58 protein-coding genes and 1 pseudogene are annotated in these 55,145 nt (G+C 70.4%); 35 read left to right on the top strand and 24 right to left on the bottom strand.

Features of this window, described 5'->3' with window-relative positions; translation table 11 throughout:
* Positions 1 to 29: 29 nt before the first annotated feature.
* Entirely contained in the window at positions 30 to 479 is a 450-nt protein-coding gene (gene dtd / locus AB0F38_RS28690) for a D-aminoacyl-tRNA deacylase (RefSeq protein ID WP_361899386.1), read from the top strand.
* Between the two features lie 18 nt (positions 480 to 497).
* Here dtd and AB0F38_RS28685 read toward each other — a convergent pair whose 3' ends face one another.
* From AB0F38_RS28685 to AB0F38_RS28675, 3 genes are all read right to left on the bottom strand, one after another.
* A complete protein-coding gene (locus AB0F38_RS28685; RefSeq protein WP_361899384.1) occupies positions 498 to 1,463 on the bottom strand; it encodes a folate-binding protein in 966 nt (321 codons plus the stop codon).
* A gap of 91 nt (positions 1,464 to 1,554) precedes the next feature.
* Entirely contained in the window at positions 1,555 to 2,025 is a 471-nt protein-coding gene (locus AB0F38_RS28680; RefSeq protein ID WP_361899381.1) for a transcriptional repressor, read from the bottom strand.
* Positions 2,026 to 2,138: 113 nt separating this feature from the next.
* Positions 2,139 to 2,711: an FABP family protein gene (locus AB0F38_RS28675; RefSeq protein ID WP_361899379.1), complete on the bottom strand. Its 573-nt coding sequence runs from the start codon at positions 2,709 to 2,711 to the stop codon at positions 2,139 to 2,141.
* Between the two features lie 403 nt (positions 2,712 to 3,114).
* Between AB0F38_RS28675 and AB0F38_RS28670 the strand changes: the two genes are divergently transcribed.
* Complete coding sequence (locus AB0F38_RS28670) at positions 3,115 to 3,477, top strand: DsrE family protein (RefSeq protein ID WP_361899376.1); 363 nt, start codon at positions 3,115 to 3,117, stop codon at positions 3,475 to 3,477.
* An 18-nt stretch (positions 3,478 to 3,495) separates the two neighbouring features.
* Here the strand turns inward: AB0F38_RS28670 and AB0F38_RS28665 are convergent, their stop codons facing one another.
* The 8 genes from AB0F38_RS28665 to AB0F38_RS28630 form a co-directional block, all read right to left on the bottom strand.
* Positions 3,496 to 3,756: a DUF3099 domain-containing protein gene (locus tag AB0F38_RS28665; RefSeq protein ID WP_361899373.1), complete on the bottom strand. Its 261-nt coding sequence runs from the start codon at positions 3,754 to 3,756 to the stop codon at positions 3,496 to 3,498.
* Positions 3,757 to 3,877: 121 nt separating this feature from the next.
* Positions 3,878 to 4,165 (bottom strand): DUF1416 domain-containing protein, encoded by a 288-nt coding sequence (locus AB0F38_RS28660; protein WP_150488563.1) that lies wholly within the window; start codon positions 4,163 to 4,165, stop codon positions 3,878 to 3,880.
* 73 nt (positions 4,166 to 4,238) lie between these two features.
* A complete protein-coding gene (locus AB0F38_RS28655) occupies positions 4,239 to 5,084 on the bottom strand; it encodes a sulfurtransferase (protein WP_361899370.1) in 846 nt (281 codons plus the stop codon).
* Positions 5,085 to 5,235: 151 nt separating this feature from the next.
* Entirely contained in the window at positions 5,236 to 5,316 is an 81-nt protein-coding gene (locus tag AB0F38_RS28650) for a putative leader peptide (RefSeq protein WP_350310325.1), read from the bottom strand.
* Between the two features lie 250 nt (positions 5,317 to 5,566).
* A complete protein-coding gene (locus AB0F38_RS28645; protein ID WP_361899367.1) occupies positions 5,567 to 6,262 on the bottom strand; it encodes a DUF2993 domain-containing protein in 696 nt (231 codons plus the stop codon).
* A gap of 144 nt (positions 6,263 to 6,406) precedes the next feature.
* The gene (locus AB0F38_RS28640; RefSeq protein ID WP_361899364.1) at positions 6,407 to 7,639 is read right to left on the bottom strand and encodes a hypothetical protein; all 1,233 of its coding nucleotides are present in this window, start codon (positions 7,637 to 7,639) and stop codon (positions 6,407 to 6,409) included.
* Positions 7,640 to 7,649: 10 nt separating this feature from the next.
* Positions 7,650 to 7,904 carry a MoaD/ThiS family protein gene (locus tag AB0F38_RS28635; protein ID WP_361899362.1) on the bottom strand — a complete coding sequence of 85 codons (255 nt, stop codon included), beginning with the start codon at positions 7,902 to 7,904 and terminating at the stop codon, positions 7,650 to 7,652.
* 41 nt (positions 7,905 to 7,945) lie between these two features.
* Positions 7,946 to 8,857, bottom strand: coding sequence for an alpha/beta fold hydrolase (locus tag AB0F38_RS28630; RefSeq protein ID WP_361899359.1), 912 nt, complete (start codon positions 8,855 to 8,857; stop codon positions 7,946 to 7,948).
* A gap of 299 nt (positions 8,858 to 9,156) precedes the next feature.
* On the opposite strand from AB0F38_RS28630, the gene AB0F38_RS28625 reads away from it, so the two are divergent.
* The 6 genes from AB0F38_RS28625 (at position 9,157) to AB0F38_RS28600 (ending at position 14,560) form a co-directional block, all read left to right on the top strand.
* Positions 9,157 to 9,960, top strand: coding sequence for a response regulator transcription factor (locus AB0F38_RS28625; protein WP_361899355.1), 804 nt, complete (start codon positions 9,157 to 9,159; stop codon positions 9,958 to 9,960).
* 24 nt (positions 9,961 to 9,984) lie between these two features.
* Positions 9,985 to 11,025 carry a LacI family DNA-binding transcriptional regulator gene (locus tag AB0F38_RS28620; protein WP_361899352.1) on the top strand — a complete coding sequence of 347 codons (1,041 nt, stop codon included), beginning with the start codon at positions 9,985 to 9,987 and terminating at the stop codon, positions 11,023 to 11,025.
* A 92-nt stretch (positions 11,026 to 11,117) separates the two neighbouring features.
* A complete protein-coding gene (locus AB0F38_RS28615; protein ID WP_361899349.1) occupies positions 11,118 to 12,176 on the top strand; it encodes a trypsin-like peptidase domain-containing protein in 1,059 nt (352 codons plus the stop codon).
* Between the two features lie 14 nt (positions 12,177 to 12,190).
* Positions 12,191 to 12,376: a hypothetical protein gene (locus AB0F38_RS28610; protein WP_361899346.1), complete on the top strand. Its 186-nt coding sequence runs from the start codon at positions 12,191 to 12,193 to the stop codon at positions 12,374 to 12,376.
* A 49-nt stretch (positions 12,377 to 12,425) separates the two neighbouring features.
* Positions 12,426 to 13,151 carry a response regulator transcription factor gene (locus AB0F38_RS28605; protein WP_361899343.1) on the top strand — a complete coding sequence of 242 codons (726 nt, stop codon included), beginning with the start codon at positions 12,426 to 12,428 and terminating at the stop codon, positions 13,149 to 13,151.
* Positions 13,148 to 14,560, top strand: a complete 1,413-nt coding sequence (locus AB0F38_RS28600) for a HAMP domain-containing sensor histidine kinase (protein ID WP_361899340.1) — start codon at positions 13,148 to 13,150, stop codon at positions 14,558 to 14,560. The genes AB0F38_RS28605 and AB0F38_RS28600 overlap by 4 nt, the downstream gene beginning before the upstream one ends.
* Positions 14,561 to 14,567: 7 nt before the next feature.
* Here the strand turns inward: AB0F38_RS28600 and AB0F38_RS28595 are convergent, their stop codons facing one another.
* Positions 14,568 to 15,458, bottom strand: a complete 891-nt coding sequence (locus AB0F38_RS28595) for a phosphatidylinositol-specific phospholipase C (RefSeq protein ID WP_361899338.1) — start codon at positions 15,456 to 15,458, stop codon at positions 14,568 to 14,570.
* 146 nt (positions 15,459 to 15,604) lie between these two features.
* Complete coding sequence (locus AB0F38_RS28590; protein ID WP_361899335.1) at positions 15,605 to 17,404, bottom strand: bifunctional metallophosphatase/5'-nucleotidase; 1,800 nt, start codon at positions 17,402 to 17,404, stop codon at positions 15,605 to 15,607.
* A 293-nt stretch (positions 17,405 to 17,697) separates the two neighbouring features.
* Here AB0F38_RS28590 and mshD point away from each other — a divergent pair, with 293 nt between their 5' ends.
* The 11 genes from mshD to pstB all read left to right on the top strand — a co-directional run bounded on the left by mshD (position 17,698) and on the right by pstB (position 29,240).
* Positions 17,698 to 18,621, top strand: a complete 924-nt coding sequence (gene mshD / locus AB0F38_RS28585; protein ID WP_361899332.1) for a mycothiol synthase — start codon at positions 17,698 to 17,700, stop codon at positions 18,619 to 18,621.
* A 93-nt stretch (positions 18,622 to 18,714) separates the two neighbouring features.
* Complete coding sequence (locus tag AB0F38_RS28580; protein WP_361899329.1) at positions 18,715 to 19,125, top strand: GntR family transcriptional regulator; 411 nt, start codon at positions 18,715 to 18,717, stop codon at positions 19,123 to 19,125.
* Complete coding sequence (locus tag AB0F38_RS28575; RefSeq protein WP_361899326.1) at positions 19,122 to 20,018, top strand: ABC transporter ATP-binding protein; 897 nt, start codon at positions 19,122 to 19,124, stop codon at positions 20,016 to 20,018. The genes AB0F38_RS28580 and AB0F38_RS28575 overlap by 4 nt, the downstream gene beginning before the upstream one ends.
* Positions 20,015 to 20,980, top strand: coding sequence for an ABC transporter permease (locus AB0F38_RS28570; protein WP_361899323.1), 966 nt, complete (start codon positions 20,015 to 20,017; stop codon positions 20,978 to 20,980). Before AB0F38_RS28575 ends, AB0F38_RS28570 begins: the two co-directional genes overlap by 4 nt.
* Positions 20,981 to 21,259: 279 nt before the next feature.
* Positions 21,260 to 23,506: an RNA degradosome polyphosphate kinase gene (locus tag AB0F38_RS28565; RefSeq protein WP_361899320.1), complete on the top strand. Its 2,247-nt coding sequence runs from the start codon at positions 21,260 to 21,262 to the stop codon at positions 23,504 to 23,506.
* Entirely contained in the window at positions 23,493 to 24,497 is a 1,005-nt protein-coding gene (locus AB0F38_RS28560) for a CHAD domain-containing protein (protein WP_361899317.1), read from the top strand. Before AB0F38_RS28565 ends, AB0F38_RS28560 begins: the two co-directional genes overlap by 14 nt.
* Positions 24,494 to 24,907: an NUDIX hydrolase gene (locus AB0F38_RS28555; protein WP_361899314.1), complete on the top strand. Its 414-nt coding sequence runs from the start codon at positions 24,494 to 24,496 to the stop codon at positions 24,905 to 24,907. The genes AB0F38_RS28560 and AB0F38_RS28555 overlap by 4 nt, the downstream gene beginning before the upstream one ends.
* A gap of 197 nt (positions 24,908 to 25,104) precedes the next feature.
* Positions 25,105 to 26,238, top strand: coding sequence for a phosphate ABC transporter substrate-binding protein PstS (gene pstS, locus AB0F38_RS28550; RefSeq protein WP_361899311.1), 1,134 nt, complete (start codon positions 25,105 to 25,107; stop codon positions 26,236 to 26,238).
* 128 nt (positions 26,239 to 26,366) lie between these two features.
* Positions 26,367 to 27,359, top strand: a complete 993-nt coding sequence (pstC, locus tag AB0F38_RS28545) for a phosphate ABC transporter permease subunit PstC (protein WP_361899308.1) — start codon at positions 26,367 to 26,369, stop codon at positions 27,357 to 27,359.
* Positions 27,356 to 28,438: a phosphate ABC transporter permease PstA gene (gene pstA, locus AB0F38_RS28540; protein WP_361899305.1), complete on the top strand. Its 1,083-nt coding sequence runs from the start codon at positions 27,356 to 27,358 to the stop codon at positions 28,436 to 28,438. The genes pstC and pstA overlap by 4 nt, the downstream gene beginning before the upstream one ends.
* 25 nt (positions 28,439 to 28,463) lie before the next feature.
* Positions 28,464 to 29,240 (top strand): phosphate ABC transporter ATP-binding protein PstB, encoded by a 777-nt coding sequence (gene pstB / locus AB0F38_RS28535; RefSeq protein WP_361899302.1) that lies wholly within the window; start codon positions 28,464 to 28,466, stop codon positions 29,238 to 29,240.
* A 131-nt stretch (positions 29,241 to 29,371) separates the two neighbouring features.
* Here the strand turns inward: pstB and AB0F38_RS28530 are convergent, their stop codons facing one another.
* The gene (locus AB0F38_RS28530) at positions 29,372 to 30,370 is read right to left on the bottom strand and encodes an inorganic phosphate transporter (RefSeq protein ID WP_361899299.1); all 999 of its coding nucleotides are present in this window, start codon (positions 30,368 to 30,370) and stop codon (positions 29,372 to 29,374) included.
* Positions 30,371 to 30,375: 5 nt separating this feature from the next.
* The gene (locus tag AB0F38_RS28525) at positions 30,376 to 30,996 is read right to left on the bottom strand and encodes a DUF47 family protein (protein WP_361899296.1); all 621 of its coding nucleotides are present in this window, start codon (positions 30,994 to 30,996) and stop codon (positions 30,376 to 30,378) included.
* 222 nt (positions 30,997 to 31,218) lie between these two features.
* On the opposite strand from AB0F38_RS28525, the gene AB0F38_RS28520 reads away from it, so the two are divergent.
* A complete protein-coding gene (locus AB0F38_RS28520) occupies positions 31,219 to 31,566 on the top strand; it encodes a metal-sensitive transcriptional regulator (RefSeq protein ID WP_361899293.1) in 348 nt (115 codons plus the stop codon).
* 35 nt (positions 31,567 to 31,601) lie between these two features.
* On the opposite strand, the gene AB0F38_RS28515 is transcribed toward AB0F38_RS28520, so the two are convergent.
* Positions 31,602 to 31,919: a hypothetical protein gene (locus AB0F38_RS28515; protein ID WP_361899463.1), complete on the bottom strand. Its 318-nt coding sequence runs from the start codon at positions 31,917 to 31,919 to the stop codon at positions 31,602 to 31,604.
* Between the two features lie 108 nt (positions 31,920 to 32,027).
* Positions 32,028 to 32,927, bottom strand: a pseudogene (locus AB0F38_RS28510) (hypothetical protein).
* 153 nt (positions 32,928 to 33,080) lie between these two features.
* On the opposite strand from AB0F38_RS28510, the gene AB0F38_RS28505 reads away from it, so the two are divergent.
* Entirely contained in the window at positions 33,081 to 33,287 is a 207-nt protein-coding gene (locus AB0F38_RS28505) for a hypothetical protein (protein ID WP_361899291.1), read from the top strand.
* A 510-nt stretch (positions 33,288 to 33,797) separates the two neighbouring features.
* Here the strand turns inward: AB0F38_RS28505 and AB0F38_RS28500 are convergent.
* The 5 genes from AB0F38_RS28500 to AB0F38_RS28480 all read right to left on the bottom strand — a co-directional run bounded on the left by AB0F38_RS28500 (position 33,798) and on the right by AB0F38_RS28480 (position 38,687).
* Complete coding sequence (locus tag AB0F38_RS28500; protein ID WP_361899288.1) at positions 33,798 to 34,532, bottom strand: phosphatase PAP2 family protein; 735 nt, start codon at positions 34,530 to 34,532, stop codon at positions 33,798 to 33,800.
* A 334-nt stretch (positions 34,533 to 34,866) separates the two neighbouring features.
* Positions 34,867 to 35,856 carry a bifunctional lytic transglycosylase/C40 family peptidase gene (locus AB0F38_RS28495; protein ID WP_361899454.1) on the bottom strand — a complete coding sequence of 330 codons (990 nt, stop codon included), beginning with the start codon at positions 35,854 to 35,856 and terminating at the stop codon, positions 34,867 to 34,869.
* Between the two features lie 115 nt (positions 35,857 to 35,971).
* On the bottom strand, positions 35,972 to 36,292 hold the full coding sequence (locus AB0F38_RS28490; protein WP_361899285.1) for a hypothetical protein: 321 nt from the start codon (positions 36,290 to 36,292) through the stop codon (positions 35,972 to 35,974).
* A gap of 224 nt (positions 36,293 to 36,516) precedes the next feature.
* On the bottom strand, positions 36,517 to 38,304 hold the full coding sequence (locus AB0F38_RS28485) for an alpha/beta hydrolase (protein ID WP_361899282.1): 1,788 nt from the start codon (positions 38,302 to 38,304) through the stop codon (positions 36,517 to 36,519).
* Positions 38,301 to 38,687, bottom strand: a complete 387-nt coding sequence (locus AB0F38_RS28480; protein WP_361899279.1) for a hypothetical protein — start codon at positions 38,685 to 38,687, stop codon at positions 38,301 to 38,303. The genes AB0F38_RS28485 and AB0F38_RS28480 overlap by 4 nt, the downstream gene beginning before the upstream one ends.
* 206 nt (positions 38,688 to 38,893) lie before the next feature.
* On the opposite strand from AB0F38_RS28480, the gene AB0F38_RS28475 reads away from it, so the two are divergent.
* Together AB0F38_RS28475 and AB0F38_RS28470 are read left to right on the top strand one after the other, a co-directional pair.
* The gene (locus AB0F38_RS28475; RefSeq protein WP_361899276.1) at positions 38,894 to 39,517 is read left to right on the top strand and encodes a histidine phosphatase family protein; all 624 of its coding nucleotides are present in this window, start codon (positions 38,894 to 38,896) and stop codon (positions 39,515 to 39,517) included.
* A gap of 106 nt (positions 39,518 to 39,623) precedes the next feature.
* Positions 39,624 to 41,207, top strand: a complete 1,584-nt coding sequence (locus AB0F38_RS28470; protein ID WP_361899274.1) for an adenosine deaminase — start codon at positions 39,624 to 39,626, stop codon at positions 41,205 to 41,207.
* Between the two features lie 186 nt (positions 41,208 to 41,393).
* Here the strand turns inward: AB0F38_RS28470 and AB0F38_RS28465 are convergent, their stop codons facing one another.
* On the bottom strand, positions 41,394 to 41,858 hold the full coding sequence (locus AB0F38_RS28465) for an ATP-binding protein (RefSeq protein WP_361899271.1): 465 nt from the start codon (positions 41,856 to 41,858) through the stop codon (positions 41,394 to 41,396).
* A 213-nt stretch (positions 41,859 to 42,071) separates the two neighbouring features.
* Here AB0F38_RS28465 and AB0F38_RS28460 point away from each other — a divergent pair, with 213 nt between their 5' ends.
* The 11 genes from AB0F38_RS28460 (at position 42,072) to AB0F38_RS28410 (ending at position 52,492) form a co-directional block, all read left to right on the top strand.
* Entirely contained in the window at positions 42,072 to 42,923 is an 852-nt protein-coding gene (locus tag AB0F38_RS28460; RefSeq protein ID WP_361899268.1) for a helix-turn-helix transcriptional regulator, read from the top strand.
* A gap of 11 nt (positions 42,924 to 42,934) precedes the next feature.
* Positions 42,935 to 43,123, top strand: coding sequence for a DUF397 domain-containing protein (locus tag AB0F38_RS28455; protein ID WP_361899265.1), 189 nt, complete (start codon positions 42,935 to 42,937; stop codon positions 43,121 to 43,123).
* A complete protein-coding gene (locus AB0F38_RS28450) occupies positions 43,116 to 43,340 on the top strand; it encodes a DUF397 domain-containing protein (protein WP_361899262.1) in 225 nt (74 codons plus the stop codon). Before AB0F38_RS28455 ends, AB0F38_RS28450 begins: the two co-directional genes overlap by 8 nt.
* Before the next feature lie 44 nt (positions 43,341 to 43,384).
* Positions 43,385 to 44,287, top strand: a complete 903-nt coding sequence (locus tag AB0F38_RS28445) for an aldo/keto reductase (protein WP_361899259.1) — start codon at positions 43,385 to 43,387, stop codon at positions 44,285 to 44,287.
* Positions 44,284 to 44,940 carry a DUF402 domain-containing protein gene (locus tag AB0F38_RS28440; protein WP_361899256.1) on the top strand — a complete coding sequence of 219 codons (657 nt, stop codon included), beginning with the start codon at positions 44,284 to 44,286 and terminating at the stop codon, positions 44,938 to 44,940. Before AB0F38_RS28445 ends, AB0F38_RS28440 begins: the two co-directional genes overlap by 4 nt.
* 329 nt (positions 44,941 to 45,269) lie before the next feature.
* The gene (locus AB0F38_RS28435; protein ID WP_014047394.1) at positions 45,270 to 45,578 is read left to right on the top strand and encodes a hypothetical protein; all 309 of its coding nucleotides are present in this window, start codon (positions 45,270 to 45,272) and stop codon (positions 45,576 to 45,578) included.
* A gap of 181 nt (positions 45,579 to 45,759) precedes the next feature.
* On the top strand, positions 45,760 to 46,629 hold the full coding sequence (locus tag AB0F38_RS28430) for a hypothetical protein (protein ID WP_361899252.1): 870 nt from the start codon (positions 45,760 to 45,762) through the stop codon (positions 46,627 to 46,629).
* On the top strand, positions 46,619 to 47,956 hold the full coding sequence (locus AB0F38_RS28425; protein ID WP_361899249.1) for a hypothetical protein: 1,338 nt from the start codon (positions 46,619 to 46,621) through the stop codon (positions 47,954 to 47,956). Before AB0F38_RS28430 ends, AB0F38_RS28425 begins: the two co-directional genes overlap by 11 nt.
* On the top strand, positions 47,953 to 49,503 hold the full coding sequence (locus AB0F38_RS28420; RefSeq protein ID WP_361899246.1) for an SCO6880 family protein: 1,551 nt from the start codon (positions 47,953 to 47,955) through the stop codon (positions 49,501 to 49,503). The genes AB0F38_RS28425 and AB0F38_RS28420 overlap by 4 nt, the downstream gene beginning before the upstream one ends.
* A 39-nt stretch (positions 49,504 to 49,542) precedes the next feature.
* Complete coding sequence (locus AB0F38_RS28415) at positions 49,543 to 50,961, top strand: ATP-binding protein (RefSeq protein ID WP_361899243.1); 1,419 nt, start codon at positions 49,543 to 49,545, stop codon at positions 50,959 to 50,961.
* Position 50,962: 1 nt separating this feature from the next.
* The gene (locus AB0F38_RS28410; RefSeq protein WP_361899240.1) at positions 50,963 to 52,492 is read left to right on the top strand and encodes a type IV secretory system conjugative DNA transfer family protein; all 1,530 of its coding nucleotides are present in this window, start codon (positions 50,963 to 50,965) and stop codon (positions 52,490 to 52,492) included.
* Here the strand turns inward: AB0F38_RS28410 and AB0F38_RS28405 are convergent.
* The gene (locus tag AB0F38_RS28405) at positions 52,483 to 53,046 is read right to left on the bottom strand and encodes a GNAT family N-acetyltransferase (protein WP_361899237.1); all 564 of its coding nucleotides are present in this window, start codon (positions 53,044 to 53,046) and stop codon (positions 52,483 to 52,485) included. The two genes, AB0F38_RS28410 and AB0F38_RS28405, sit on opposite strands and share 10 nt — an antisense overlap.
* A 452-nt stretch (positions 53,047 to 53,498) precedes the next feature.
* Here AB0F38_RS28405 and rox point away from each other — a divergent pair, with 452 nt between their 5' ends.
* On the top strand, positions 53,499 to 54,926 hold the full coding sequence (gene rox, locus AB0F38_RS28400) for a rifampin monooxygenase (protein ID WP_361899234.1): 1,428 nt from the start codon (positions 53,499 to 53,501) through the stop codon (positions 54,924 to 54,926).
* The last annotated feature ends 219 nt before the right edge of the window (positions 54,927 to 55,145 follow it).

The following is a 55,145-nucleotide window of genomic DNA, read 5'->3' as shown; positions in this document are numbered from 1 at the left end:
CCCGTTCAGCCCAGGATAGGTTGGTCTGTATGCGTGCAGTGATACAGAGAGTGGACGGCGCGAGCGTCACCGTGGCAGGCGCCGGGGACGATCCGTCGGGGACCGGAATCGTCGGCGAGATCGTCGGCGAAGGGCTGTGTGTGCTGGTGGGGGTCACGCACGGGGACACCGCGGAGAAGGCGGCACAGCTCGCCCGCAAGCTGTGGACCCTGCGGATCCTGGAGGGCGAGAAGTCCTGCTCGGACGTGAATGCACCGCTTTTGGTCATTTCGCAGTTCACTCTCTACGGGGACGCCAGGAAGGGCCGGAGGCCCACCTGGAACGCCGCCGCGCCGGGCGAGGTCGCCGAGCCGCTGGTCGACGAGGTCGTGGCACAGCTGCGCGCACTCGGCGCGCGGGTGGGGACGGGCCGGTTCGGGGCGGACATGCGCGTCTCGCTCACCAACCACGGCCCGTTCACCGTACTCGTCGAGGTGTAGCGGGGCGCCCGGTCCGTCCTACGGCTCGACGACGGTCTCCTGGGCCGCCGCCGTGTCCCCGGCGATCAGCTCCGCGTCCACGGCCACGTTCCGCTTCACCAGCGCCAGGGCGATCGGGCCCAGCTCGTGGTGGCGGGCCGACGTGGTGATGAAGCCGAGCTGACGGCCCTCCTCCCCGTCGGCGGCGAGCCGCACCGGTGTGCCGTGGCCGGGCAGGTGCACCTCGCTGCCGTCCAGGTGGAGGAAGACGAGCCGGCGCGGCGGCTTCCCCAGGTTGTGGACACGGGCGACCGTCTCCTGCCCCCGGTAGCAGCCCTTCTGGAGGTGGACGGCGGTACCGATCCAGCCCAGCTCGTGCGGGATGGTGCGGTGGTCGGTCTCGAAGCCGAGGCGCGGGCGGTGCGCCTCGACGCGGAGCGCCTCGTACGCCAGGATGCCGGCCGCCGGTCCGTGCCCGGCGGCGTACGCCTCCAGGTCCGCGCGGGGGAGGAAGAGGTCACGGCCGTGCGCCGTCTCCCGTACGACGACACCGTCCGGCACCTCGGCGATGGAACCGGCCGGCAGGTGGACGACGGCGATGTCCTGCGTACGGTCGGCGACCTCGACCCGATAGAAGAACTTCATCGACTCCAGGTACGCGATCAGCTCGCCCTGCGTCTCCGGCTCGACGTGCATCCACACCGTCGTGCCGTCGTCGACCAGGTAGAGGGCGTGCTCGATGTGCCCGTTGGCGGAGAGGATCAGGGCGTCGGTCGCCTGGTTCGGTGCCAGGTCGCTGACGTGCTGGGTGAGCAGCAGATGCAGCCAGGCGAGCCGGTCGTCCCCGGTGACCGCGACGACGCCGCGGTGCGAGAGGTCGACGAGGCCGTCGCCGTCGGCGAGTGCGCGCTGCTCGCGGAACAGGTCGCCGTAGTGCGCGGCGACGCCTTCGTCGCGCCCTTCGGCGGGGACGGCGCCGGGCAGGGACAGCAGGGGGCTCTTCATGCGACCAGCGTACGACCCGGTCCAGGGCCTTTCGTTCGAATCAGGCCGGATCGGGGACCCCGTGAGCGCGCACGGCCCCGGCGACAGGCTCTCAGTGCTCGCTGCCGGCGGCCCGGTCCGGTGCCGCCGCCGATGCCTCCGTGGCCTTCGCCGTGCAGTCGGCGCAGCGGCCGAAGATCGCGAAGTGCTTCATGTCGGTCTCGAAGCCGAACGCACCGCGCAGCTTCTCGGTGAAGTCGGCGACCACGCCGACATCCGCCTCTATGACGTCGGAGCAGTCCCGGCAGACGAGGTGGATGTGGTGGTGGCGGTCGGCCAGGTGATACGTGGGGGCGCCGTGCCCCAGATGGGCGTGACTGACGAGCCCGAGCTCCTCCAGGAGCTCCAGGGTGCGGTAGACCGTGGAGATGTTCACCCCTGACGCGGTCCTGCGCACCTCGCAGAGGATGTCGTCGGGCGTCGCGTGCTCCAGCGTGTCGACGGCCTCGAGGACAAGCTGTCGCTGAGGCGTCAGCCGGTAGCCGCGCTGCCGAAGATCGGTCTTCCAGTCGGTGCTCACCACAGCCCCAGTGTAGGGCGGAGCGGGCGCCGGTCCGCGGGACCGACGGTGGGGGCCCGGCTCTTCCGCACGGCGCGGACCGCCCCGCGAGAGCCCGGACCGCCGGAGAGGCCGGGCTACTTGAAGAACGCGATGCCGTCGTCCGGCATGTCACCGAGGCTCTTCGCCATCTCGGCGACCTCTTCCGGGGTGACGACCTTCTTCAGGTGCGCCGACATGTACGGCCGCAGCTCCACGTCGGGGGTGGCCTTCTCGCCGACCCACATCAGGTCGCTGTTCACATAGCCGTAGAGGCGCTTGCCCCCGCTGTACGGGCCGGAGGCCGCGGTGCGCGCCACCGCGTCGGTGACCACGTCGATCTGCGGCTTCTGCTTCGCCAGCTCGCCGTACCAGACCTCGACGATGCCCTGGTCGCGGATCATGACGATCTCGACCTTGCGGTCCTTGTCGATGCGCCAGAAGCCGGACTCGGTCTCCAGCGGCTTGACCTGGTTGCCCTCGGCGTCGAGCACCCAGGAGTGCGAGACGTACTCGAGGAAGTCCCGGCCGTCGTGACGGAAGGTGACCTCCTGGCCGAAGTTGCACTTCTCGGCACCGGGGAAGTCGGAGACGCCCGCACCCGCCCAGTTGCCGAGGAGGAAGGCCAGCGGCACGAGGTCCGGGTGGAGGTCGGACGGAATCTCGATCATGAACGGCTCAGACGATCTGTGAGGGTGTGCGGGCAGGAGTGCGGCGAGGGTCAGCGCTGGCCCTGGTACAGCTTCTTCACGGCCACGACGGAGAAGGCGAGCACGCCGACGCAGACCAGGACCAGCAGGGCGGAGAAGAATGCCTCAAGCACGGGAGCTCCTCGGGACGAACGACATGACGGCAGTACGGGGCCGGGCCCCAGCCTAATGGGTGGGGCCCCCGCACGCGGGCCCGGGGTTTCCCCCGGGCCCGGTCGGCCCGGCGGCCGGTCGGGCAGCACCGCGGTCCGGTGCGACAGAACGGTGTCCGTGCCCGCCGCCCCCCTTCGCCGTGGAAGATCAGGGCGACGGTGCCCCCGGGTCACGGAAGAGGCCGTTTCACCGGAGGAATACAGTTCGGTGCATGTCGAAGAAGCTCGTGATCAAGGTGACCGCCGGGGCCGATTCCGCCGAGCGCTGCTCACAGGCCTTCACCGTGGCGGCCGTGGCCGTGGCGAGCGGGGTAGAGGTCTCCCTCTGGCTGACCGGTGAATCCGCCTGGTTCGCGCTGCCGGGGCGCGCCGCCGCGTTCGAACTGCCGCATTCCGCCCCCCTGCCCGATCTGATCGAGTCGATCCAGGCGGGCGGCCGGATCACGCTCTGCACCCAGTGCGCGGCACGGCGCGACATCACGGAGAAGGACGTCCTGGAGGGCGTACGGATCGCGGGCGCCCAGGTGTTCGTGCAGGAGGCCATGGCGGACGGCGCGCAGGCCCTCGTCTACTGAGCCGCCGCCGGGGCCCGGCTACCCGCGGCGCTTCCTGCCGTCGAGCTCGTCCCACCACTCGTCCGACTTCGGGTCCCCGGAAGGGTCGTCCCACCAGCGGTCGTCCGGGCCCCGCCGGTTGGCGACCATCGCGGCGACGGGCGGGATGACCATGGCGACCACACACATCGCCACCGCCGCCGGAATCGACCACAGGCGCACGAAGGCCCAGGCGGAGACGAAGAGTACGAGGCATCCGCCCATCATCAGGAAATAGGCGCGCCTGCGCCGGGCGTGCATACCCCCAGCGTAGAACCGGATCGCCCGTCGTGTCCGCGTGGAACGGCGCGAAGGGCCGCGCCCCTGCTCAGGTGGCGTCCAACCCCCTGGGGCGCGGCCCTCCGGCCGTATCCGCGCGGAACTACACGGCGATGGCGACCTCGGCGAGACCACCCGTCTGCGCCACGACCGTGCGGTCGGCGGTGCCGCCCGGGACCAGGGCGCGGACGGTCCAGGTGCCCTCGGCCGCGTAGAAACGGAACTGTCCGGTCGCCGAGGTCGGGACCTCGGCGGTGAACTCACCGGTCGAATCCAGCAGCCGGACGTAGCCGGTGACGGGCTCGCCGTCGCGGGTCACGCTGCCCTGGATGGTCGTCTCGCCCGGCTTGATCGTCGAAGCGTCGGGGCCGCCGGCCTGTGCTCCACACATGGTTCTGTCCTTCGGGTCGGGGTCCTGCTGGTCGGGTGGTACCGATCGGTCGTGCTGATCGGGTCGTGCGGAGTTACTTGTTGGCGCCGAGCTCGATCGGCACGCCCACGAGGGAGCCGTACTCGGTCCACGAACCGTCGTAGTTCCTGACGTTGTCGACGCCGAGCAGCTCGTGCAGCACGAACCAGGTCAGGGCCGAGCGCTCACCGATGCGGCAGAGCGCGATGGTGTCCTTCGACAGGTCGACCTGCTCGTCCTCGTACAGGGCCTTGAGCTCGGCGTCCGACTTGAAGGTGCCGTCGTCGTTGGCGTTCTTCGACCACGGGATGTTGCGCGAGCTCGGCACGTGGCCGGGGCGCTGCGACTGCTCCTGCGGGAGGTGCGCCGGGGCGAGCAGCTTGCCGCTGAACTCGTCGGGCGAACGCACGTCGACGATGTTCTGGCTGCCGATCGCGGCCACGACGTCGTCGCGGAAGGCGCGGATCGACGCGTCCTGCGGCTGGGCCTTGTACGCGGTGGCCGGGCGGGACGGGATCTGGTCGCCGTCCACCAGGTCGCGGGAGTCGAGCTCCCACTTCTTGCGGCCACCGTCGAGCAGGCGGACGTCCTGGTGGCCGTAGAGCTTGAAGTACCAGAAGGCGTAGGAGGCGAACCAGTTGTTGTTGCCGCCGTAGAGGACGACCGTGGTGTCGTTCCCGATGCCCTTCTCGGACAGCAGCTTCTCGAAGCCGGCCTGGTCGATGAAGTCGCGGCGGACCGGGTCCTGGAGGTCCTTGGTCCAGTCGATCCGGATCGCGTTCTTGATGTGGTTCTTCTCGTACGCCGAGGTGTCCTCGTCGACCTCGACGATGGCGACCTGCGGGTCGTCGATGTGGGCCTCGACCCAGTCGGCGTCGACCAGAACGTCTGCGCGGCTCATGTGTTTCTCCTCCGGGGCAGTCTGCGGCGGGGTGATGCGAGGTGCGGGGTGCGGGATGTACGCGCAGGTGCTGGGAGCGGAACGCGTACGGGCGGCACGGGTTCGGCCCTGACTTCGTCGAAGGGCCGGGGGAAACGGGAGAAGGTCCCGCTCAGAAGGTGCGACAGAGCATGGCGGCGACGCGGCACAGGTCTACTGCCCGCCGCTTCGTGAGGTCCGCCTGTCGCTTCATGTGTCCGATCGTAGGGAGGTACGGGCGGAGATGTCACCGCCGTGTCGGATAATGAGACACGATCGTCCGTCATGCGAGACGTGAAGGAGGTCGGCCCCAGGGAGGCCCCGGGATCCGGGGACCCTCACCTCGAACTCATCTACGGATCGGACGAGTCCGTCTCATTATCTGGATCGACTGCCCCGGTCCGCCTCGGTGAACCCCTCACCCGCCGCGCGGGAGTCACCCTCCGCCGCACCACGTGCCGGCGTCACCCGGCGAGTGCGATGCCCGAGCCCGCCATCGAGAGCTCCAGGCCGCCCGGGGTCACCTCGATCTTCTCCAGCTTCAGTCCCTGCGGCAGTCCGCTGATCTCGCGCTGGAAGTCGGTCTTCTTGCGGACCAGCTCCTCCAGGCCGGGGATGCCCTCACCCGGCACCTCGTCCGCGCGCACCTTGACCGTGTCGCCGTCGGCCAGGGTGACGGTGGAGAGCACGCTGCGCGTGACCGCCTTGCCCATCAGCGGGATCTCGACCGACCCGGTGACCTTGACCTTGCCGCTGCCGCCGTAGGCGACCGTGATGCCGTCGTCGGCCGCCTCGGTGAGGTCCGCGTACGAGATGACGGCCGTCCCGGTGGCCCGGGAGGCCGTCGCGCTCGTGTATCCGGCGCCGAGCGTCACCTGCCGCAACTGCGCCCGCACCTCACTGATCCGGATCGACCGGCCGGCCGCACTCGCCTCAATGTCCTTGACCGTGACGTCGACCTGGTCGAGCTCCGATCCGGCGACCTGGGTCAGGAAGGGGAAGCCCTTGATCGAGACCTCGGTCGAACCGGTCTGGGCACCGCCGAAGCGGACCCGGCTCTCGGCCTCCGATTCCGCGAAGTACACCGCGGCGCGGTCGACGGCGACGAAGACACCACCCAGCACCACAGCGATGATCAGCAGTATTCGCAGTGCGCGCATGCCTTTGCTCCCCCACTCCCGCCGGCCGGACCTCTGGTGCCCGTGAGCCTAGTGCCGCTGCGCGGCGCGCCCGGAGTGATCGACGAGCGGGAGGCCCGGCAGGTTCCCCCGGCCGAGGACGGATGCGGCACGCCGTGCCCGGCGTCAGGCGATCGCCCGGCCGATCAGATAGACGGCGGGGGCCGCCGCGGTGAGCGGCAGGGCCACCCCGGCCGTCATGTGCACGAAGCGGGACGGGTAGTCGTAGCTCGCCACCCGCAGACCGATCAGCGCGCAGCCGCCGGCCGCGAGACCGAGGAACGCGGCCGGCGCACCGAAGTCCGTGAAGCCGCCCGCCGCGGCACCGGCGCCCGCCGAGGTGAGCAGGGCCAGGACGGCCGAGGCCGCGCCGGGCAGCGGAAGGGCCCGGGCGAGCACGGCCACCGCCACGGCGACGCCGCCGACCGTCACCGCGTCCGGGACCGCCGCCAGGTGCCCGGCGGCCAGGACCGCGAGGGCGGCCGACGTGACGGTGGCCGTCAGGCCGTACAGCCGCTCGTCGGCCGCGGCGTGGCTGCGCAACTGCAGCACGACGGTGAGGAGCACCCAGACCCCGAGCGTGCCGAGGAGGGCCGCCGGGGCGTTGCCGCGGCCCGCCACGAGCAGGACGACGTCGGCGACGAACCCGCCGGCGAAGGCGAGGGCGATGCCCTGCCTGGCCGGCCACATCCCGTTGAGCCGGAACCAGCCGGCGGCCGTCACGGCCTGGAGCAGGACGAGCGGCACGAGCAGGGCGTACTGCCCGAGCGCGGCACCGAGCGCGAGGAGCAGGGAGAGGCCCGCCGTGATCGCGGCGGGCTGCATCCCGGGCGCGATGATCGGCGAACGCCCCTCGGCGCGGGCCCGCTGGGCGTCGGTGATCCGGCTGTTGCCCACGGTCGTGGGCGCGCTGAACCCGGGGTCGGCCACCGCTGCGGCCGGGGCCTGCGGAGCGACCGGCGCCTCGGGCGGCAGCGGGTGCGAGCCGGGAACGGCGTACGCGGAGGCCTGGTGCTGCGGAGCCTGGAACTGCGGAGCCTGCTGGTACGCGGCCTGCTGCGGGGGCTGCTGCGGCTGGAGCGCCGGCTGGTACCGGGTGTCCCAGGTCTGGCCCTGCCACGTCTGGGCAGCGCCCTGGCCGGCCTGGCCCTGCTGCGGGTACGCGGCCTCCGGGGACGCCTGCGAGCCGCCCGGCCAGGCGGCGTCGGGGGCTGCGGCGTGCGGGGGGTACGCGTCGTACGGGGCCCGGTCACCGTACGGAGGCTGCGGCTGCCCGTAAGACTGCTGCCCTTCCTCGTGCCCGTACCGCTGCCCGTATCCCTGGTCGTCGTACGGATACTGCTGATCGTTGTTGCTCATGGTCTCCGGTTCACCCTCCTGCGAACGGCGGGAGCACCTCGACCGTGCCGCCCTCGGCAAGCCGTACGGTCTCATGGCCGCGGGTCCCCACGGGGTCCCCGTCGATCAGGAACGAACATCTCTTCAGTACGCGCGCCAGCTCACCGGGGTGCCGCTCGCGCACCCCGTCGAGCGCCTCGGCGAGCGTCGCCGCCGCGTACGGCTCCTCCGCGGTCCCGGCGGCGGCCCTGGCCGCGGCCCAGTAGCGGATCGTCCCCGCTGCCATGGCGGCACCCCTTTCGTCGTGCGTCAGCTGTCCATCATGAGTCACGCCGGCGCCGTCCAGTCGGCGATACGGCCCAGCAGGTCGTCGTCCGCCGCGTTCTCGGCGTGCCCCATCCCCCGTTCCAGCCACAGCTCGGCCCTGCCCCCGGCGGCCCCGGCCAGCATCAGCGGGTGGTCGAGCGGGAAGTACGGGTCGCGGTCGCCGTGCACGATCAGCAGCGGCGCCGCGATCAGCGGGACGGCCTCGACCGGGGACAGCGGGACGGGGTCCCAGTCCTCGCGGTCGATACGGGTACGGAAGCCGTAGCGGCCGACGAGCCGCCCGGCCGGCCGGGTGACCACCCAGTGCAGGCGCCGCATCGGAGCCGTACCCCGGTAGTACCAGCGGGCCGGCGCGCTGACGGCGACCACCGCATCCGTATGCGCGTCCGTGCGCCCCTCGTACGCCCCTACGCGCCGGCCCATTCGTTCGGCCGCCGGGAGTTCGTTCTCCGCGCATTCCTGAGCGTCCGGCGCCGTATACAGAGCCGCGTGCCGGAGCACCACGGAACCCCCCATCGAGAAGCCGACCGTAACGACGCGGCGGTGCCCCAGCGACCGCGCCCAGGCCACCGCGGCAGCCAGATCCAGCACTTCGCGGTCGCCCACCGTGGACCGCCCGCCGGACCGTCCGTGCCCCCGGAACGAGAACGTGATCACGGCTGCACGCTGGGAGAACACCCCGGCGGCGCGCCGGACGGCAGGCCGGTCGACGGCGCCGGTGAAGCCGTGTGCGAGGACGACGGCCGTGTCTGCGGACGCCTCGTCCCCGCCGGCCTTCGAACCTGCCGTACACGGGGTGTACACCGCCTCGATACGGACCCCGTCACCGGTCAGCAATGTGGCCCGGCGGGGGATCGGCGTGATCGAGGGAACAGAAGAACTCAGGAATCGACCCTCGGACACAGAACTCATGTGGGCTATTCTCCTGGGAAGAGGATCCGGGCAAAGCAGCCCCCGGGTCCTTTTGTGCTTTCCGCGCGTTGTTACGGAGACGTTTCGACAAGCTCAGCGGTCCCCCCGGAGCGGGGCCGCACAGTAAAAACCGTATGACGGCCGCCCAGCATGAACGGTCGTACGGGAGTACGAAGCAGTGCCGCATACTCCCCCGGGTCCGACCCGGGAGTGCCCCTCTCGCAGGGAACGAGGAGGACCGACGTAATGGGCGAGCGAACCGTGCACGATCGACCGACGACCCAGGCAGGTGGGCGGCGATGAGTTCACTGCTGCTTCTGACGAATGCCCTTCAACCGTCGACGGAGGTGCTCCCCGCCCTCGGCCTCCTGCTGCACAGCGTGCGGGTCGCCCCCGCCGAGGGACCCGCGCTCGTCGACACCCCGGGTGCCGACGTCATTCTCATCGACGGCCGCCGCGACCTCCCCCAGGTGCGCTCGCTGTGCCAGCTGCTGCGCTCCACCGGACCCGGCTGTCCGCTGATCCTGGTCGTGACCGAGGGCGGCCTCGCGGCCGTCACCGCCGACTGGGGCATCGACGACGTCCTGCTGGACACCGCGGGCCCCGCCGAGGTCGAGGCCCGGCTGCGGCTGGCCACCGGCCGCCAGCAGATCACCGCCGACGACTCCCCCATGGAGATCCGCAACGGCGACCTGTCTGTGGACGAGGCGACGTACAGCGCGAAGCTGAAGGGCCGGGTCCTGGACCTGACCTTCAAGGAATTCGAACTGCTCAAGTACCTCGCGCAGCACCCCGGCCGGGTCTTCACCCGCGCCCAGCTGCTGCAGGAGGTCTGGGGCTACGACTACTTCGGCGGTACGCGGACGGTCGACGTCCACGTACGGCGGCTGCGCGCCAAGCTCGGCCCCGAGCACGAGTCGCTGATCGGGACCGTCCGCAACGTCGGCTACCGCTTCGTCACCCCCGAGAAGGTGGAGCGGGCGGCCGAGGAGGCCAAGGCGAAGGCGGCGCCGAGGGCCGTCGAGGAGGCGGTCACCCGTTCGGAGCAGTCCGCGGAGGCCGAGATCGCGGAAGAAGCCCCGGTACGACCTGCCGAGCGGTAGGTCGATCCGCGTAGACTGCCGCGCGTGGCCAAGGTGACGCGGGACGATGTGGCGAGACTGGCGGGGACCTCGACAGCGGTCGTCAGCTACGTCATCAACAACGGACCCAGGCCGGTCGCCCCGGCCACGCGCGAGCGGGTGCTGGCCGCGATCAAGGAGCTGGGCTACCGGCCCGACCGGGTCGCCCAGGCCATGGCCTCGCGGCGGACCGACCTCATAGGCATGATCGTGCCGGACGCCCGCCAGCCCTTCTTCGCGGAAATGGCGCACGCGGTCGAACAGGCCGCCGCCGAGCGCGGGAAGATGGTGCTCGTCGGCAACTCCGACTACCGCGACGAGCGCGAGGTCCACTACCTGCGCGCCTTCCTCGGCATGCGGGTCTCGGGGCTGATCCTGGTCAGCCAGGGCCCCAGTGAGCGGGCGGCCGCCGAGATCGAGGCCTGGGACGCCCGCGTCGTCCTGCTGCACGAGCGGCCCGAGGCGATCGACGACGTCGCGGTCGTCACGGACGACATCGGCGGCGCGCAGCTGGCCACCCGCCACCTCCTGGAGCACGGCAACGCCTATGTGGCGTGCCTCGGCGGCACGGAGTCGACCCCGGTGGTCGGTGACCCGGTCGCCGACCACATCGAGGGCTGGCGCCGGGCGATGCACGAGGCGGGACGGTCGACGGAGGGCCGGCTCTTCCACGCCCCGTACAACCGCTACGACGCCTACCAGGTCGCCCTGAAGCTGCTGGCCGGGCCGGACAGGCCTCCGGCGATCTTCTGCTCCACCGACGACCAGGCCATCGGGGTGCTGCGGGCCGCGCGCGAGCTGCGGATCGACGTGCCCCAGGAGCTCGCGGTCGCGGGCTTCGACGACGTGAAGGAAGCGGGCCTCACCGATCCGCCGCTGACGACGGTCTTCTCGGACCGTCCGGCGATGGCACGGGCGGCCGTGGATCTGGTCCTCGACGACTCGCTGCGGGTCTCGGGGTCGCGGCGCGAGCGTCTGAAGCAGTTCCCGTCCGCGCTGGTGGTGCGGCGTTCGTGCGGCTGCGGGGCACCCGGCACCGCGCGGTAGCCCGAGGCCCTTATATGGGGCATACGTGGTTCTGTCGGGCTTCTCAGGGCCCCCTCAGGTCCTTCTCATGTTCGCCGGACACCCTCGTGGACATGACCGACAGCCATCGCCCGAGCGGCGAGTACCCGATGTACCCCTCGTACGGCAACGGCGAGAAGGCCTACCCGCCGCCGCCGGCGTACGAACCCGCACAGCAGGGTGCCGCAGGGGCCGGCGCCCCCGCCTGGCTCGCACCGGAACCGGCACCGGCACCGGAACGCCGGGCCAAGCGGCCCGTCGCCCTGCTGGCCGCCGTGGCGATCGCCGCGGCGGCGATCGGCGGCGGCACCGCCACCCTCCTCGGCGAGCTCACCGACGGCGGCTCGACCGCCACCGGCTCCGGCAGCGTCGTCAGGGGCACCACGGTCTCGCAGAGCAGCGCGGGCACCGTCTCCGGTGTGGCGGCGGCCGTCGCCCCGGCGATCGTGGAGATCAGCGCGCGGTCCTCGGCGGGTGACGCGACCGGTTCCGGCGTGGTCATCACCTCGGACGGCGAGATCGTCACCAACAACCACGTGATCTCGGGGGCCTCGCAGATCGAGGTGGCCCTGAGCACCGGCAGGACGTACACCGCCGAGGTCGTCGGCACCGACGCCGACAAGGACCTGGCGCTCATCAAGCTCCAGGACGCGAGCGGGCTGAAGACGGCCTCCCTCGGCGACTCCTCCGCCGTCGAGGTCGGGGACCAGGTGGTGGCGATCGGCTCTCCCGAGGGCCTCACCGGCACCGTCACCAGCGGGATCGTCTCGGCGCTGGACCGCGATGTCACGGTCGCCAAGGACGACGACAGCTCCGGCCAGGGGCAGCAGCAACAGGGTTACGGGAGCTGGCCGTTCGAGTTCGGCGGACAGCGGTTCAACGGCGACACGGGCACGTCGAAGACCACGTACAAGGCCATCCAGACCGACGCCTCGCTCAACCCCGGCAACTCCGGCGGCGCGCTCATCAACATGGACGGCGAGATCATCGGTATCAACTCCGCCATGTACTCGCCCAGTTCGCCCAGCGCCTCCGGCAGCTCCGCGGCGGGCAGCGTGGGCCTCGGCTTCGCCATCCCGGTCGACACCGTCAAGGCCGACCTGGACACCCTGCGCGCCGGCAACGGCTCCTGACGAGGAGGTCCCGAATGAACCCCGGCACCGGCACCGCGGCCACCGGCCCGTCCGGCCTGGCCCTCCCGCTCGCCCTGGCCGCCGAACTGGCCGGCCGCACCACCCACGCGGCCGGCGCCCGGCCCCTGGAGGTCCGCACCGCCGCCACCGGCCGCGAGCGCCGTGCCGCGCGACGCCGCGCGAGGGCCGTGCGAGGCTGAGGGCACAACAGCACACAGCACCCGCCGTACGAAGGAAGAGGACGAAGCGATGAGCCCCGCCGAGGACGGTCAGCGCGTTCTGATCGTCGACGACGAGCCCGCCGTACGCGAGGCGCTGCAGCGCAGCCTCGCCTTCGAGGGCTACGGCACCGAGGTGGCCGTGGACGGCTACGACGCCCTCGCCAAGGCGGAGTCGTACGCCCCCGAGCTGATCGTCCTGGACATCCAGATGCCCCGCATGGACGGCCTCACCGCCGCCCGCCGCATCCGGTCCACCGGCTCCACCACACCCATCCTGATGCTCACCGCCCGCGACACCGTCGGCGACCGGGTCACCGGCCTCGACGCGGGCGCCGACGACTACCTGGTCAAGCCCTTCGAGCTGGACGAGCTCTTCGCCCGCATCCGCGCCCTGCTGCGTCGCAGCTCGTACGCGGTCGCGGCGGGCGGGGCCGTACCCGACGACGTGCTGTCCTTCGCCGACCTCCGCATGGACCTGAACACCCGCGAGGTCACCCGCGGCGCGCGCCGGGTCGAGCTGACCCGCACGGAGTTCACCCTCCTGGAGATGTTCCTGGCCCACCCACGGCAGGTGCTGACCCGTGAGCAGATCCTCAAGGCCGTCTGGGGCTTCGACTTCGAGCCCAGCTCCAACTCCCTGGACGTGTACGTGATGTACCTGCGCCGCAAGACGGAGGCGGGCGGCGAGTCGCGGCTCGTCCACACGGTGCGGGGCGTCGGGTACGCGCTGCGTTCCGGGGGCGGTGACGGGTGACGGGTCCGGTCGGCCGGCTGCGCGCCCTGCCGCTGCGGTCACGGCTCGCACTGCTGGTCGCCACGGCGGTCGCGGTGGCGGTGGCCGCGGTGGCCACGGCGTGCTGGTTCGTGACGCGGGAACAGCTGGACAGTCAGTTGGACAGCTCGCTGCTCAACTCACCGGAAGTCGACAAATCACTGGTCACGGAACTACTGGCCAGTTGCCGGGGGGCCGGCCGCGGCCCCCAGCACCCGCCGGGTTCGTACACCCTGCAGATCATCGACGCGGCAGGCACGGTCTGCGAGAGCCCCGGCTCCACCCGCATCTCGCCCACGGACGAGGACCTGGCCGTGGCCGCCGGCAAGCGGCGGGACGTGCTGCACTCGGGCACCGACGCCGACGGCCAGGAGATGAGGATCTACACCTACGGCCTGGAGCTCCGCCCCTCGGGCGAGGTCTACGCCGTGTCCGTGGCGCGCCCCGAGAAGGAGGTCACCGGCCCGCTCTCCACCCTCGCCTGGGTCCTGCTCCTCGTCTCCGGAATCGGTGTCGTCGGGGCGGGTGCCGCGGGCCTGTGGGTCGCCCGTACCGGCCTGCGACCCGTCGACGACCTGGCGGACGCCGTCGAACACGTGGCCGAGACCGAAGACCTCACCGTCCGGATCCCGGTCGAGGGCGAGGACGAGATCGCCCGCCTCTCCCGCTCCTTCAACTCGATGACCAGTTCGCTGGCCACCTCGCGCGACCGCCAGTCCCAGCTCATCGCGGACGCCGGACACGAGCTGCGCACGCCGCTGACCTCGCTCCGCACGAACATCGAGCTGCTCGCCCGCAGCGACCAGACGGGCCGGGCCATCCCGCCCGACGACCGCAAGGCCCTGATGACCTCGGTGAAGGCCCAGATGACCGAGCTCGCCGCCCTCATCGGCGACCTCCAGGAGCTCTCCCGCCCCGATGCCGCCCAGCCGGGCCCGCTCCAGGTCGTCGCCCTGCACGACATCACCCGTACCGCTCTGCGGCGCGCCCGGCTGCGCGGCCCCGAGCTGACCATCACCGCCGAGCTGGCCCCCTGGTACGTACGCGCCGAGCCGGCCGCGCTGGAGCGGGCCGTCGTCAACGTCCTGGACAACGCGGTGAAGTTCAGCCCGTCCGGCGGCACGATCGAGGTCGTCCTGCACCGCGGCGAGCTGACGGTCCGGGACCACGGCCCCGGCATCCCGGCCGAGGAACTCCCGCACGTCTTCGAACGCTTCTGGCGCTCCCCCGGCGCCCGTCAGCTCCCCGGTTCCGGCCTCGGCCTCTCCATCGTGGCCCGCACGGTCCAGCAGGCGGGCGGCGCGATCGCCCTGCGCCCCGCGCCCGGGGGCGACGGGACCGTGGCGTCGATCCGCCTGCCGGGCGCACCGCAGCCGCCGCCGGAGCTGTGAGCGGGCCTCAGCCCGCCGGGTTGTGCCGGATCAGCGACTCGACGAGGCCGGACCGGGTCGCCGGGTAGTCCAGCGGGACGATGCCGAGGCCGGTCCAGCCCGACGCCGCCCCGTCGAGGAACGAGTGCACCTGCGGGTTGAGCCGGTCGGAGTTCCAGCGCGGCGGCATCAGGGCGGCGGTGCTCACGTAGTTCATGAACAGCTTGCCGGGCTGCTGCGCGGCCTTGCGGAAATGCGCCTCGATCTTCGGGTACTTGCCGAACGGCTCGGCCATGTAGTCGTCCTGGATGTCGAAGAGCCCGGGGTCCGCGTACCGGACCCCGGGCAGACCGCCGTTGTCGGCCAGCACCACGACCTTGCCCCGTGCCGCGCCGAGGTCCGGGAGCGCGGAGTCGAGGCGGAGCAGCGGGCGCCAGCCCTTGCCGTCGAGGTAGAGGTCGAAGATCCGGCGGAACGCGGCGTCGCTCTCCTGCGAGTACTCCTGCTTGACCCGCATCAGCACCGTCTCCGACGGCCGGCGGGCCAGGAAGTCCCGGCAGGCTCCCAGCACATCGTCGAAATTCAGGTTCTGGTACGACGCTCCGTGGTGGATGGCGAACGCGTCGCCGCTGATGCGGCAGCGCACGTCGAGGAAGCGGATACCGCTCTGGAGCTGCTCGGCGACCGTGGTGTTCTGGCATTCCGTCCAGGGGCCGCCGAAGCGCGCCCCCGAGTTGTGCGTTCCCGGGATCGTGAGGCGCTGCAGCGGGGTGGCGTCGGCGATGCCACCCATCCAGTCCTGGGTGCCGAAGGCGCGGTCCGTGGCCGCGGCGGCGGGCGTCCCGCCGAGGAGGACTCCGGCGGTGGCGGCGAGGGCGCCGGTGAGGAAGGTCCGGCGACCGGCGGTGTACGGGCTCATGCGGGAGTGGCCTCCGTCGCTGTGGGGGGGAGGCTCGAATTATGTCGGGTACACCTCAATACCGGAACAGGGCCGTGGCCGCACGACGGGAGCGGGGCGGCAGGCCACCCGGCCTGCCGCCCCGCTCCCGTCGTGCCCGCCGCCGGTTACCGGATGACCGTGATCCGGTCCGTGGCCGGCGGGGCCAGCGGCGCGGAGGCCGTGGAGTGCGCCGCCAGGTAGGCGTTGAACAGGTCCAGGTCGGACGCGCCGACCAGCTTGTTCGTGCCCTGGCCGAGGGCCGCGAAGCCGTCGCCGCCGCCCGCGAGGAACTCGTTCATCGCGACGCGGTACGTCTTCGCCGGGTCGATCGCCTCACCGTTCAGCAGGATCGAGCCGACGACCACACGGTCCGCGCCCGCCTTCGTGAGGTCGAGCGTGTAGGTGAGGCCCTTCGACACCTGGAGGATCTTCGGGCTGGCCTCGTTGGAACCGCTGACCTGCTGCTGGAGCGCGGCTACGAGCTGCGCACCGGTCAGGTCGACGACGTTCATCATGTTGGTGAACGGCTGGACGGTGAACGCCTCGCCGTACGTCACCACTCCGTCGCCCTCGCCGGCGGAGGCCGCGTACACGAGGTCGGAGCGGATTCCGCCCGGGTTCATGAACGCGACGACCGCGCCACCCTTGTCCGCCGGGGCCAGGCCCTCCAGCTGGGCGTCGGCGATCAGGTTGCCGAGCGGCTTCTCGGGGGCCGTGGAGCCGCGGCCGTTGATGTCGGCGGAGATGAAGCCCTGCGGACGGTTCGCGATCGGGGCGGCGAGCGTGTTCCAGCGGGCGATCAGGGCCGTCATGTCCGTCGCCTTGGCCTGGTCGCGGCTGACGACGTGGTTCGCCGAGGACACCGACGTACGGACGATGTCGTTGGTGCGACGGTCGTAGGTGAGGGTCGTGTCCGTGTAGACCTTGCCGAACGACGAGGCCGAGGTGACCATGCGCGGCTTGCCGGACGGGTCAGGGACCGTGCACACGTACGCCTGGTGGGTGTGGCCCGTGACCAGGGCGTCCACCTTCGGCGTGATGCCCTTGGCGATGTCGACGATCGGCCCGGAGATTCCGTCACCGGCACCCGGGCTGTCGCAGTCGTAGTTGTACGCGGTGGAGGCCGGGGCCCCGCCCTCGTGGATCAGGGCCACGATGGACTTGACGCCCTGGCGGTCCAGCTCCTTGGCGTACTTGTTGACCGTCTCGATCTCGTCGTGGAACTTCAGGCCCTTGACGCCGTTGGCCGTGACGATGTTCGGGGTGCCCTCCAGGGTCACCCCGATGAAGCCGATCCTGACGCCGTTCTTCTTCCACACCGTGTAGGGCTTGAGGATCGGCTTACCGGTCTTCTCCGCCGTCACATTGGCCGCGAGGTACGGGAAGTCCGCGCCCTCGAACTCCTCGCCCTTCTCGTAACAGCCCTCGACCGGGTGGCAGCCGCCGTTCTGCAGACGGCCCAGCTCGGTGGCGCCCTCGTCGAACTCGTGGTTGCCGACGGCCGTGACGTCGAGGTCGAGCCCGTTGAGCGCCTCGATGGTGGGCTCGTCGTGGAAGAGCCCCGACAGCAGCGGGCTCGCGCCCACCATGTCGCCGCCGGCCGCGGTGACGGAGTACGGGTTGCCCTTGCGTGCCGTGCGCAGCGAGGTCGCCAGGTACTCGACGCCACCGGCCGGAATCGACTTCACCGTGCCGTCGGCCTGCTTCTCGCTCACCGAACCCGCGGAACCGGCCGGCGGCTCCAGGTTGCCGTGCAGGTCGTTGAAGGAGAGGAGCTGCACGTCGACGGTGCGGGACCGGTGGCCGGGGCCCCGGTCGTGGGCGCCGGCCGGCAGCGCGGCAACGAGCGCGCCGACAGTGGCCAGCCCGGCTGCGGCGGCGAGCACCCGCCGGGACGCACGGTTCTTCTGCGGAGTCGCTGACATCGGTCCCCTTGTGAATTCAGCGGGAGGTCTGGGAAAAGTGACAGGTCCGGAGCCTGCTGCCGCAGCCTAGGGTCAACGCGCGTAGCGCGACAGGGTGTCAGGGTTACGAGCTGGTTGCTTCCGTACCGGAAAGCGGCAGATCCACCCACATCGCACACGCGCGCACCGGCACGCCCGGGAAGTGGCGTGAGATCCCCGCCGGTCACACCCCCGGGCGCGGCGCCTCCCCACGCCGACGGCCACGACGGTCGCGACGCGTGGAACGCCCCACCCCGCCCCCGTACGCTCGTCCCATGACGACTGACGTACCCCTCCCCTCCCCCGGCCGTGCGATCGAGACCCTCGACGCGCTCACCCCCGAGCAGGCCGACGCCGTCCTCGCCCTCCTCGGCGAGGCCGCCGGGACCGACGGCAGGCAGGCGGTCGCCGAACAGGGGCGGCTCCAGCTGCGGGGCGGGCACCGCGAGGGCGTCCGGCACTTCCTGCTCACCGCCGACGGCGTGCTGGCCGGCTACGCGCAGCTGGAGGACACCGACCCCGTCGAGGCCCCCGCCGCCGAGCTCGTCGTACACCCGTCCCACCGCGGCCGCGGGCACGGCCGGGCCCTGGGTGCCGCGCTCCTCGCCGCGACCGGGAAGCGGCTGCGGGTCTGGGCACACGGCGGCAAGTCGGCGGCCCGGCACCTCGCCCAGGTCCTCGGCCTCTCCCTCTTCCGCGAACTGCGCCAGCTCCGACGCCCGCTGGACTCGCTCGACATCGCCGAGCCGGTCCTGCCCCCGGGTGTCACCGTCCGCACCTTCGTGCCCGGGCAGGACGACGCAGCCTGGCTCGCGGTCAACAGCGCCGCCTTCGCCCACCACCCCGAGCAGGGCTCCCTCACCCAGCGGGACCTGGACGACCGCAAGGCCGAGCCGTGGTTCGACCCGAAGGGCTTCTTCCTCGCCGAGCGCGACGGCGCGATCATCGGCTTCCACTGGACGAAGGTGCACGCCGAGGAGGAGCTCGGCGAGGTGTACGTCGTCGGCGTCCTGCCCGAGGCCCAGGGCGGCGGCCTCGGCAAGGCCCTCACCGCGATCGGGCTGCGCCATCTGGCCGCCGGGGGCCTGCCGGCCGCGATGCTCTACGTGGACGCCGACAACCCGGTGGCCGTGTCGGTGTACGAGCGGATGGGCTTCGCCACGCACGAGGTCGACCTGATGTACCGCACGGAGTCCTGACTGCGGATCAGCACCGCTGGGGGCGGCGTCACTTGACACCGCCCCTTCTTTGCACCACCCTTTCACTACTTAACTAGTGAAAGGGTGGTGCACATGGCAGAGTCCGCAGCTGTCGAGTTCCGCATCGACCGGCGCAGCGGCGTCGCCACCTACCTCCAGATCGTGCAGCAGACCAAGCAGGCGCTCCGCCTGGGAGTGCTGGAGCCGGGCGACCGGCTGCCCACGGCCCGCGAGGTCGTCGAGGCCACGGCCATCAATCCCAACACCGTGCTCAAGGCCTACCGCGAACTGGAGCGCGAAGGCCTCGTCGAGGCCCGCCGCGGCCTCGGCACCTTCGTCCGCCGCACCCTCGGCAGCGCGGCCGTCGCCACCGACGCGCCCCTGCGCGCCGAACTCGCCGAGTGGACCCGCAGGGCACGCGCGGCCGGACTGGACAAGGACGACGTGAGCGCGCTCTTCACCGCCGTACTGGACAGCACATTCAAGGGGGACAAGGAGTCATGACAGGCGCCGCGATCGAGGCGAACGGCCTCGGTATGACGTACGGGCGAAAGCACGAGTGGGCCTTGCGGGACTGCTCGTTCCGGCTGCCCGCCGGACGGATCTGCGCCCTCGTCGGGCCCAACGGAGCCGGGAAGTCCACCCTGCTCCTGCTCGCCGCGGGCCTGCTCCGGCCCACGGAGGGCTCGGTGCGCGTGCTCGGCACCGGCCCCGGCGAGGCGCGGTCCCGCATCGCGTACGTCTCCCAGGACAAGCCGCTGTACCCGCAGCTCACCGTGGCCGACACCCTGTGGGCCGGCCAGGAGCTCAACCCCGCCACCTGGGACCGCGCGGCCGCGGACCGGGTCGCCGGACCGCTCCCGCAGGACGCGAAGGTCCGCACGCTCTCCGGCGGGCAGCGCACCCGGCTCGCCCTCGCGCTCGGCCTTGGCAAGCGGCCCGCACTGATGCTGCTGGACGAGCCGATGGCCGACCTCGACCCACTCGCCCGGCACCAGCTGATGGGCATCCTGATGGCCGAGGCGGCCGAGCACGCCACCACCATCGTGATGTCCTCGCACATCCTCACCGAGCTGGAGGGCTCCTGCGACTACCTCCTGCTCGTCGACGGCGGCCGGGTCCGGCTCGGCGGCGAGAGCGAGGACATCGTCGCCGCCCACGCCGTGGTCACCGGCCAGGCCCGCGACCTCGGCCCGCACACCGTCGTCGAGTCCCGCACGACGGGGCGTCAGCTCACCGCACTCGTACGGAAGGAAGGCCCGGTGGACCTCGCCGCCTGGGACGTGACGGAGCCTTCGCTGGAGGAGCTCCTGCTGGCCCACCTCCGGTCACCGGACGCCCCGGCCCTGCTCACACCCAGCGCACAGGGCGCATCGAGCCGGGGGGCCTCCGCATGAGCACGCTCGCCTCCCTGCGCGGCCCCGTCCGCGTCCTGCTGCGCCAACACCGCACGGCCCTGTGGGCGGCACTCGCGCTACTGCTCGCAGGCATCGGTTCCGTGGTCGCCATGCGCGTCTGGATCGCCGTACGCAGCTCCAAGGAGCTGTGCGCCGACGGTGACATGACCCCGTGCGGCGGCGACACCTACCTGCCCACCTACGCCAGGACGTCCACCGAGACGTTCCTGTCCGAGGGCGGGACCGCCATGGTGCTGCTCGCCGCACTCGTCGGTGTCTTCGTAGCCGGCCCGCTGATCGCACGCGAACTGGACAGCGGCACGTTCAGGTTCGCCTGGGCCCAGTCCGTCTCTCCCACCCGCTGGCTCGTGGCGCGCCTAACCCTCCCCCTGGTGCTGGCGACCGCCGGATTCGTCATTCTGATGCCGGTGTACCGCTGGGGCCGGGCGTTCGCGTCCGACCACCCCCACGCGCACGGCCTCCAGCGGTACGCGGAGGGCGTGTATCCGGGCCTCGGGCCCGTGCTGCTCGGGTACACCGTGCTCGCGGTGGCGCTCGGGGCACTCTGCGCCGTTCTCCTGCGTCGCACCCTCCTCGCGGCATCGGCAACCGCCCTCCTGTTCGGACTGGTGTTCGCCACCATGACCAAGGTGCGATATCGCCTCTGGCAGCCCGTGCGGCTCACCGGCGACAACGGTCCCGATGGTGCCAGCTGGTATCTGCGGTCCGGCATGCTCACGTCTTCCGGCAAGGAAGTGGGATGGGAGGACTGCTACACGGTGGACGGGTTCATCGACCATGTCGCCTGTATGCGCCACCGTGGCGGTGTCACGCAGTTCGTCGACTTCCACCCCGCCTCGCACTTCTGGCCCATCCAGCTCGTAGAGACGGGCATCCTGCTCGTCCTCGCCGCCCTGGCCCTCGCGCTCGCCTTCCGGGTGCTGCGCCGCCGCCACGGCTGACCGCCACCCCTGTCCGGGCTCCGGGGGGAGCCCGGACAGGGTGGGGCGTACGGTGGAAAGGGACGTCGCCGCAGCCACACCGCTTCCTGCACGTCATGTCGTCGTTACCGGCCATTCAGACACGCTTGCGACCCTCACGGGATGCAGCCAGCTGTGCCCACCCCCCGCAACGGGAGAAACCCCGGCAGAGACCCGGGTTCGCTGCCCGCTCCCGCTTCTTCCGCGATCTTTAACCGCTCCGACGCGCCTCAGAAGCCGAACGCGCGGAACAATGGGTCCATGAGCCAGCAGCCCAGCTCCGAGGTCCCGGTCCAGCCCGCCCAGCCGTCGGTGGGCTCCCTCGCCGCGCACCGGCCCCACGCCGTCGCCGGCGGGGTGCCCGCAGGCCTCTCCACTGCCGCCGACCTGGACCCCGATCTGGACAACGACGCCGACGCGTACGAGCCGGAGCCGGACGGCGACGAACTGCCGCAGGGCCGGTTCCTCGACCGGGAGCGCAGTTGGCTCGCGTTCAACGAACGGGTGCTGGAACTGGCCGAGGACCCCACCACCCCGCTCCTCGAACGGGCTAACTTCCTCGCCATCTTCGCCTCGAACCTGGACGAGTTCTTCATGGTCCGGGTGGCCGGCCTCAAACGCCGTATCGCCACCGGCGTCGCCACCCGCTCCGCGTCCGGCCTCCAGCCCCGTGAGGTCCTCGACGTGATCTGGACCCGCTCGCGCGAACTCATGGCCCGGCACGCCGCCTGCTACCAGCAGGACATCGCGCCGGCGCTGTCCGACGAGGGCATCCAGCTGATCCGCTGGCCCGAGCTGACCGAGAAGGAACAGGCACGCCTGTTCACCTTCTTCCGGCAGCGGGTCTTCCCCGTCCTGACCCCGCTGGCCGTCGACCCCGCGCATCCCTTCCCGTACATCTCCGGCCTCTCGCTCAACCTCGCCGTCGTCGTACGCAACCCGGTCAGCGGCCACCGCCACTTCGCCCGGGTCAAGGTGCCGCCGCTGCTCACCCGCTTCCTGGAGGCGTCCCCGCAGCGCTACGTCCCGATAGAGGACATCATCGCGGCCCACCTCGAAGAGCTCTTCCCGGGCATGGAGGTCCTCGCCCACCACATGTTCCGCGTCACCAGGAACGAGGACCTGGAGGTCGAGGAGGACGACACCGAGAACCTGCTCCAGGCCCTGGAGAAGGAGCTCATGCGGCGCCGCTTCGGCCCGCCGGTCCGCCTGGAGGTCGAGGAGTCCATCGACCCGTACGTGCTGGACCTGCTCGTGCGCGAACTGAACATCTCCGAGACCGAGCTCTACCCGCTCCCGGGCCCGCTCGACCTCACCGGACTGTTCGGCATAGCGTCCCTGGACCGGCCCGAGCTGAAGTACCCCAAGTTCATCGCGGGCACCCACCGCGATCTGGCCGAGGTCGAATCCGCCTCCGCGCCCGACATCTTCGCCGCCCTGCGCGAACGCGACGTGCTGCTGCACCACCCGTACGACTCGTTCTCCACCTCCGTACAGGCCTTCCTGGAACAGGCGGCGGGCGACCCGGACGTCCTCGCGATCAAGCAGACCCTGTACCGGACCTCGGGCGACTCCCCGATAGTGGACGCCCTGATCGACGCCGCCGAATCCGGCAAGCAGGTCCTCGTCCTCGTCGAGATCAAGGCACGCTTCGACGAGCAGGCCAACATCAAGTGGGCCCGCAAGCTGGAGGAGGCCGGCTGCCACGTCGTCTACGGCCTCGTCGGCCTCAAGACCCACTGCAAGCTGTCGCTCGTCGTCCGCCAGGAGGGCGACACCCTGCGCCGCTACTCGCACGTCGGCACCGGCAACTACCACCCCAAGACGGCCCGGCTGTACGAGGACCTCGGCCTGCTGACCGCCGACCCGCAGGTCGGCGCGGACCTCTCCGACCTCTTCAACCGGCTCTCCGGCTATTCGCGCCGCGAGACCTACCGCCGACTGCTGGTCGCCCCCAAGTCCCTGCGCGACGGTCTGATCGCCCGCATCAACAAGGAGATCACCCACCACCGCGCGGGCCGCCCCGCCTATGTCCGCATCAAGGTCAACTCGATGGTCGACGAAGCGATCATCGACGCCTGCTACCGGGCCGGGCAGGCCGGTGTGCCGATCGACATCTGGGTACGCGGGATCTGCGCGATCCGCCCCGGCGTCAGCGGACTCTCCGAGAACGTCCGGGTCCGCTCGGTGCTGGGACGCTTCCTCGAACACTCCCGGGTCTTCGCCTTCGGCAACGGCGGCGAGCCCGAAGTGTGGTTCGGCAGCGCCGACATGATGCACCGCAACCTCGACCGGCGGATCGAAGCACTGGTCCGCGTCACCGACCCCGCCCATCGCGCCGCCCTCAGCAGGCTCCTGGAAACAGGCATGTCCGACACCACCTCCTCCTGGCACCTGGGTCCCGACGGGAACTGGACCCGGCACGCCACGGACGCGGACGGCCAGCCGCTGCGGCACGTGCAAGAGATGCTCATCGAAGCCCGGAGGCGCCGGCGTGCGACGCCCTGACCACCAGACGACCACGCTCTCCGCGGAAGCGGTCCTCGCGCCCTACCTGCGCGACCAGGCCGCCGACTTCCTGCGCAGCCTGCGTCTGCACCGCGAGCACAGCACCCCGACGGACGCCGGCACCCAGCGGGCCGAGGAGGCGGCCGGCGCACTGCGGCACGCGGCGCGCCGGATCAGCGGCACGCTGCACACCTTCCGGGCCGCGCTCGAACCCGGCTGGGCCGACCAGCTCCGTACGGAACTGGCCTGGCTCTCCGGCACCCTGGCCCGCGAACACGCGTACGCCACCCGGCTGGGGCGCCTGCTGGAAGCCCTGCACCACCTCTCCGGCGCCCCGCTGCCCGCCGCCCGGACCGCCGCCGCACCCGCCGTCCCTGCCGCTGGGGCGTCCGGTGACAAGGAGCGGGCGGCCCTCGGTGTCGGCGCCGCCCGTGCCGGGGCACTGCTCGAACGCCAACTGACCCTCGCCCGGACCCGCGCCCACTCCGCCGCGCTCCAGGCGCTCGGCTCCTCCCGCTTCCACGCGGTCGCCGACGCCGTGGCCCTGCTCGCCTCCGAGGTTCCGCTGGCGCCGACGGCCACCGACCAGGCCGCCGAGGTGCTGCACGCCCCGGCCGACCTGGCCGAGCAGCGGATGCTGGCCGCGGTGGCCGCGCTGCCGCCCGACGAGGCGCTGGAGCCGTACAACGAGGCCCAGGACGCCCTGTGGCACCAGGCCCGCCTGCTGCTGCGGCTGCACCGGTACGCGTACGAGGTGGTCCGCGGCGCCCCGGATCCGGTCCTGGCCGGTGCGGGGCGCGCGCTCGACCTGCACCGGGACGCGGCCGAAGCCGCCGGCGCGGCAGCCGCCGCGGCGCGCACCCCGAGGATCGCCCCGGCGACGGCTTACGCCCTGGGGGTGCTCCACGCCGACCAGCGGCACGAGGTGGAGGCCGCGCGCAGCGTCTTCCGGGAGTCCTGGCCGTACGCCACGGCCGTGACCGCACCATGAGCGACCCCGTACGGGCGGCGGGCTGCGTGCTGTGGCGCCGCTCCCGGCACCTCGGAGACATCGAGATCTGCCTGGTCCACCGGCCGCGCTACGACGACTGGTCCTTCCCCAAGGGCAAGCTGAAGCGGGGCGAGACTGCGCTGGAGGGTGCGCTGCGCGAGGTCCTGGAGGAGACCGGCCACCACTGCGCCCCGGGCGCGGTTCTCCCCACCGCCCGCTACCTCGTGAACGGCCGGTCCAAAGAGGTCAGCTACTGGGCCGCAGAGGCGACGGACGGCGTGTTCGTCCCCAACGACGAGGTCGACCGGCTGGCCTGGCTGTCCCCGCCGGTCGCCCGGGCCCGCCTGACCCGCCCCGGCGACCGCTGCCAGCTGGACGCGTTCCTGGAATCGGACCCTTCCGGTGCCTGAGGCAAAGCCCCGCACCCGCCGGAACCAGCCCGCCCAGCACGGTTCACCTTCCGTTCACTCTGCCCCGTAGGCGGCTTCACCTCTTCTGCCTAATTTCGGACGTACACGGTGCACGGCGCCAAGCCACCGCACCATTCCTCATCGCACGCCGCCTCGCACCACCAGCCGCGGCGGCTCCTGGAAGGAACACCCCGAAAGTGAAGCTTCAGCGCAAGAACCGGCTTCGTGCCACCGCGCTCGGTGCCCTCGCCGTCTCCGGCGCCCTGGTCCTCACGGCGTGCGGTTCGGACGACAACACCGGCGCCGACGCCGACGGCGGAAAGACGAGCGCGGCCGCGTCGAACATCAAGTGTGACGGCGCCGAGGGCCAGCTGCTCGCCTCCGGGTCCAGTGCGCAGAAGAACGCCATGGACCTGTGGATCAAGAACTACATGGCCGCCTGCTCCGGCGTGGAGATCAACTACAAGTCCTCCTCCTCCGGTGAGGGCATCATCGCCTTCAACCAGGGCACCGTCGGCTTCGCCGGCTCCGACTCGGCGCTGAAGCCCGAAGAGGTCGCCGACTCGAAGAAGATCTGCAAGAGCGGCCAGGGCATCAACCTCCCGATGGTCGGCGGCCCCATCGCGGTCGGCTTCCACCTCGAAGGTGTGGACAGCCTGACGCTGGACGCCTCCACGCTCGCCAAGATCTTCGACAACAAGATCAAGAAGTGGAACGACCCGGCGATCGCCGCGCTCAACGACGGCGCGAAGCTCCCGGACAAGGCCATCCAGGCCTTCCACCGCTCCGAGGACTCCGGCACCACCCAGAACCTGGGCAAGTACCTCGGCGCCGCGGCCCCGAAGGACTGGAAGTACGAGGCCGAGAAGAAGTGGCCGGCCCCCGGTGGTCAGGCCGCGTCCGGCTCCTCCGGTGTCGCCGCCCAGGTGAAGCAGGTCGACGGCTCCATCGGTTACTTCGAGCTGTCCTACGCCTCCTCGCAGGCCATCACCACCGTCGACATCAACACCGGTGGCGCCGCCCCGGTCAAGGCCACCTCGGAGAACGCCTCCAAGGCCATCGCCGCGGCCAAGGTCGCGGGCACCGGCAAGGACCTGGCTCTGGAGCTCGACTACACCACCAAGGCCGAGGGCGCCTACCCGCTCGTCCTGGTGACGTACGAGGTCGTCTGCGACGCCGGCAACAAGGCCGACTCCCTCGGCACGGTCAAGTCCTTCCTGACCTACACCTCCTCCGAGGAGGGTCAGAAGGTCCTCAGCGACGCCGGCTACGCGCCGATCCCCGCGGAGATCAACTCCAAGGTCCGCGAGACGGTCGCCGGCCTCTCGTAACCCGCACCACGCACACGCACAAGGCGGGCCGGTCCGGCGCACCCCTCCGGACCGGCCCTGCCACCGTCCCCATCCGGTGCACCGCCGCCAGGGGAGCCCGGCGCTCCCCCACACAGACCGGAAAGATCATGGCTTCCACCACACCCGTAGACATCCCACCGGCACCGCCGGCCCAACGACAGCGCCCCAAGTCGGCCGGGCGCGCAGGTGACAAGGTCTTCCTCGGCCTCTCACGCGGCTCGGGCATCCTGCTGCTCGTGATCATGGCGTCGATCGCCGTGTTCCTCAGCTACCGCGCCGCGCTCGCCCTCTCGGACAACGAGGGCAACTTCTTCACCACGTTCGACTGGAACCCGGCGGGCGACCCGCCGGTCTTCGGCATCGCGGTCCTGCTCTTCGGCACCGTCGTCAGCTCGATCATCGCGATGGCCATCGCGGTTCCGATCGCTGTCGGCATCGCCCTCTTCATCTCGCACTACGCGCCGCGCCGGCTCGCCTCGCCCCTCGCGTACGTCGTCGACCTGCTGGCCGCGGTACCGAGCATCATCTACGGCATCTGGGGCGCGCTCGTCCTCGTGCCGTACCTGGAGGGCCTGAACCTCTGGCTCGACCAGTTCTTCGGCTGGACGTACCTCTTCGAGAAGACCGAGGTCGGCGTCGCCCGCTCGCTCTTCACCGTCGGCATCCTGCTCGCGATCATGATCCTGCCGATCGTGACGAGCGTCAGCCGCGAGGTCTTCCTCCAGGTCCCGAAGATGAACGAGGAAGCCGCACTGGCCCTCGGCGCCACCCGGTGGGAGGTCATCCGCCTCTCGGTCCTGCCGTTCGGCCGTTCCGGCGTGATCTCCGCGTCGATGCTGGGCCTGGGCCGCGCGCTCGGCGAGACGATGGCCGTCGCCACGGTCCTGTCGCCGAGCTTCCTCATCTCGTTCCACGTGCTCAACCCGGGCGGCGGCACCTTCGCCCAGAACATCGCCGCGAAGTTCGACGAGGCCGACCAGTTCGGGCGTGACGCCCTGATCGCGTCCGGCCTCGTCCTCTTCGTGCTCACCCTGCTGGTCAACGGCGCGGCCCGGCTCATCATCGCCCGCCGCAAGGAGTACTCGGGGGCCAACGCATGAGCCACGCACCCACCACCGTGCAGGACCGGCCGACGCCCACTCCGGCCGCCCGCACCACGAGCCTCAGCAGCCGGGCGCTGCCCCGCTGGGCCCCGCTCGGCTTCGCCGCCGCGGCGATCGCGCTCGGCGTCGGCCTGGGCCTGGTCGCCGGCTGGCACAGCCGCATCCAGTGGGGTCTGCTCTCGGCCCTGTTCTTCGTGGCCATCTCCTACGTGGTCACCACGGTCGTCGAGAACCAGCGCCAGGCCAAGGACCGCCTCGCCACCAGCATCGTCTGGGTGTGCTTCGTCCTCGCCGTCGTGCCGCTCGCCTCGCTGACCTGGACGACGCTGAGCCGCGGCGCGCAGGTCGTCGACGGCTACTTCCTGACGCACTCCATGGCCGGTGTGCTCGGCACGGAGCCGGGCGGCGGTGTCTACCACGCGCTGATCGGCACCCTGGAGCAGGTCGGGATCGCCACGGTGATCTCCGCCCCGCTCGGCCTGCTGACGGCCGTCTACCTGGTGGAGTACGGCAAGGGCGCGCTCGCCAGGGCCGTCACCTTCTTCGTCGACGTGATGACGGGCATCCCGTCCATCGTGGCCGGTCTCTTCATCCTGTCGATCATGCTGATGGCCGAACTGAAGCCGTCCGGCCTGATGGGCTCGCTGGCCCTGACGATCCTGATGATGCCGGTCGTGGTCCGCTCCACCGAGGAGATGCTCAAGCTCGTACCGAACGAGCTCCGCGAGGCCTCCCTCGCGCTCGGCATCCCGAAGTGGCGCACCATCCTGAAGGTGGTCCTCCCGACCGCGATCGGCGGCATCACGACGGGCGTCATGCTCGCCATCGCCCGTATCGCCGGCGAGACCGCGCCGATCATGCTGCTGGTCTTCGGCAGCCAGCTGATCAACTCCAACCCCTTCGAAGGCGCCCAGTCGTCGCTCCCCTTCTACATCTGGGAGCAGTACAAGATCGGCAGCGAGGCGTCGTACGACCGCGCCTGGGGAGCTGCCCTGGTCCTGATCGCCTTCGTCATGATCCTCAATCTGGTGGCCCGCGGTATCGCCCGCTGGAAGGCCCCGAAGACCGGCCGCTGAGGCCACGCAGAAAGCAGTGATTCACATGGCCAAGCGCATCGACGTCGGCGGCCTCACCGCCTACTACGGCTCCCACAAGGCCATCGAGGACATCTCGATGACCGTCGAACCCCGCTCCGTGACCGCCTTCATCGGCCCCTCCGGCTGCGGCAAGTCCACGTTCCTGCGCACCCTGAACCGCATGCACGAGGTCACCCCCGGCGGCCGGGTCGAGGGCAAGGTGCTGCTGGACGACGAGAACCTGTACGGCTCCGGTGTCGACCCCGTCACCGTGCGCCGCACGGTCGGCATGGTCTTCCAGCGGCCCAACCCGTTCCCGACCATGTCGATCTTCGACAACGTCGCGGCCGGCCTGCGGCTGAACGGCTCGTACCGCAAGAACCAGCTGTCCGACGTCGTCGAGAAGTCCCTCAGGGGCGCCAACCTCTGGAACGAGGTCAAGGACCGCCTGAACAAGCCCGGCTCCGGCCTCTCCGGCGGCCAGCAGCAGCGTCTGTGCATCGCCCGCGCGATCGCGGTCGAGCCGGAGGTGCTGCTGATGGACGAGCCGTGCTCGGCACTCGACCCGATCTCGACCCTCGCGATCGAGGACCTGATCGGCGAGCTGAAGGAGCGCTTCACGATCGTCATCGTGACGCACAACATGCAGCAGGCGGCGCGCGTCTCGGACCGCACGGCCTTCTTCAACCTCTCGGCGGTGGGCAAGCCCGGCCGGCTGATCGAGATCGACGAGACGGAGCGGATCTTCTCCAACCCGTCGGTACAGGCGACCGAGGACTACATCTCGGGCCGCTTCGGATAACCACAGACGGCCTTGGGGTGCTGCATGGCGGTGCCACCGCAAGGCAAAGGGTCCGCCCCCGCTCTCGGCAGAGAGCAGGGGCGGACCCATTTCCGTACGAGGTGACCGGGCCCGGCGGCGGGCCGGGCGGCTCACCCGAAGAGCAGCACCACGAGACCGTAGCTCAGCGCGGCGACCAGCGCCGCGGCCGGCATCGTGATGAACCACCCCAGGATGATGTTCTTGGCCACGCCCCAGCGCACCGCGTTCACCCGCTTCGTGGCACCCACACCCATGATCGCCGAGGTGATCACATGAGTCGTGGAGATCGGAGCGTGGAACAGGAACGCCGAGCCGAACATGATCGACGCCCCGGTCGTCTCGGCCGCGAAGCCCTGCGGCGGGTCGAGCTCGATGATCTTGCGGCCGAGGGTGCGCATGATGCGCCAGCCACCGGCGTACGTGCCCAGGGACAGCATCGTCGCGCAGGCGACCTTCACCCAGATCGGGATCTCGTCGTTCGGACCCTCGACATCGGCGATGACCAGCGCCATCACCACGATGCCCATCGTCTTCTGGGCGTCCTGCAGACCGTGCCCGAGCGCCATGCCCGCCGCCGAGACCGTCTGCGCGATGCGGAATCCGCGCTTGGCCTTGTGCGGGTTGGTTTTCCGGAATATCCACATGATCCCGACCATCACCAGATAGCCGACGACCAGGCCGATGACCGGGGAGAGGAACATCGGGATGACGATCTTCGACAGCACCCCGTCCCAGTGCACCATCGTCCCGCCGGCCAGCGCGGCACCGACCATCCCGCCGAACAGGGCGTGCGAGGACGAGGACGGCAGGCCGTAGTACCAGGTGACGAGGTTCCAGATGATCGCGCCGACCAGCGCCGCGAAGAGGATGCCCATCCCCTTCTGGCCCTCGGGCGTGGCGATCAGCCCTTCACTGACGGTCTTGGCGACCCCCTGGCCCAGGAAGGCGCCCGCGAGGTTCATCACCGCGGCCATCGCCAGAGCCGCACGCGGGGTCAGCGCCCGGGTGGAGACCGAGGTGGCGATGGCGTTCGCCGAGTCGTGGAAGCCGTTCGTATACGTGAAGCCGAGCGCGACACCGATGGTCACGATCAGCGCAAAGGTGTCCACGAGGTTCAGGACTCCTTGACCGCGATGGTCTCCACGGTGTTGGCGACGTGCTCGAACGCGTCGGCCGCCTCTTCCAGCACGTCCACGATCTGCTTGAGCTTCAGCACGTCCATGGCGTCGTACTTGCCGTTGAAGAGGTGCGCCAGCAGCTTGCGGTGGATCTGGTCGGCCTGGTTCTCCAGGCGGTTGACCTCGATCCAGTACTCGGTGAGGTTGTCCATGGTCCGCAGTCCCGGCATGGCCTCGGCGGTCAGTTCCGCCGCCCGGGCCAGCACCTCGATCTGCTGCTCGACACCCTTGGGCAGCTCGTCGATCTGGTACAGCACGACCAGGTCGACGGCCTCCTCCATGAAGTCCATGATGTCGTCGAGCGACGACGCGAGGTTGTAGATGTCCTCGCGGTCGAACGGCGTGATGAAGGAGGAGTTCAGCTGGTGGAAGATCGCGTGGGTGGCGTCGTCCCCCGCGTGCTCCGCTGCCCGCATACGCTCCGCGATCTCGACTCGGGAGGCAGAGTCCGCCCCGAGCAGTTCCATCAGGAGTTTCGAGCCAGTGACGATGTTGTCCGCGGATGCGGAAAACATGTCGTAGAAGCTCGTCTCCCTGGGGGTCAGACGAAAGCGCACGTGGGGTCCTCGGGATGCTTTGGATTCGGTCAGGCTGATGCTAGGCGCATCATCCGGCCACGGCTAACCGGCGTTCTTCAGTGTCGCGCATCGGGCACAGTGATCAGCACGGACCCCCGGTCACGTTTCAGCTGGATTCGTTACGATATACCCGGCAGGGGTATACAGACGGCACAGACCGGCACACAGGCCGCAGGGCACAGAGGACTACGGGAGGACCCCATGACCACCACCGAGGCCGGCGAGGCAGCCGGTACGGAAGCGGTCGTCACCGACCACGACCGCGGCATCCACGGCTACCACCACCAGAAGGACGAGCACCTCAAGCGCCTGCGCCGCATCGAGGGGCAGATTCGCGGCCTCCAGCGGATGGTGGACGAGGACGTCTACTGCATCGACATACTCACCCAGGTCTCGGCCTCCACCAAGGCCCTGCAGTCCTTCGCGCTCCAGCTGCTGGAGGAGCATCTGCGCCACTGCGTCGCCGATGCCGCGGTCAAGGGCGGCGAGGAGATCGACGCGAAGGTCGAGGAGGCCACGAAGGCGATCGCCCGCCTGCTCCGCACATGAGGGCGTCGGCCCGGGCGGGGCGGTGAGGGGCCGGATCAGCCCCGGTGGTGACACTGCCGGGGGATCCTCGGCGCCCGCTCGCCCCGCCCGTCACGGTCCGCCGCGGTGTCGGGAACGTCACGGCGCGACCTGACGCCGGGCATATCGCGCATGTCGCGCATGTCACGGTCCGCCCCGGTACAGGCGGAGCCACGGAGCTCGCGGTCCGCCCTGACGTCGAGCACCTCGTCGATACGGTCCCGGCTGAGCCGGTCCTCCGTCGCGGCCGACGCCGCGATCATCAGCTCGCCGCACAGCTCGATCTCGGCGAGGGCCACACGGTCCTGAGCGTACGGAGCGCTGAGCGTCACCACCTGCGTCACCTCTCTCTGCCGTCGCCGACTCCTGGCGCACCGACTTCCTAGCGTAGGGAGCGCACCCCCCACCGCGCATGGCACGGACGGACCATTTCGGCCCCCTCCCTACGGCGTTTCCGGGCCACTGCGTCCCTGCTGGATCAGCCCCGTGAAGATGTCCGCGTCAGGCGGCAGCCGCACGGGGACCGGGACCCCGAACCCGTACAGCAGCATCGTCGACACCACCGCCACGGCCGGCCCCTCGGTCGCGAAGCTGAAGCGGTGGCAGACCTTGCGCAGCAGTCCCTCGTCGTCCAGATACGCGTCGAACGGCACCGCGTCCGCGCTGAACCCCTTCGCCGCTGCGGTCAGCGCACCACGCGAGGACGGCGAGGCCGCCCGCGCCGCCCGCCCGATGTCCACGACTCCCCGGTAATGACGGACCGTCACCCCGGCCAGCTCCGTCCGCCCCTGGTACGTCACCTCGCCCGCCCCGCGCAGCAGTTCGGCGGCGGCCATCGGGTCCGTCACACCGCCGGTGACGAGGTTGCCGTCCTCCAGGGCCGTCGCGTCGATCCTGACCCAACTTGTCGTCGGGCACCCCGGCACCACGGTTCTTCATGTAGAGCGCCCCCGGCGCCAGCAGCTCGGTGATCGGGCGGTGCCCCTCCGCCCCCGCGGCGTCCTCCGGCAGCACGACCTCGATCCGGCCCAGCTGTCTGCGGAAGTCGTACGCTCCCCGGCCCCGGATCGTCACCCGGGTCCCGCCGGCCACGGTCTCCATGGACGTACGCGTCCGGGCGCTGCCCGCACCGGCCAGCCCGTCCGCGGCCCGCCGGACCACGGCGGCCGGGGCCTCGGCGCCCCACGCATCGGCCACGGCCTGCCGGCCCGTCCCGTCCCCCCGGGCCCCACCCTCACCCGGCCCGCACCGGAGCATCCGGTGCCCACCGTCATCACACCCGCCACGGCCAGGGCGCACACAGCCAGTGCCCCGCCTCCGCACCCGTGCTGCCGCACCACCATCGCCTGCCAACCCCCAACGACCAACTCCTGACCGAGCTCCCGCCTGCCTCGCCTAACGACCGCCGGGGCACGCCGTCACGCCACACACGCCCCGGGGGCAGCCGATCGGCCCACCCGGCCACGGCACGGGGCCGCCCGCAGTACCGTGGATCCGTGCACGAGGACCCCCCAGCCCACGCCCCGGCGCTCGCTCCGGCCTCCACACCCCCCGCCACCCTTCCGCCGCACGGCATCACCACGGTCGAACGAGGCTCGTTCTGCCTGGCCCGCTGCACCTGCGGCTGGTCGGGCCCGGCCCGCCGCTCACGCGACCGGGCCCGCACGGACGCGGCGGGACACCGCGCGGCCACGGACGGCTGAGCCGCGGGCCGGTGCGCGGAACAGCACCGGCTGCCCAGGCCGTCCGTTCACGTCCCCCCAGGCCCCGCAGCCGACCCTCGCACATCAACTCTGAGGTGTGGACTCCCACTGCCGTACGAGCGTGTACCTGCCCACGCCGCCGTTGCCCCGCCCATGGAACAGAGACGGAAGGCCGACCCTTCGGGATCCCTGGCACAGGTCTCCAGGAAGACCACCGGCTCACCCCGGCGCCCGACGGACCCCGCCCACCCGCGCCGCCGGTGGACTTCCCTCCGTGACGGCCGCCGCCCAGTCACACCCACCACCCCCGGATACGGGACACGATGCCTCGCCGTCGGAGCCGTGTGATCCGGACGCCGACGCCGCCACCGGCCGGCACCAGGGCCGGGCGGGGACCGGTACACGGCGGAGGGGGCGGCCCATGGGCCGCCCCCTCCAACCGTCCACATCTCGCCGGCCACCCCGGTCGACGTCTCGGTGAACGTCGCCACGCGGGTGTCCATGACGTCTCTACGCGGCGAGATCCTTCTCGTCCGGCGAGGCGCCCCGGCCCGAACCCGGGCGCGGCTCGGGAATCCCGCGCGACTCGCCCGGACCGTCGGTCGCGGCGACGACCGGGCGGCGCGAGCGGACGAGCCCGCCGACCGCTCCTGCACGGGCCACGGCCCCCACCAGAGGAGTCAGCAGCATCATCGCGAGCGGGGCGAGCAGCAGTGCGACAGCCGTACCCAGGGCGAAGCCGCCGATCACATCGGTCGGATAGTGCACGCCCATGTAGACGCGGCAGAAACCCTCCAGGAGCGCCAGCGCGATCGCGAACAGGCCGAACTTCCGGTGGGCCACGAAGATTCCCACGCCGATCGCCATCGCCATCGTCGCGTGGTCGCTGACGAAGGAGAAGTCGGTCTTGCCCTCCACCAGGACTTCGAGTCCCTCGTGGTCGTTGAACGGACGTGGCCGCTCCACGAACCCGCGGATCGGGATGTTGATGATCAACGCGATCCCGGCCGCGAGGGGTGCCCACACGAGCCCGGCGACTCCCGTCACCGAATCCTCGGTCGTCCCGCGTCGGCGAACGCTCCACCAGCACCACAGGCCCACCAGGACCATGCCGAGCATGATCCCGAATTCACCGACGAACCCCATGACCTGGTCGAACCAGGTGGGAGCGGCCTTCGCCAGCCCATTGATGTCGTAGAGCAGGCTGACGTCGGGGTTCGACCCATCGAGTGCGAGTCCAGCCATCTGCTGCGGCCCCTTGCCTTGTCTGCTGCTGCGGCGCACAACGGTGTGCGCCGCCTTGGTCGGACCCCCGTGGTCGGTTCGGATTCAGTACTGCGTGACGCTGTGCTGCCGTGACGCGTGACTGCCCTGGCCAGTGCCGCATGGTCAGTGCGCATGCTGTCCCAGTCCAGGGAACGGCCTGCCGCCCGTGTACGTTCCACTCTCCACCGAATGATCACCATGACGTTATCGAAGAGTGACTCATCGTCGCAGCTCAGGGCCCAGGCTTCACAGAGAGTTCCGGCCACGGCCGACTCCTCGTCAGCTCCCGCGAGCCCTCTGTCCGGCGCACCCGTCAGCTCCCCGGAAGCGCGGTCGGAAGCGCCTCGGCCCCGTCCTTGGTGACTCGCGTCGCACCGAAGTAGTCAGGCGTATCAATCTTGTCGAACCGGATCACGGACCCGGTGAACGGCGCGTTGATCATGTACCCGCCTCCGACGTAGAGCCCCACGTGCCGGATGGCCCGCGAGTTGTTCAGGTCGTCCGAAAAGAACACCAGGTCGCCGGGGAGCAACTCGTCCCTGGAGGGGTGCGGACCGGCGTTGTACTGGTCGTTGGCCACCCGGGGCAGCTCGATGTCGACCGTCCGGTACGCGGCCTGCGTCAGCCCGGAACAGTCGAACCTCCCGCCCTGCTCGGCCGTACCGTTCCCGCCCCAGAGGTAGGGCGTACCGAGCTTCTTCTGCGCGAAGTAGATCGCCCCGGCCGCCTGCCGTGACGGCTCGACCCGGCCGATCGGCTTGGCGAAGCTCTTCTCCAGCGACCGGATGATCTTCACGTAGTTCTGCGTCTCGCTGATCGCGGGCACTCCGCCCGACTTGATCACCCGGTAGGCCCCGGCGTTGTACGCCGCGAGCATGTTGTCGGTCGGATCGCCCGGGACCTTCTTGACGTATCCGGCGAGCTCGCAGTCGTACGAGGCGGCGGACGGAATCGCGTCGGCCGGATCCCACACGTCCCGGTCCCCGTCGTTGTCCCCGTCGACGCCGTGCGAGGCCCAGGTGCCGGGGATGAACTGTGCGATGCCCTGCGCGGCGGCGTGGCTCTGGGCACGGGGGTTCCAGCCGCTCTCCTGGTACAACTGCGCGGCCAGCAGAGCGGGGTTGATGGCCGGGCAGAGATTGCCCCACTTCTCCACGAGCGGCTTGTACCGCGCGGGCACAGCGCCCTTGGCCAGCCCCACGGCCCCGCTCGCCCCGGAGATGCCGGCGGCGGCGGAGTACGTACCCACGACGAGCAGAGCGATGAAGCACAGGCCCAGCCCGATCCCACCACCGACGAACACCCAGTATTTCCGCACCCTCCAACCATCCCCCATTCGGGCGGGGTTCACGTCACGATTCGCTGGTGTGTACGTGTGGACGGGGGCATGAGGGGGCGTCAGGGGCGGTCACGGGGGGTCAGGGGGCGCCGGCGGACCAGAAGCTGGAGCGGATGTTGGGGCGGGGGATGTTCTCCATGCCCTCGTAGGTGGGGGCCGTGGGCCTGGTGGTGGAGTCGGCCACCTCCGACTCCTCGACGCAGGGGCTGTCGACCTCGAAGAACACCTGCCCCTCACCACCGACGATGAGGCTGACTCCGAAACCGTCCTTCGTCTGCGCGAAGATGGCCGGGACGTCCGGGTCGTTGTTGATGGACTTGATCCTGTACCCGCTCTTCCGCCACGAACGGTCGACTACTCCGAGAAAGCTACCGCGACGGTCCGCTGAGACAATGGTCATGACAGCCCTCCTTCGTGTCACGTCGCAGCTGCCGATGCTGGTCGTGTCGTGTGTCCAGGCGACTTCAGGGTCGATATCTCGCAGGACAGCGTCCAAGATTCCGTCAGCCCGCTCCGCGGCCCCCTGCATATCCATACCCTCATCCAATGGTTTGATGTTACTTGCACACCCCAGGAGCGAAGCAAAGACGATCAGAGCTACTAGCGCCTTACGAAAATTGCGCATTATCGGTGCTCCTCAGGTTTGATTTTCTCGGCACGTCCGGAAGAAATCAAGGCAATGCTGTGCGCTGAGGCCGAATCGCGGACCGGATCGAAGTACTGAGAATGCGCGTCGATAGAGAACCCAGCGGGTCCAACGAGATGCGGCCCGTCATCAACCTGGAAGCGCCGGGCGCCGAAAGCGTCACTGGCCGGATCCTTACCGAACCAGAGATCATCGTTTCCCCGGTCGGCAATGTCCCCCACTACGTATGCGAAAGGGCCCGAGGCGGCACCGAGAGCAACCTGCTGTTTGGATGGGAGCTTGGTGACGATGTCGTTCTCTGCCGCACCGACAAACACGTGTTCCTTCCCGACCCCAAGGTCCTCTGCACGACCTACGCCCACCCCAGGGCTTCCGACCAGGACGATGTCGTCAACGCCAGGCATACCGCCTTCCCGCTGCGTAGCGGCACCAACAGTGCGCGATCCGTACGAGTGCCCGATAGCCGTCATGTGCGGGTCCCCGGTCTGATTCGTAGCCACCAGCCCACCCATAAACCCATTCAAGGAGCCCCCGCCTCGCTCGGCTCGGGCTTCACCCATTACTGCCAGACTTCCTAACCCGTCGGGCGTCTGCGGAGCGTCATAGCCGAGCCAAACGATCGCAGCACCAGAGGGGTCGTAGTGTCGGGTCCCCTTAGCGGTGTCCAGTGCCCGCTTGAGGTCGTTCTTAGCAAAACCCTCATCCAACGATGTGTTCAATCCCGGAACATAGGTCGAAACATTCCTAGCCGTATCAGGATTGCCGTAGGAGACAATCGCCCGACCATTACCCTCATCGCTGATGCCGAGGAGAAACATCGGCGGGTCCCCGGGCTTCGGGACCGCCCCCAACTGCCGGTCGATCTCGCGCAGCCCCGCCAACTGCGTCACCGACTTCTCGTCGTCCCGGCCTTCCAGCTTCCCGATCAGCAGCTGCAAGTTGTCCCGGTTAGCCGCGTCCCGTACTACCGCCGGGATCCCGTCCAGGTTGCCGATCCGGTCCGGATAGACCGCCAGGTACTCCTCGCGCTGTTCCTGGGTCAGGCCCACCCACCACGCATGCCGTTCCGCAGGGGTCGCATCGTGCGGGATGGCGTTCCTCAGGTACGCCCCCGCCGCACCCCGGACCGCCGCCGCGTCCCCCGCCGCGTCCTTCCACGTCGAGTCCGGGACCTTCAGGCCCTCCTCTGCCTTCAGCCTCCGCAGGATTCCCGCGTACCGCCAGTCGATCTCGGCCGCTGCCCGCACCGCCCCCGCCACCCGGTCCGCGATGTCCTGCGCCTTCGCGGCGTGGGGGTTCGGCGCGATCAGCCCCGAGGGCGCCACGAAACCCGGCAGGCCGCCCGACGACGCCGTACCGCCCTGGGGCGGCGGGCCGTCGACGAGGGCCTCGCCCGCCGCCGGGTACGTGACCGAACCGTCCGCGTGCACGATGAACTTCAGCGTCACCGCGTCGTCCAGCGCTGCGGCCAGCACCCGCTGCTGCGCCTTCAGCTCGTGGGCCAGGCTGTTCAGCGTCGTACGGAGCAGCCCGCACTCCGTGTAGACGTACTGGAGGTTCCGGCTCAGTTGCCGCAACCGGGCAACAGCGGAGGCCGCCGCCTCCCCCTGCTGAGTGTCGCGCAGCCCGTTGAGCAGGTGCTGGTCGATCCGGTCCCGCGCCGCGTCCGCCCGGTTGCCGGCAGCGCCCCACCCGTCCGCCGCGCCCTCCAGCTCGCCGCACCTCAGCTCCCGTAACGCCGCCCAGGTCAGGCCCGACGACGTCACCGCGCCCCGGCCTCGTCCGCGACCGGCGCGAACGACGACCTCACGGCCTCGTTCGTCTCCCCCTGGGCCCGTGTGACGGCCCGCAGCGCACCCGCGAGGCTCGCGCACTCGCCCCGCGCCGCCGCGATCCTCCGCTCCCAGGACGTCCGTACGGTGCCGAGTTCCGCGAGGGCCGAGAGGTCACCCGCCCCCGCGACCAGCCCTTCGTGGGCCGTCGACAACTCCGAAGGCACCGGCCCCAGGTGCGTGCTCAGCGCGTCCGCGCCCCCCGCGGCCCGCAGCCACGGCCCGTCGCTGTGCTTCAGCTCCTCCCTGCCGGCGCCACCACCGGCTGGCGGACCCGCCAGATCACTCAGCCTGCGCACCACGGCCACACCGCTCACCCCGTTCCTCGGTCACGGAGCGGCACTGTGCCAAATCCGGCGTACCCGACACGCCGGGCCCGCCGGCGGCCGGACCCCCGCCCCTGCCGCACCAAGGCATCCCCCACCCGCACGTTCACCCGTACGCGCGACGCGGAACCGGCCCGTGACCCCACGGCGTCCCTCGTGGCATCCACAAGATCAGCTGTGCGCCGAGGGGACCCACCGTGACCGGCACCGCCACCCGCTACCTCTACGTCGCCCGGCACGGCCAGGCCTCGCCGGACGAGAACGAGTTGACGCCGGACGGCCGCCGCCAGGCCACCCTGCTCGGCGAACGGCTCCGGAGCAGCCACCTCTCCGCCGTCCACCACGGCCCGCTCCCCCGCGCCGCGCAGACCGCCCGGATCGTCCACCAACAGCTCGGCGGCATCCCGCTGCAGGCCTCGGACGCGGCCGGGGACTACATCCCGTACCTCCCGCAGCGAGACGAGCTCCCACCGGACTCCGCGGACCGCCTGCTCGCGTTCGTGGAACAGTTCCCGGCAGAAGAACGCGAACGCGGTCCCGAATTGGCCCGTGCCGCGCTGGGGCGGTTCACCGGACCGGTTGCAGGCGACGAGCCCCGCCACGAACTGGTCGTCACCCACGCGTTCCTGGCCGCCTGGCTGGTACGGGACGCCCTCGACGCCCCCGCCTGGCGCTGGATGGGCCTGAACCACGCAAACGCGGCACTGACCGTCATCCGTTACGCACCCGACCGTCCGGCGGCGGTGGTCATGGTCAACGACATGAGCCACCTCCCCACAGAGCTCCGCTGGACCGGCTTCCCGCCGGAGCTCCACGCCTGAGTTCCACGTCCGACCCGGCGAACGGATATCCCAGGGTCCCTCGGACGGATGGTTTACGGAACGCTGTGTACGCAGTACGGGGTGGCGCACCGCTCTCTTCGTGATCATGCGAGGGGTGATCTCCGTACTCCGCAACTCATCGCACGGCCGCCGGTTGCTGCTGACTGCCGGCCTGGCCGCGGCGGCCCTCGTGTCGTCGCTGCCCGCCGGACCACCCGCCCGGGCGGCCGTTGCCGTATCCGTACCGCCTCGGCCCATGACCGCCGCCGAGATCCGGACCGACGCCTGGCTGGACGCGCAACCGCAAGGGGCAATGGCGGCCGACCGCTTCTTCCGGGACCTGCCCAAGGGCGGTGACCTGCACAATCACCTCTCCGGCGCGGTACGGACCGAGTACCTCATCCAACTCGCCGCCGACGACGGCCTCTGCGTCGACGCCACACTGACAGCCGTCGCACCGCCGTGCGGCCCCGGCAAGCGCCCGGCCGCCGACGCCCTCACCGATGCCGCGTTCAGGCAGGCCATCGTCCGGGCCTGGTCCATGCAGGACTTCCCGCGGGGCGAGTCGGGGCACGACCACTTCTTCGCTACGTTCGGCAAGTTCGGCGCAGCGACCGCGCACCGGGGGAAGATGCTGGCCGACGTGGCGCGCACCGCGGCCGTACAGAACCAGACCTACCTCGAAACCATGGTCACCCCCGCGTCGGACGGTGCCAAGAAGCTGGCCGCGGACGTCGGGTGGGACCCGGACCTCGCCGCCCTGCACCGCAAACTGCTCGCCGGTGGCCGCCTGGACCAGCTGGTCACGGACTCGAAGCAGGAAGCGGACACGGCGGACCGGGAGTTCCGTACGACCGCGCGGTGTGCGAGTGCCGATCCCGACCCGGGCTGCCGGATCACGGTGCGCTGGATCTCCCAGGTGTCGCGCAACAGTGCTCCCGAGCGTGTCTTCACCCAGATCGCGCTGGGGCTGCGCCTGGCCGAGCGCGACCAGCGGTTCGTCGCGGTGAACCTGGTCCAGCCGGAGGACGGCGAGATCTCCCTCCGCGACTACCGCCTCCACATGCGTATGCTGGGCTACCTGCACGGGGTCTATCCGCGCGCCCACATCACCCTGCACGCCGGTGAACTGGTCCCCGGTCTCGTGAAGCCCGAGGACCTCACGTTCCACATCGACGACGCCGTACGTACCGGTCAGGCCGAACGGATCGGCCACGGCGTCGATCTCGTGCACGAGGACAACTGGCGACAGCTGGCACGCGACATGGCACGACGCCAGGTCGCCGTGGAGGTACCGCTCACCAGCAACGCTCAGATCCTCCAGGTGGAGGGCGCGGAGCACCCGTTCCCCGTCTACCGGGCGTACGGCGTCCCGGTCGTGCTCTCCACGGACGACCCCGGGGTGTCGCGCGGAGACATCGGCCAGGAGTACGAGCGCGCGGCGCGCACCTACGGACTCGGCTACGCCGAGCTGAAGGACCTCGCGCGGGCATCCCTGGAGTACGCCTTCCTGCCGGGCCGCAGCCTGTGGCGTACCGATCCGGTGCGCAAGGGCTTCCGGCTGGTCGAGGAGTGCCGCATGCCGCAGTCGGCGCGCTGTGAGCGGCTGCTCGCGCAGAGCCTGAAGGCTCGTCTGGAGTGGCGCCAGGAGCAGTCGTTCCGGAGGTTCGAAGCCCGGTACGCGGGCTGATCAGGGCGGGGTGGGGCGGATCCCAGGTCTGCCTCACTCCGCGCCCCGGCCCCACCTCTGGTAACTGCCGTGGGGGGTCCATGCCCCGTCCTGCGTCGATTCCACCGGACTGCCGACCGTATCCGTACGCCTCAGACATAAGGATCCCTCCACCGATCCACCGATCCACCGGGTGACTACAAAGCGTTACGATAGATCACCCCTCTGACACTCCGGCTTTCCCGCGCATTCGACCCACAGCAGCTTCCCGCCCTGACCCGGCAGCCCGCCTCTCATCGGGTACGCACCCCAGCTCTCGGCCCAGAGCGTGATGAGGTGAAGCCCGCGCCCGCGCTCGGCCAGGGCAGCCGGAGCCTCCGCACTCCAGCCACAGCCGAACGGCGCGGGAATGCGCGGGTCGGTGTCCCAGACGCTGATCCTGACGCGCTGCCGCCCCGCCCCACGCAGCCGCAGGGAGTACGCACCCTCGGAGTGCAGGTACGCGTTCGTGACCAGTTCGCTGGCCAGCAGCTCGGCGGTATCGATGAGCTCCGCCATGCCGTGCACCCGCAGGACGGCACGGAGGGTGGAGCGGGCCACACCTGGCGCCCGGGGATCTCGCGGAAGTTGCAGGGTGTACACCCAGGGCGGCGTTACGGTGGCCATGGCCATGGAAGTCTCCGTTCACGGAGGGATGTCGGGGGCGATGTGACGCGTTGCCCAGTGACCAGGTCGCTCCGTCGAGCGGGGTTCTTCCGGGCGGGTGGCCTGAGTCCCAAGCTAGTGGCTGACCGCATAAAGTATTTGCACTATCGCCAATTACTTGATGTATGCACTCTTGTGGGTGACAGCCTCATAAGCGTGTTCAGCAAGGGAGGTTGACGCGTGACTGCCAGAGCCACTCCGAACGTCCGCCGCCAGCGCCTCGGAACCGAGCTCCGCCGTCTGCGGGAGCGAGCAGGGCTCTCCGCCACCGAAAGCGCACGCCTGATCGGCGTCAGCCAAGCCCAACTCAGCAACATCGAGGCAAGCCGCTTCGGAGTCAGCCCTGCGCGTCTCCAGGCCATGGCCCGGAACTATCACTGCTCGGACAGTGCCTACATCAAGGGCCTGCTAGACCTGGCAGGGGAACGCAAAGGCGGGTGGTGGGAAACCTTCCGGGAAGTGCTGCCCACACCGCTCCTGGACATCGCCGAGCTCGAACACCACGCCACCGCACTGCGGTCGGCGAACACCGCGCATATCCCGGGCCTGCTCCAGACCACGGACCACGCCCGTGAAATCTTCCGGCAGGTGGTTCCCGAGTTCTCCCGTACGGACATCGAGCATCGAGTCAGCCACCGGCTCCAACGTCAGGCAGTCCTCGACCGCCCGACTCCGCCGCCCTTCCAAGCGGTCATTCACGAGGCGGCCCTCCGCGTGCCGGTCGGTGGTCAACGTGTCGCCAAGGCCCAGCTCTGCCACCTGGCGGAGCAGAGTGAGCGTGAGCACATCACAGTCCAGGTCATCCCGTTCCGCATCGGCGCCTATCCCGGATCAGGTCAGACGATCCTGTACATACAGGGCTCCGCGCCCCGGCTCGACACCGTCTCCCTGGACCAGTCCCACGGCCCTGCACTCGTGGACGCCGAGGCTGAATTGGAGTCCTACCGCGTCCTGTTGGACCGCATGGCAGCAGTCGCTCTCACACCGTCGAAGTCCAGGGACTTCGTCACCGGCATGATCAACGAACTGTGAAGGAGTCCCACATGTCCTCGTACCAGTGGCAGAAATCCTCGTACTGCGGGCAAGGGGAATCCTGCGTACACGTCTCCGCGCATCAAGGCGCGGTCCACGTGACCGAGAGCAGCGACCCCACCGGCGCCATAATCCACACCACGCCGGCCGCGTGGGCCGCCCTCGTCCGCAACGTCAAGACAATCCGGTCCCATGACTGACGTCCCCGCCGGTCTCAGCTGGATCCGTGCCGCCCCCGAGGATGCACAGGGCCCCGGGCCATGGATCGAGATCGCGTTCGGGGCCGGGGACCTCGTCCACCTCCGTGAGACCGACGCCCCCGACACGGTGGTCACCACCACCCGCGCCAAGTGGGACGCCTTCACGCAGGGCGTCCGGGCCGGAGAGTTCGACCACTTCGCCGAGGAAGCCCCGTGATCGCCGTCTCCCACACCTCATCGCGGGCCGGTGAATGAACTCCGATGATGACCTCGCCCTCGGAAACGATCTCCGCATCCGCAGCCGGCACCTGGACGCTCGGCGACCTGACGGTCAACCGGATCGGCTTCGGCGCCATGCGCCTCCCTCAGAACGGGCCGGCGTTCACGCACGGCGACTCCAGCGACCGGGGCCGGGCCGTACGTGTCCTGCGCCGTGCGATCGAGCTCGGCGTGAACCACATCGACACCGCCGCCTTCTACTTCTCACCCCTGCGGTCCGCCAACGAGCTCATCAACACCGCCCTCGCCCCGTACGCCGACGACCTGGTCATCGCCACCAAGGTCGGACCGGGCCGGGACCCCTCCGGCGAATGGACCTGGGCCGAACCGGACCAGCTGCGCGGGCAGGTCGAGGAGAACCTGCGCCAGCTCGGCCGCGACCACCTCGACGTGGTGAACCTGCGCATCGCCCCGAGCAGCACGTCCTCGTCCGTCGCCGAGCACTTCGGCGCCCTGGCCGAGCTCCGTGAGGCCGGCCTCATCCGGCACCTGGGCCTCTCCAACACCTCGCCGGAACAGCTCGCCGAGGCCCGGCGCATCGCCCCCGTGGTCTGCGTACAGAACAGGTACGGCATCGACTCCCCGCCCCGGCACCACGCGTTCCTGCGCCGGTGCGGCGAGCAGGGCGTCGCGTTCGTGCCGTTCTGGGCCATCGCCGGTGCCGGACGCGAGGCAGGCGCGACCACCGTCGTGAGCGAAGCGGTGCTCACCGTCGCACGCAACCACGACGCGACGCCCGCACAGGTGCGTCTGGCGTGGACGCTGCACCAGGGACCGCACGTGCTGGCCATCCCGGGCACCGGCAATCCGGACCATCTCGAAGAGAACGTGGCGGTCGGCGCACTGCGGCTCACCGCCGGCGAACTGGACCTGCTCACCTCATGAAGGGACAGATCCTCCGCTGGAACCTCTTCATCGGCGGCCACCTGAGCTCCTCCGTCCCCGTACGCCTCGTCGAGCGCACGGACGAAGGGCAGCTGGTGTGGCTGGAGACGGGTACCCCGATGTGGCGTACGGAACTGCCCGGCGGGGCGCACCTCCGGGACATCCCGCCGCAGGACCGTCCGGCCGAGGGCTATCGCGTGAAGGCCGACCGGTGGCCCCTGGGCAGTGCCCTCATCCACCAGCCGGCCGGGGCCGGGCACGCGGTGTTCTGGTTCTTCGGGCGGAGGCAGAGATTCCGGGGCTGGTACGTGAACCTCGAACGCCGTGTCCACCGCGGCGAGGACATCGATGTCGCCGACCACGAACTCGACATCCAGGTGGCGCCGGACCGCGCCTGGCAATGGAAGGACGAGCGGTCGTTCGCCGAAAAGACCGGGCATCCGGCGTACTGGTCGACCGACGAGGCGGCCGGCATCCGCGCCGAGGGGGAGAGAGTGGCCCGTCTCGCCGAGTCGCGGGCCTTCCCGTTCGACGGCTCCTGGTGCGCCTTCCGGCCACCCCCGCACTGGAGGACGCCGCCCCGTTCCGCACCCCCTGCACGAACGGTCCTGCGGCGCCACGGCCCCGAAGGCTCTTCCCCGCCGGCCTCCTGATGACGCATCGGCCGGAAGCCACCGGCGCACTCACAGCTCTCGACCGCGCGTACGAACGCGCCACGTCCGGCGAACGCTGCGACCGCACCCGGAACCCATGGCCACTGTCGTTGCTAGCGGTCACACCCCGTGATACACAGAGTAACCATGTATACAGCGGATCCCGGCTCGAGTCGCAGGTCAGGGCGACCTCCCCGGTCAAACGTGCGAGATCCGGGTAAAGAGACCCGGGAAGGCGTCGTGCGATGCCGGTTTCATCAGCGAAGATAGAGACCGACCCGTGTCGAACGGCGCGGGCGGCGAACTACCCATCAGGGGCGGTGACTTACATGATCCTGGCAGCTGAAAAGGGCGACATCACCACCATCATCGGCGGAATCGCCCCGAACTGGGGGCCGTTCGGGACCCTGGGCAACGAGGCGCGCATCATGATCGAGGTGGTGATGGCGGTAGCCATCCTGCTCTGCCTCGGCATCGCGATCTGGGGTGCGGCGAAGCAGCGCATCGGCGCAACGGCCCTGCGTGACACGTTCAGCGCCGAACAGGGCAAGGGCCTGATCGTGGCGGGCCTGACCGGCGTCTTCATCATCGGGTCGCTGGGCACCCTGTTCACCATCGTGTACGGAATGGCTGTCTGACCTCCAGTCAGCCATCCGCCCATGGCCAGACCCGCACCCGCCCCACACCACCCGTCCGTCGTGCCCACCGGCAGAGGTTGCGTCCCCTGATGTCGAGTCACCACACCGCACCCACGCGGGAACCAGCACAGCTACCGTCGTACCACGCGGAACTGCAGACGGCTGAGGGGGCGTACACGGCATGAGCCAGGGCGACGAGCGCGGCTACGGCAGTGACCCGGGCGGCCGTACGGAGGACGCGTACAGCACCCTCGGCGGGACGCGGCAGACCCGTACGCGCCTTCCCGGTGGGGACGAAGGCGACGGTTACGGGCGTCGGCCTGCCCGGAACTCCCGCTCGCTGATCATGGTGGTCGGCGTGGTCGTCCTCCTCGTCGCGGCTATCGCGTTCGCGAACCGGGGCGGAAGCGGAGGCGAGGCCGAGGGCCCCGCCGCAGGCAAGGAACCACCCGCCGCCGGGGCCGGTCCCACGGCCGCCACGGGCACGAAGCCGGTGCAGGGCAGGAACGGCACGATCGCGTCGGGCTTCGCGCATGACGAGCAGGGGGCGCAGAGCGCGGCGGCGAATTACGCGGTGGCGCTCGTCTCCGCCGAGATCCTCAAGCCGGTCAGCCGAGGTGAGATCGTGCGCCAGATCTTCGTTGCAGAGCGGGTAAGCGAACTGGAAGCCAAGTTCAATCAGGCATACGACAAGGAGTTCCTCGACAAAGTCGGCCTCGACGCAAACGGCAATGCAGCCGAAGGCCTGACGTATGTCTCGAGAACCGCGCCCGTGGGGACGAAAACGGCTGCCTACTCGGCAGCGACTGCCACCGTCGAGGTCTGGTGCACCGGCGTCTTCGGCACGGCCGGCGTCAGCTCCACCAATCCGGTGAGCAATGACTGGTTCACCATGACGCTGAAGCTCCAGTGGTCAGGCAACGACTGGAAGGTCGACAGTTTTTCCCAGAAGGATGGCCCAGCCCCGGTGAACACCGACCGTACGGCCTCCAACGCCGACGAGATCGCCGAGGCAGTCGAGGAGTACGGAGGGTTCACGTATGCCCGCTAGTTCGCGTTCTGTGCTCCGGATCGGCGCGGTCCTCGCGGGCGCCCAGGCAATGATCGTGATCCTTGCGAGCCGGGCGGTCGCCGCACCTTCCCCAACGCCCACGCCGTCCGACAAAGACAAGTGCGACCTCATCGTCGGCCCAGCCAAGGACTACTGCGAAGGCGACGAATCCGGCGGCGGCGCGGCCCGTCGCGCGCCCACCGTCACCGACGACGCCCTCGACCCCCTCACCTCCCTCGCCCGCGGCTGCGCCGACGCCGCCTCCTGGACCGTCGGCAAGCTCAGTGAGGCCGTGGAGGGCACCGCCACCGTCGACTTCACCAACGAGAAGTTCCTCCAGCAGTACGCCGTCGTCTTCGCCGCCTCGACCATCCTCACGCTCGTCCTCTGGCTGCTCGCCGTGGCCAAGCGCGCGATCCGTGGCGTTCCGCTGACCACCGCGATCTCCGAGGCCATCGGCTTCCTCTGGCTGACCGTCCTGGCCTCCGCTTTCACCCCCCTCATCCTCTACACCGTCGTCTCCGCCACCGACGGCGTCACCGAAGGCATCTCGACCGCCACCGGAGGTCAGACCGACGTCTTCTTCGGATCGTTCGCGGAGGCGCTCAAGAAGGGCACCGACATCGGCGGCGGGCCGATCATGCTGATCGTCGTCTCGCTCGTGTCGATCCTCGCCGCCGGGATCCTGTGGCTGGAGCTCGTCATCCGGGCCGCCCTGCTGTACGTCGGCGCCCTGCTCGGCGTCGTCGTCTACTCCGGGCTCGTGGACAAGAACATGTGGGGCCACGTCCGCCGCTGGGCGGGCATCATGATCGCGGTGATCATGGTCAAGCCGGTCATCGTCATCGTGCTCGGGCTCGCCGGCGCACTCTCCGAGGACGACGGGCCGAACGCCATGTCCGCCGTCGTGTCCGGCCTCGCCATCATCCTGCTGGCCATCTTCGCCTCCGCCATGATCTACCGCTTCGTCCCCGGCTTCGGCGACGAGATCCAGGGCGCCCGCACCAACCGCAAGCAGGCCACCGACGGCTCCCAGGCCGCCGCGATGATCAGCTCTCCCGCCGCTCTCGTCTCCCAGGGCATCAAGACCCACAGCGGACGCGGCGGAGGCGGCGACAGCGGTGGCGGAGGCGCTCGCTCCGCCAACGCGGTCAGCGGCGGTGTCGCCGCGCACAGCTCCCGCGGTTCCGGCGGGGGCGGATCCGTCCCCGCGCCTTCGCCCCGCAGCGGGTCCGGACCCACCTCCGGCACCCCTCACGGCAGCCGTCCCTCGCGGGGCGGTCCAGGCAGCACAGGTAACACGAGCTCAGGAGGTGGGGGGCGTTGACGACCCAGTCCCACACGATCGCGCCCCGCCGTACGTATCTCATCGGCCGCGCCCGGCCGAACGCGATCGTCGGCAAGAACCGCGAGACGGGCGAGATCGCGCTGATCATCGCCGGGGCGTTCCTCGGGATGATGAGCGGGCTCCTCATCCCGGCGCTGTCGCTGCGGATCGTCGCGCTCGTGGGCTTCCCCATGCTCGCCCTGGCCGTCGTGTACGTCCCTTACAAGGGCCGCACCTTCTACAAGTGGTTCGAGATCAACCGCAGCTTCAAGCGCACCGTGCGCCGCGGTACGGCCTACCGTTCGGCTGCCATGGAGGCAGGGGTCAGCGCCGACGGGCGTGAGGTGGAGATCGGTCCGCCGCCCGGCATCGGCAGGATCAGCTGGCTCGCGGCACCGTTCGGGCCGGACGAGATCGCCGTGCTCCTGCACGCCGACCGCCGTACCGTCACCGCCGCCATCGAGATCGAGGGCCCCGGCGTCGGCCTGCGCGACAGCGAGGACCAGGAGGCCCTGGTCGACCGGTTCGGGACACTGCTCAAGCACGTGGCCAACGGCGACGGTTTCGTGACGCGCCTCCAGATGCTCGCGCGCACCCTCCCCGCCGACCCCGACGCGCACGCCAAGGACGTCGCCCAGCGCGGCGACAAGACGGCCCCCGGCTGGCTGCAGGAGTCGTACGACCAGCTCCAGTCGATGGTCTCCACCTCCAGCGAGCAGCACCGCGCCTACCTCGTCGCGTGCATGCACTACAGCCGCGAGCTGGCCGCCGAGGCCAACGCCATGGCCCGTGCCGTACGCCCCCGGGGCACGCGCAGGATCGACCGGGACTCGGGCCTCGCCGTCGTCATGGCGCGTGAGCTCACCGACATCTGCGCCCGTCTCGCGGAGGCCGACATCCGGGTGCGCCAGCCGCTCGGCCAGAGCAGGCTCGCCTCCCTCGTGCACTCGATGTACGACCCCGACCATCCGATCGACCACATCCAGGCGATGACGAAGCGCAACGCCTGGCCGGCCGAGCTGGACGCGGTCGAACCGACGTTCCTGCAGGCCAAGACCCGCGAGTCGACGACCCGCGCCCCCTGGTGCCACGCCACGGCCTGGGTGAAGGAATGGCCGATGACCCCCGTCGGCGTGAACTTCCTGGCCCCGCTCCTCGTCCACACGCCCGACGTCATCCGTACGGTCGCGGTCTGCATGGACCTCGAACCCACCGAGGTCGCCATCGAGCGGATGCTCACGGAGAAGACGAACGACGACGCCGAGGCCAGCCGTCAGGCCAAGATGAACCGCACCGTGGACCCGCGCGACATCGCCGCCCACGGCCGGCTCGACCAGCGGGGTGAAGATCTCGCGAGCGGCGCGGCCGGGGTGAACCTGGTCGGGTACATCACCGTGTCGTCCCGGTCCCCCGAGGCCCTCGCCCGCGACAAGCGGACGATCCGGGCCTCCGCCGGCAAGTCGTATCTGAAGCTGGAGTGGTGCGACCGTGAGCACCACCGTGCCTTCGTGAACACCCTGCCGTTCGCCACCGGCATCCGTCGCTGACCACGTCGACCCACAACCGAGAGGGAGGGCAGTCACGCCATGCGAGACCCGCTGTCCGCATTGTCGGATGCCTTCACCGCCTTCCTCTTCGGAAAGGTGGAGACGACCCGGCTGCCGGTCCGTACGTCGACGGGTCAGGCCCAGGCCGTCTACCTGCCGACCGCCGCACCGGGCCTCGGCGACTCCGGCGTGATCATCGGGCGCGAGGTGTACTCCGGCAAGGGCTACATCTACGACCCGTTCCAGCTGTACGGGCAGCAGCTGCCCGCCCCGCACTGGCTGGTGCTCGGTGAGTCCGGCAACGGCAAGTCGGCACTGGAGAAGACGTACGTGCTCCGCCAGCTCCGCTTCCGCGACCGTCAGGTCGTCGTCCTCGACGCCCAGGGCGAGGACGGTGTCGGCGAGTGGAACCTCATCGCCCAGGAGCTGGGCATCACCCCCATCCGCCTGGACCCGACCGCCGCGCTGAACGACGGGATCCGGCTCAACCCGCTCGACCCGACGATCACCACGACCGGTCAGCTCGCCCTGCTCCGCACGATCATCGAAGTGGCCATGGGGCACAGCCTGGACGAGCGGTCCGGCTTCGCACTCAAGGTCGCGCACGCGTACGTGAACGTGACCATCACCGAGCGCCAGCCGGTCCTGATGGACATCGTGGAACAGCTGCGCCACCCGAAGCCCGAGTCCGCCGAGGCGATGAACGTCGACATAGACGACGTACGGGCCTGGGGCCTGGACGTCGCCCTCGTCCTGGACCGGCTGGTCGACGGTGACCTGCGCGGCATGTTCGACGGCCCGACGACGATCGGCATCGACCTCGACGCCCCGCTGATCGTCTTCGACCTCTCGCACATCGACCGCAACTCCATCGCGATGCCGATCCTGATGGCGATCGTCGGCGTGTGGCTGGAGCACACCTGGATCAGGCCCGACCGGAAGAAGCGCATCTTCCTCGTCGAGGAGGCCTGGCACATCATCAACTCGCCCTTCGTCGCCCAGCTCTTCCAGCGCCTGCTGAAGTTCGGGCGACGGCTCGGCCTGTCGTTCGTCGCAGTCGTCCACCATCTCAGCGACGTCGTCGACGGGGCCGCGGCGAAGGAAGCGGCGGCCATCCTGAAGATGGCCTCGACCCGGACGATCTACGCCCAGAAGGCGGACGAGGCCAGAGCCACGGGCAAGGTGATCGGTCTGCCCAGGTGGGCGGTCGAGATCATCCCGACGCTGACGCCGGGCATCGCGGTCTGGGATGTCAACGGCAACGTACAGGTCGTCAAACACCTGATCACCGAGGCGGAACGCCCCCTGGTCTTCACCGACCGGGCGATGACCGAGGGCTCCACATCGGACATGCTCCCCGAGGACGTACGAGCCGCGGAGCTGGAGGCGGAGCAGCGAGCGGCAAGGATCGAGCACCAGCAACGGCTGAACGAGTCGTCCGAGTCAACGGTGGCATGACATGGCACGCCAGGCACCATCCCGTGCGGAGCGCGGTGGCGAGGGCCAGGGCGGCATCCCGGACGGGCTGCTGATCGGCCTCCTGGCCTTCCTGGCCGGGCTGACGATCCTGGCCTGGACGGCCACGGGGCTGGCGGGCCTGTTCGCCCACGGGAGCTGGCCGCACGGTGTCACGTTCGCCCGGACGCCGCTGGCCCTGCGAGCCCTGGCCGTCGAGCCCCAGGACCTCCCGGGCGCCTGGCCCGGCACCCCGCCCGGCGAGCTGTCGGGATACGGGCTGTTCTGGGGTCTGTTCATCGGCGAGCTGATGGTGCTGGTGGTCCTCGCCGTGTTCGTGGTGGGGGTGGTGGCCCGCTGGCGCCTGGTACGCAGGCAGCGCGGCGCGACGTCGACGCGGGCGCCGTCCGCACAGCCCGCACAGGAGGTCGCGCCGCAGCCCGCACGCGTGGCCGCGCCGGCCCCTGCGTACGTCGAGGCGCCCGCACCTCCCGCGTACGCCGAGGCGGCAACCGCAGCCCCCGAGCCCGTTCCCGCGCCCGGACCTGCCCCGGCCGTCCCCTCGCCCCGCGCACCGTTTCTCCTCTACGGCACGGCCGCCGGACGCCGGCCCACCGTCATCCAGGCCGTCCAGGACGCCGACGGCCCCGTTCTCGTCGTCACGTCCGACCCCACGGTCTGGGCCGACACGAAGGACACCCGTGCCAAGCTCGGCCCCGTCCTCGTCTACGACCCGGGCCACCTCTGCGACACCCCGTCCCGCCTCCACTGGTCGCCCACCGCCGGCTGCGAGGACCCCGCCACCGCCACCGCACGGGCCGCAGCACTCCTCGCCCCGGTCCGCCCGCAGGCCCGGATCGACGCGGCCGTCGCCGACACCGCCCAGACCCTCCTGCAGTGCTGGCTGCACGCCGCGGCCGTGGACGGCCGCCCCTTCCGACAGGTCCACCGCTGGGCCTCCGGCGGCAGCGCGCACGAACCGGTACGCCTGCTCCGCACCCACCCCAAGGCCGCCTCCGGTCTCGCCGGGCTCCTGGAGTCCGCGCTCACCGGATATCCCGAACGCCGCGAGATGGCCCAGGAACTGACCGTACGGGCCTTCACGGCCCTCTCCTCGGTCCACATCCGCGAGGCCTGCACACCGAACCGAGCCGATTCGCTCGTACTGGAATCTTTTACGGGTGAAGGGGGAACACTTTATGTGGTCGGTGAACCCATCGAGGACCCCCGCCACCGCCCCGGTGCGATGCCCCTCCTCACCGCACTCGCCTCACACGTGGTCGAGCACGGCCGCCGCATGGCCGCACGGTCAACCGACGGTCGGCTCGACCCACCAATGACGCTCGTCCTCGACGACGTCGCGGCCGTGGCACCCCTTCCCCAGCTGCCGGAACTGCTGACGACCGGTCAAGCGCTGGGCATGCCCACCCTCGTCCTCCTCCGCTCCGAGGAGCAGGGCCGGGCCCGGTGGCGGGAACAGCTCACGGCCCCCGAACCCCCGGTCCGGGGCGGGACCGCGTCCGCTCAGACCTGAACCGCCGGCCGGCGTATCTCGAACTCCAGCTCCCGGTCCGCCGGATCGCCCTCCAGCAGCACCGTGCGCCCGGTCGGGACGAAACCGATCCGGCGATAGCAGGCTGCGGCCCGCAGATTGGATGCGTGCACGTACAGCCGCACCCGCTCGATCGGCGGACCGGTCAGCGACCAGGACCAGTCGATCGCCTCCTGGAACAGGGCGTCCGCCACGCCCCTCCCCCGGACCTCCGGCCGGACGAACACGCCGACCACGTGCGTCTGATCGACCACGGCCGCCTCTCCGAAGCGCATGCCTTCCGCCGGCCGCTCCACGAGCACGGAGGCAGTGCCCACCCACCGCCCGTCGGGAGCCTCGGCGACGAACTGACGGGTCCGAATCCCCTCGGCGGCAACGGCCGTCCGCTGCTGCCAGAACGCGTCGGGCTTGGCCAGCGCCTGCTCGTACGTCTCCAGGAACGCGATCGAAGCGACCGGGTCCCGCAGTGCCACCAGCCGGATCTCCTTGGCACGGGCCCACTCGTCGGCCCGGACCGCGTGTATGAAGTAGTCCATGCGGCGATGGTGCCCTGACACCCTCACCAGGGCAATTGACTTCCGTCCCCTCACCTCGTGGCGGGCGTACACCGCCCGCAGGCGGCGTCCCGAACCCGAGGGCGGTCCTGAGCTCGACTGTCCCTGTGCGGGCAGGATGCCGACACCCGATTCACCGCCGTGCAGGGCCGATCCGCAGGTAACGCAGGCCGCCGTGCCGGAGCGCAGAATTCAAGACGCCGACCGCGAGGTCGACGCTGCGGGGAGTTTCGTGGAGGAGGAGAACCACTCCTTGCCACTCTCAATTTATAGCCCGACGGGGGCCTTGCGGCAAGGCCCCCGTCGGGCCGCAGAATGACCGGCCGAGGCCAGAACCTGCACCAATGGCAGACGCGCGAACTACATGCGGCTCTGTTCCGCCGGTCTGCGCGGAGCTGCTGGCCCGATCCAACCTCGTTTGAATGGGCGTTCTGATGATTGACGTGATCGTGGTCGGCGGCGGACCGACCGGCTTGATGCTCGCCTCCGAGCTGCGGCTGCACGGTGTGCGGACGGTCGTACTGGAGAAGCTGACCGAGCCGACCGCAGAGTCCCGCGGGCAAGGCCTGCACACGCGCAGCGTCGAGATGATGGACCAGCGCGGCATGCTGGACCGGTTCCTCGCCGTCAGCGAGAAGTTCCAGGTCGGCGGCCTCTTCGGCGGCATCATGAAGCCGTGGCCCGACCGGTTGGACACGGCCCACCCGTACGGCCTCGCCACTCCGCAGCCGGTCACCGAACGGCTGCTCAACGCGCGTGCCCTCGAACTCGGCACGGAGATCCGGCGTGGCTGCGAGGTGGCCGGCCTGAGCCAGGACGAGGACGGGGTGACCGTCGAGCTGGCGGACGGCACGCGCCTGCGCTCGCGCTACCTCGTCGGCTGCGACGGCGGCCGCAGCACGGTGCGCAAGCAGATCGGCGTCGGCTTTCCCGGCGAGCCCGCCAGGGTCGAGACGCTGCTGGGCGACATGGAGGTGACCGAGGATCCGGCGACGATCGCCGCCGTCGTCGAGGAAGTCCGCAAGACCCAACTGCGGTTCGGCGTCGCCCCCGGCGGTGACGGGGTGTGCCGCATCGTCGTGCCCGCCGACGGGGTGTCCGAGGACCGTACCGGCGCACCGACCCTCGACGAGTTCAAGCAGCGGCTGCGGGCCGTCGCGGGGACCGACTTCGGCGCGCACTCGGCGCGATGGCTGTCCCGGTTCGGCGACGCCACCCGGCAGGCCGATCGCTACCGGGTCGGCCGGGTGCTGCTGGCCGGCGACGCGGCGCACATCCATCCGCCGACCGGTGGACAGGGGATGAACCTCGGCGTACAGGATGCCTTCAACCTCGGCTGGAAGCTGGCCGCCTCGGTCGACGGCTGGGCGCCGGAAGGCCTTCTCGACAGCTACCACACCGAACGGCACCCGGTGGGCGCCCGCGTGCTGGACAACACCCGCGCGCAGATCGCGCTGATGGGGACCGATCCGGGTACGACAGCGCTGCGGGAGCTGTTCGCGAAGCTGATGGACTTCGAGGAGGTCAACCGCTACGTGACCGGGATGATCACCGCGGTCGACGTACGCTACGACTTCGGCGAGGGGCACGAACTGCTCGGACGGCGGATGCGGGACGTGGAGCTGAAGCAGGGGCGGCTCTACGAGCTGATGCGCGAAGGCCGCGGGCTGCTGCTCGACCGGACCGGTCAACTCTCGGTGGCGGGCTGGGCGGATCGGGTCGACCACGCAGTCGATGTCGCCGAGGCCCTGGACGTGCCTGCGGTACTGCTGCGGCCGGACGGCCATGTGGCGTGGGTCGGTGAGGACCAGCGGGACCTGCGGGACCGACTGTCCCGGTGGTTCGGCGCCGCCATCGGCTGAGCAAGCCGCCGCGGCCCGTACGGTCGGGCCGCGGTGACGGCATGCCGGCCCATGGGACGCGGAAAGGATCTCCGCCGGCCCGCCGCCCTCCCTGGGCTCCGAGGGCGGCGGGATCATGTTCGTGGTGAGCCCGCGATCGGTCGTGCGGCCCTGAAAAACACCCTGAACGCAGAAAAGCCCCGTGCCACAAAGGCACGGGGCTTCCCCGGAAAAATTGTT

It is taken from the genome of Streptomyces sp. NPDC025273, from assembly GCF_040638585.1.
Lineage (GTDB): Bacteria > Actinomycetota > Actinomycetes > Streptomycetales > Streptomycetaceae > Streptomyces > Streptomyces cinereorectus.
The sequence above is the reverse complement of the archived record's forward strand: the minus strand, read 5'-3'. Positions and strand labels throughout refer to the sequence as shown.

What these genes read in the sequence shown, in the direction of transcription:
- AB0F38_RS28615 (WP_361899349.1), top strand. Translation starts at nt 11,118, where the DNA reads ATGACCGACAGCCATCGCCCGAGCGGCGAGTACCCGATGTACCCCTCG.
- AB0F38_RS28455 (WP_361899265.1), top strand. Translation starts at nt 42,935, where the DNA reads ATGTCCTCGTACCAGTGGCAGAAATCCTCGTACTGCGGGCAAGGGGAA.
- AB0F38_RS28605 (WP_361899343.1), top strand. Translation starts at nt 12,426, where the DNA reads ATGAGCCCCGCCGAGGACGGTCAGCGCGTTCTGATCGTCGACGACGAG.
- AB0F38_RS28675 (WP_361899379.1), bottom strand. Translation starts at nt 2,711, where the DNA reads ATGATCGAGATTCCGTCCGACCTCCACCCGGACCTCGTGCCGCTGGCC.
- AB0F38_RS28570 (WP_361899323.1), top strand. Translation starts at nt 20,015, where the DNA reads ATGAGCACGCTCGCCTCCCTGCGCGGCCCCGTCCGCGTCCTGCTGCGC.
- AB0F38_RS28425 (WP_361899249.1), top strand. Translation starts at nt 46,619, where the DNA reads ATGCCCGCTAGTTCGCGTTCTGTGCTCCGGATCGGCGCGGTCCTCGCG.
- AB0F38_RS28440 (WP_361899256.1), top strand. Translation starts at nt 44,284, where the DNA reads ATGAAGGGACAGATCCTCCGCTGGAACCTCTTCATCGGCGGCCACCTG.
- AB0F38_RS28405 (WP_361899237.1), bottom strand. Translation starts at nt 53,046, where the DNA reads ATGGACTACTTCATACACGCGGTCCGGGCCGACGAGTGGGCCCGTGCC.
- AB0F38_RS28445 (WP_361899259.1), top strand. Translation starts at nt 43,385, where the DNA reads ATGATGACCTCGCCCTCGGAAACGATCTCCGCATCCGCAGCCGGCACC.
- AB0F38_RS28430 (WP_361899252.1), top strand. Translation starts at nt 45,760, where the DNA reads ATGAGCCAGGGCGACGAGCGCGGCTACGGCAGTGACCCGGGCGGCCGT.
- AB0F38_RS28410 (WP_361899240.1), top strand. Translation starts at nt 50,963, where the DNA reads ATGGCACGCCAGGCACCATCCCGTGCGGAGCGCGGTGGCGAGGGCCAG.
- AB0F38_RS28590 (WP_361899335.1), bottom strand. Translation starts at nt 17,404, where the DNA reads ATGTCAGCGACTCCGCAGAAGAACCGTGCGTCCCGGCGGGTGCTCGCC.
- AB0F38_RS28650 (WP_350310325.1), bottom strand. Translation starts at nt 5,316, where the DNA reads ATGAAGCGACAGGCGGACCTCACGAAGCGGCGGGCAGTAGACCTGTGC.
- AB0F38_RS28415 (WP_361899243.1), top strand. Translation starts at nt 49,543, where the DNA reads ATGCGAGACCCGCTGTCCGCATTGTCGGATGCCTTCACCGCCTTCCTC.
- AB0F38_RS28685 (WP_361899384.1), bottom strand. Translation starts at nt 1,463, where the DNA reads ATGAAGAGCCCCCTGCTGTCCCTGCCCGGCGCCGTCCCCGCCGAAGGG.
- AB0F38_RS28655 (WP_361899370.1), bottom strand. Translation starts at nt 5,084, where the DNA reads ATGAGCCGCGCAGACGTTCTGGTCGACGCCGACTGGGTCGAGGCCCAC.
- AB0F38_RS28575 (WP_361899326.1), top strand. Translation starts at nt 19,122, where the DNA reads ATGACAGGCGCCGCGATCGAGGCGAACGGCCTCGGTATGACGTACGGG.
- AB0F38_RS28580 (WP_361899329.1), top strand. Translation starts at nt 18,715, where the DNA reads ATGGCAGAGTCCGCAGCTGTCGAGTTCCGCATCGACCGGCGCAGCGGC.
- AB0F38_RS28670 (WP_361899376.1), top strand. Translation starts at nt 3,115, where the DNA reads ATGTCGAAGAAGCTCGTGATCAAGGTGACCGCCGGGGCCGATTCCGCC.
- AB0F38_RS28645 (WP_361899367.1), bottom strand. Translation starts at nt 6,262, where the DNA reads ATGCGCGCACTGCGAATACTGCTGATCATCGCTGTGGTGCTGGGTGGT.
- AB0F38_RS28625 (WP_361899355.1), top strand. Translation starts at nt 9,157, where the DNA reads ATGAGTTCACTGCTGCTTCTGACGAATGCCCTTCAACCGTCGACGGAG.
- AB0F38_RS28665 (WP_361899373.1), bottom strand. Translation starts at nt 3,756, where the DNA reads ATGCACGCCCGGCGCAGGCGCGCCTATTTCCTGATGATGGGCGGATGC.
- AB0F38_RS28565 (WP_361899320.1), top strand. Translation starts at nt 21,260, where the DNA reads ATGAGCCAGCAGCCCAGCTCCGAGGTCCCGGTCCAGCCCGCCCAGCCG.
- rox (WP_361899234.1), top strand. Translation starts at nt 53,499, where the DNA reads ATGATTGACGTGATCGTGGTCGGCGGCGGACCGACCGGCTTGATGCTC.
- AB0F38_RS28450 (WP_361899262.1), top strand. Translation starts at nt 43,116, where the DNA reads ATGACTGACGTCCCCGCCGGTCTCAGCTGGATCCGTGCCGCCCCCGAG.
- AB0F38_RS28610 (WP_361899346.1), top strand. Translation starts at nt 12,191, where the DNA reads ATGAACCCCGGCACCGGCACCGCGGCCACCGGCCCGTCCGGCCTGGCC.
- AB0F38_RS28660 (WP_150488563.1), bottom strand. Translation starts at nt 4,165, where the DNA reads ATGTGTGGAGCACAGGCCGGCGGCCCCGACGCTTCGACGATCAAGCCG.
- AB0F38_RS28500 (WP_361899288.1), bottom strand. Translation starts at nt 34,532, where the DNA reads ATGGCTGGACTCGCACTCGATGGGTCGAACCCCGACGTCAGCCTGCTC.
- AB0F38_RS28490 (WP_361899285.1), bottom strand. Translation starts at nt 36,292, where the DNA reads ATGACCATTGTCTCAGCGGACCGTCGCGGTAGCTTTCTCGGAGTAGTC.
- AB0F38_RS28470 (WP_361899274.1), top strand. Translation starts at nt 39,624, where the DNA reads ATGCGAGGGGTGATCTCCGTACTCCGCAACTCATCGCACGGCCGCCGG.
- pstA (WP_361899305.1), top strand. Translation starts at nt 27,356, where the DNA reads ATGAGCCACGCACCCACCACCGTGCAGGACCGGCCGACGCCCACTCCG.
- AB0F38_RS28630 (WP_361899359.1), bottom strand. Translation starts at nt 8,857, where the DNA reads ATGAGTTCTGTGTCCGAGGGTCGATTCCTGAGTTCTTCTGTTCCCTCG.
- AB0F38_RS28595 (WP_361899338.1), bottom strand. Translation starts at nt 15,458, where the DNA reads ATGAGCCCGTACACCGCCGGTCGCCGGACCTTCCTCACCGGCGCCCTC.
- mshD (WP_361899332.1), top strand. Translation starts at nt 17,698, where the DNA reads ATGACGACTGACGTACCCCTCCCCTCCCCCGGCCGTGCGATCGAGACC.
- AB0F38_RS28520 (WP_361899293.1), top strand. Translation starts at nt 31,219, where the DNA reads ATGACCACCACCGAGGCCGGCGAGGCAGCCGGTACGGAAGCGGTCGTC.
- dtd (WP_361899386.1), top strand. Translation starts at nt 30, where the DNA reads ATGCGTGCAGTGATACAGAGAGTGGACGGCGCGAGCGTCACCGTGGCA.
- AB0F38_RS28640 (WP_361899364.1), bottom strand. Translation starts at nt 7,639, where the DNA reads ATGAGCAACAACGATCAGCAGTATCCGTACGACGACCAGGGATACGGG.
- AB0F38_RS28635 (WP_361899362.1), bottom strand. Translation starts at nt 7,904, where the DNA reads ATGGCAGCGGGGACGATCCGCTACTGGGCCGCGGCCAGGGCCGCCGCC.
- AB0F38_RS28435 (WP_014047394.1), top strand. Translation starts at nt 45,270, where the DNA reads ATGATCCTGGCAGCTGAAAAGGGCGACATCACCACCATCATCGGCGGA.
- AB0F38_RS28465 (WP_361899271.1), bottom strand. Translation starts at nt 41,858, where the DNA reads ATGGCCATGGCCACCGTAACGCCGCCCTGGGTGTACACCCTGCAACTT.
- AB0F38_RS28555 (WP_361899314.1), top strand. Translation starts at nt 24,494, where the DNA reads ATGAGCGACCCCGTACGGGCGGCGGGCTGCGTGCTGTGGCGCCGCTCC.
- pstB (WP_361899302.1), top strand. Translation starts at nt 28,464, where the DNA reads ATGGCCAAGCGCATCGACGTCGGCGGCCTCACCGCCTACTACGGCTCC.
- pstC (WP_361899308.1), top strand. Translation starts at nt 26,367, where the DNA reads ATGGCTTCCACCACACCCGTAGACATCCCACCGGCACCGCCGGCCCAA.